At 63.6% G+C, this 56,789-nt stretch carries 53 protein-coding genes and 3 pseudogenes (2 of these 56 running past the window's edge); 29 read left to right on the top strand and 27 right to left on the bottom strand.

Annotated features, from left to right (window positions below):
- Window positions 1–112 carry the start of a winged helix-turn-helix transcriptional regulator gene (locus RP6297_RS19065; protein WP_024974505.1) on the bottom strand. Its footprint begins 374 nt before the window's first position, so 112 of the gene's 486 nt are visible here — the first part of the coding sequence; it begins with the start codon at window positions 110–112; the stop codon falls past the left edge of the window.
- A gap of 115 nt (window positions 113–227) precedes the next feature.
- On the opposite strand from RP6297_RS19065, the gene RP6297_RS19060 reads away from it, so the two are divergent.
- Window positions 228–1,142: an alpha/beta fold hydrolase gene (locus tag RP6297_RS19060; RefSeq protein ID WP_009240310.1), complete on the top strand. Its 915-nt coding sequence runs from the start codon at window positions 228–230 to the stop codon at window positions 1,140–1,142.
- 109 nt (window positions 1,143–1,251) lie between these two features.
- Here RP6297_RS19060 and RP6297_RS19055 read toward each other — a convergent pair whose 3' ends face one another.
- On the bottom strand, window positions 1,252–2,070 hold the full coding sequence (locus RP6297_RS19055; RefSeq protein WP_009240309.1) for an enoyl-CoA hydratase: 819 nt from the start codon (window positions 2,068–2,070) through the stop codon (window positions 1,252–1,254).
- A 384-nt stretch (window positions 2,071–2,454) separates the two neighbouring features.
- Between RP6297_RS19055 and RP6297_RS19050 the strand changes: the two genes are divergently transcribed.
- Window positions 2,455–3,264 carry an MASE4 domain-containing protein gene (locus tag RP6297_RS19050; RefSeq protein WP_009240308.1) on the top strand — a complete coding sequence of 270 codons (810 nt, stop codon included), beginning with the start codon at window positions 2,455–2,457 and terminating at the stop codon, window positions 3,262–3,264.
- A gap of 31 nt (window positions 3,265–3,295) precedes the next feature.
- Here the strand turns inward: RP6297_RS19050 and RP6297_RS19045 are convergent, their stop codons facing one another.
- Window positions 3,296–4,213: a DMT family transporter gene (locus RP6297_RS19045; protein WP_009240307.1), complete on the bottom strand. Its 918-nt coding sequence runs from the start codon at window positions 4,211–4,213 to the stop codon at window positions 3,296–3,298.
- A 141-nt stretch (window positions 4,214–4,354) separates the two neighbouring features.
- Window positions 4,355–4,852 (bottom strand): addiction module antidote protein, encoded by a 498-nt coding sequence (locus RP6297_RS22785; RefSeq protein WP_306303470.1) that lies wholly within the window; start codon window positions 4,850–4,852, stop codon window positions 4,355–4,357.
- Window positions 4,853–4,906: 54 nt separating this feature from the next.
- Between RP6297_RS22785 and RP6297_RS19035 the strand changes: the two genes are divergently transcribed.
- Together RP6297_RS19035 and RP6297_RS19030 are read left to right on the top strand one after the other, a co-directional pair.
- Window positions 4,907–5,143, top strand: coding sequence for an alpha/beta hydrolase family protein (locus RP6297_RS19035; RefSeq protein ID WP_050775631.1), 237 nt, complete (start codon window positions 4,907–4,909; stop codon window positions 5,141–5,143).
- 305 nt (window positions 5,144–5,448) lie between these two features.
- The gene (locus RP6297_RS19030; protein WP_009240305.1) at window positions 5,449–6,048 is read left to right on the top strand and encodes a hypothetical protein; all 600 of its coding nucleotides are present in this window, start codon (window positions 5,449–5,451) and stop codon (window positions 6,046–6,048) included.
- A 15-nt stretch (window positions 6,049–6,063) separates the two neighbouring features.
- Here the strand turns inward: RP6297_RS19030 and RP6297_RS19025 are convergent, their stop codons facing one another.
- Window positions 6,064–8,235: a PTS sugar transporter subunit IIC/EAL domain-containing protein gene (locus RP6297_RS19025; RefSeq protein ID WP_009240304.1), complete on the bottom strand. Its 2,172-nt coding sequence runs from the start codon at window positions 8,233–8,235 to the stop codon at window positions 6,064–6,066.
- A 285-nt stretch (window positions 8,236–8,520) separates the two neighbouring features.
- Between RP6297_RS19025 and RP6297_RS19020 the strand changes: the two genes are divergently transcribed.
- Both RP6297_RS19020 and RP6297_RS22780 read left to right on the top strand, forming a co-directional pair.
- Complete coding sequence (locus RP6297_RS19020; RefSeq protein ID WP_009240303.1) at window positions 8,521–9,591, top strand: FUSC family protein; 1,071 nt, start codon at window positions 8,521–8,523, stop codon at window positions 9,589–9,591.
- Between the two features lie 162 nt (window positions 9,592–9,753).
- Window positions 9,754–9,975: a response regulator transcription factor gene (locus tag RP6297_RS22780; RefSeq protein ID WP_080725239.1), complete on the top strand. Its 222-nt coding sequence runs from the start codon at window positions 9,754–9,756 to the stop codon at window positions 9,973–9,975.
- 338 nt (window positions 9,976–10,313) lie between these two features.
- On the opposite strand, the gene RP6297_RS19010 is transcribed toward RP6297_RS22780, so the two are convergent.
- From RP6297_RS19010 to RP6297_RS19000, 3 genes are all read right to left on the bottom strand, one after another.
- Window positions 10,314–10,592: a hypothetical protein gene (locus RP6297_RS19010; protein ID WP_009240302.1), complete on the bottom strand. Its 279-nt coding sequence runs from the start codon at window positions 10,590–10,592 to the stop codon at window positions 10,314–10,316.
- A gap of 425 nt (window positions 10,593–11,017) precedes the next feature.
- Window positions 11,018–12,664 (bottom strand): P-loop ATPase, Sll1717 family, encoded by a 1,647-nt coding sequence (locus RP6297_RS19005; protein WP_223293322.1) that lies wholly within the window; start codon window positions 12,662–12,664, stop codon window positions 11,018–11,020.
- Window positions 12,665–12,750: 86 nt separating this feature from the next.
- Window positions 12,751–13,728, bottom strand: a complete 978-nt coding sequence (locus tag RP6297_RS19000) for a restriction endonuclease (protein WP_009240300.1) — start codon at window positions 13,726–13,728, stop codon at window positions 12,751–12,753.
- Window positions 13,729–14,028: 300 nt separating this feature from the next.
- On the opposite strand from RP6297_RS19000, the gene RP6297_RS18995 reads away from it, so the two are divergent.
- The 8 genes and pseudogenes from RP6297_RS18995 to RP6297_RS18960 all read left to right on the top strand — a co-directional run.
- A complete protein-coding gene (locus RP6297_RS18995; RefSeq protein WP_009240299.1) occupies window positions 14,029–14,439 on the top strand; it encodes an Imm63 family immunity protein in 411 nt (136 codons plus the stop codon).
- 25 nt (window positions 14,440–14,464) lie between these two features.
- Window positions 14,465–14,875: a hypothetical protein gene (locus RP6297_RS18990; protein WP_009240298.1), complete on the top strand. Its 411-nt coding sequence runs from the start codon at window positions 14,465–14,467 to the stop codon at window positions 14,873–14,875.
- Between the two features lie 9 nt (window positions 14,876–14,884).
- A complete protein-coding gene (locus RP6297_RS18985) occupies window positions 14,885–15,625 on the top strand; it encodes a metallophosphoesterase family protein (RefSeq protein ID WP_009240297.1) in 741 nt (246 codons plus the stop codon).
- Window positions 15,626–15,635: 10 nt separating this feature from the next.
- A complete protein-coding gene (locus RP6297_RS18980) occupies window positions 15,636–15,872 on the top strand; it encodes a hypothetical protein (protein ID WP_009240296.1) in 237 nt (78 codons plus the stop codon).
- A 156-nt stretch (window positions 15,873–16,028) separates the two neighbouring features.
- Window positions 16,029–16,454, top strand: a complete 426-nt coding sequence (locus RP6297_RS18975) for a hypothetical protein (RefSeq protein WP_009240295.1) — start codon at window positions 16,029–16,031, stop codon at window positions 16,452–16,454.
- Window positions 16,455–16,511: 57 nt separating this feature from the next.
- Complete coding sequence (locus tag RP6297_RS18970) at window positions 16,512–17,090, top strand: hypothetical protein (protein WP_223293321.1); 579 nt, start codon at window positions 16,512–16,514, stop codon at window positions 17,088–17,090.
- 181 nt (window positions 17,091–17,271) lie between these two features.
- Entirely contained in the window at window positions 17,272–18,132 is an 861-nt protein-coding gene (locus tag RP6297_RS18965) for a DUF2242 domain-containing protein (RefSeq protein ID WP_199517410.1), read from the top strand.
- A 108-nt stretch (window positions 18,133–18,240) separates the two neighbouring features.
- A pseudogene (locus RP6297_RS18960) lies at window positions 18,241–19,457 on the top strand (IS3 family transposase); the annotation flags it as partial.
- Between the two features lie 52 nt (window positions 19,458–19,509).
- Here RP6297_RS18960 and RP6297_RS18955 read toward each other — a convergent pair.
- The gene (locus tag RP6297_RS18955) at window positions 19,510–19,668 is read right to left on the bottom strand and encodes a hypothetical protein (RefSeq protein WP_009240290.1); all 159 of its coding nucleotides are present in this window, start codon (window positions 19,666–19,668) and stop codon (window positions 19,510–19,512) included.
- Window positions 19,669–19,907: 239 nt separating this feature from the next.
- On the opposite strand from RP6297_RS18955, the gene RP6297_RS18950 reads away from it, so the two are divergent.
- Window positions 19,908–20,387 (top strand): VOC family protein, encoded by a 480-nt coding sequence (locus RP6297_RS18950; protein ID WP_009240289.1) that lies wholly within the window; start codon window positions 19,908–19,910, stop codon window positions 20,385–20,387.
- A gap of 63 nt (window positions 20,388–20,450) precedes the next feature.
- Here RP6297_RS18950 and RP6297_RS18945 read toward each other — a convergent pair whose 3' ends face one another.
- The gene (locus RP6297_RS18945; protein WP_009240288.1) at window positions 20,451–21,758 is read right to left on the bottom strand and encodes a chloride channel protein; all 1,308 of its coding nucleotides are present in this window, start codon (window positions 21,756–21,758) and stop codon (window positions 20,451–20,453) included.
- A 210-nt stretch (window positions 21,759–21,968) separates the two neighbouring features.
- Between RP6297_RS18945 and RP6297_RS18940 the strand changes: the two genes are divergently transcribed.
- Entirely contained in the window at window positions 21,969–22,538 is a 570-nt protein-coding gene (locus RP6297_RS18940; protein ID WP_009240287.1) for an isochorismatase family cysteine hydrolase, read from the top strand.
- A 23-nt stretch (window positions 22,539–22,561) separates the two neighbouring features.
- On the opposite strand, the gene RP6297_RS18935 is transcribed toward RP6297_RS18940, so the two are convergent.
- From RP6297_RS18935 to RP6297_RS22835, 3 genes and pseudogenes are all read right to left on the bottom strand, one after another.
- Window positions 22,562–23,908 carry a GGDEF domain-containing protein gene (locus RP6297_RS18935; protein WP_009240286.1) on the bottom strand — a complete coding sequence of 449 codons (1,347 nt, stop codon included), beginning with the start codon at window positions 23,906–23,908 and terminating at the stop codon, window positions 22,562–22,564.
- A 240-nt stretch (window positions 23,909–24,148) separates the two neighbouring features.
- A pseudogene (locus RP6297_RS22840) lies at window positions 24,149–24,844 on the bottom strand (HD-GYP domain-containing protein).
- Between the two features lie 113 nt (window positions 24,845–24,957).
- Window positions 24,958–25,044 (bottom strand): annotated as a pseudogene (locus tag RP6297_RS22835) (helix-turn-helix domain-containing protein); the annotation flags it as partial.
- A gap of 267 nt (window positions 25,045–25,311) precedes the next feature.
- Between RP6297_RS22835 and RP6297_RS18915 the strand changes: the two are divergent.
- From RP6297_RS18915 to RP6297_RS18900, 4 genes are all read left to right on the top strand, one after another.
- Window positions 25,312–26,481, top strand: coding sequence for a fatty acid desaturase (locus RP6297_RS18915; protein WP_223293318.1), 1,170 nt, complete (start codon window positions 25,312–25,314; stop codon window positions 26,479–26,481).
- A gap of 1 nt (window position 26,482) precedes the next feature.
- Window positions 26,483–26,941, top strand: coding sequence for a DUF2000 family protein (locus RP6297_RS18910; protein ID WP_009240282.1), 459 nt, complete (start codon window positions 26,483–26,485; stop codon window positions 26,939–26,941).
- A 64-nt stretch (window positions 26,942–27,005) separates the two neighbouring features.
- Window positions 27,006–27,638: an AzlC family ABC transporter permease gene (locus RP6297_RS18905; RefSeq protein ID WP_223293317.1), complete on the top strand. Its 633-nt coding sequence runs from the start codon at window positions 27,006–27,008 to the stop codon at window positions 27,636–27,638.
- A gap of 14 nt (window positions 27,639–27,652) precedes the next feature.
- Complete coding sequence (locus RP6297_RS18900) at window positions 27,653–27,967, top strand: AzlD domain-containing protein (protein WP_009240280.1); 315 nt, start codon at window positions 27,653–27,655, stop codon at window positions 27,965–27,967.
- A 69-nt stretch (window positions 27,968–28,036) separates the two neighbouring features.
- On the opposite strand, the gene prpR is transcribed toward RP6297_RS18900, so the two are convergent.
- Window positions 28,037–29,995, bottom strand: coding sequence for a propionate catabolism operon regulatory protein PrpR (prpR, locus tag RP6297_RS18895; protein ID WP_009240279.1), 1,959 nt, complete (start codon window positions 29,993–29,995; stop codon window positions 28,037–28,039).
- A gap of 193 nt (window positions 29,996–30,188) precedes the next feature.
- Here prpR and prpB point away from each other — a divergent pair, with 193 nt between their 5' ends.
- The 4 genes from prpB to prpF all read left to right on the top strand — a co-directional run bounded on the left by prpB (window position 30,189) and on the right by prpF (window position 36,356).
- A complete protein-coding gene (gene prpB / locus RP6297_RS18890; RefSeq protein WP_009240278.1) occupies window positions 30,189–31,085 on the top strand; it encodes a methylisocitrate lyase in 897 nt (298 codons plus the stop codon).
- Between the two features lie 46 nt (window positions 31,086–31,131).
- Window positions 31,132–32,301 (top strand): bifunctional 2-methylcitrate synthase/citrate synthase, encoded by a 1,170-nt coding sequence (gene prpC / locus RP6297_RS18885; protein ID WP_004632271.1) that lies wholly within the window; start codon window positions 31,132–31,134, stop codon window positions 32,299–32,301.
- Between the two features lie 276 nt (window positions 32,302–32,577).
- Window positions 32,578–35,175, top strand: coding sequence for a Fe/S-dependent 2-methylisocitrate dehydratase AcnD (gene acnD, locus RP6297_RS18880; RefSeq protein WP_009240277.1), 2,598 nt, complete (start codon window positions 32,578–32,580; stop codon window positions 35,173–35,175).
- Window positions 35,172–36,356 (top strand): 2-methylaconitate cis-trans isomerase PrpF, encoded by a 1,185-nt coding sequence (prpF, locus tag RP6297_RS18875; protein WP_009240276.1) that lies wholly within the window; start codon window positions 35,172–35,174, stop codon window positions 36,354–36,356. Before acnD ends, prpF begins: the two co-directional genes overlap by 4 nt.
- A gap of 79 nt (window positions 36,357–36,435) precedes the next feature.
- Here the strand turns inward: prpF and RP6297_RS18870 are convergent, their stop codons facing one another.
- From RP6297_RS18870 to RP6297_RS18840, 7 genes are all read right to left on the bottom strand, one after another.
- The gene (locus RP6297_RS18870) at window positions 36,436–36,744 is read right to left on the bottom strand and encodes a putative quinol monooxygenase (protein WP_004632276.1); all 309 of its coding nucleotides are present in this window, start codon (window positions 36,742–36,744) and stop codon (window positions 36,436–36,438) included.
- A 162-nt stretch (window positions 36,745–36,906) separates the two neighbouring features.
- Complete coding sequence (locus tag RP6297_RS18865; protein WP_009240275.1) at window positions 36,907–37,992, bottom strand: collagen-like triple helix repeat-containing protein; 1,086 nt, start codon at window positions 37,990–37,992, stop codon at window positions 36,907–36,909.
- Window positions 37,993–38,279: 287 nt separating this feature from the next.
- Complete coding sequence (locus RP6297_RS18860) at window positions 38,280–38,507, bottom strand: hypothetical protein (RefSeq protein WP_009277030.1); 228 nt, start codon at window positions 38,505–38,507, stop codon at window positions 38,280–38,282.
- Window positions 38,508–38,603: 96 nt separating this feature from the next.
- Window positions 38,604–40,637: a transglutaminase TgpA family protein gene (locus RP6297_RS18855; RefSeq protein ID WP_009240274.1), complete on the bottom strand. Its 2,034-nt coding sequence runs from the start codon at window positions 40,635–40,637 to the stop codon at window positions 38,604–38,606.
- Window positions 40,634–41,716, bottom strand: a complete 1,083-nt coding sequence (locus RP6297_RS18850) for a DUF58 domain-containing protein (protein ID WP_009240273.1) — start codon at window positions 41,714–41,716, stop codon at window positions 40,634–40,636. The genes RP6297_RS18855 and RP6297_RS18850 overlap by 4 nt, the downstream gene beginning before the upstream one ends.
- A 12-nt stretch (window positions 41,717–41,728) precedes the next feature.
- Entirely contained in the window at window positions 41,729–42,691 is a 963-nt protein-coding gene (locus RP6297_RS18845; RefSeq protein WP_009240272.1) for an AAA family ATPase, read from the bottom strand.
- Window positions 42,692–42,784: 93 nt separating this feature from the next.
- Window positions 42,785–43,462 carry a TetR/AcrR family transcriptional regulator gene (locus RP6297_RS18840; protein WP_009240271.1) on the bottom strand — a complete coding sequence of 226 codons (678 nt, stop codon included), beginning with the start codon at window positions 43,460–43,462 and terminating at the stop codon, window positions 42,785–42,787.
- Between the two features lie 168 nt (window positions 43,463–43,630).
- Here RP6297_RS18840 and RP6297_RS18835 point away from each other — a divergent pair, with 168 nt between their 5' ends.
- Window positions 43,631–44,929 (top strand): MFS transporter, encoded by a 1,299-nt coding sequence (locus RP6297_RS18835; RefSeq protein WP_009240270.1) that lies wholly within the window; start codon window positions 43,631–43,633, stop codon window positions 44,927–44,929.
- Here the strand turns inward: RP6297_RS18835 and modA are convergent, their stop codons facing one another.
- From modA to RP6297_RS18815, 4 genes are all read right to left on the bottom strand, one after another.
- Window positions 44,930–45,703, bottom strand: coding sequence for a molybdate ABC transporter substrate-binding protein (modA, locus tag RP6297_RS18830; RefSeq protein ID WP_009240269.1), 774 nt, complete (start codon window positions 45,701–45,703; stop codon window positions 44,930–44,932). It lies immediately after the preceding gene.
- 107 nt (window positions 45,704–45,810) lie between these two features.
- The gene (locus RP6297_RS18825; RefSeq protein ID WP_009240268.1) at window positions 45,811–46,689 is read right to left on the bottom strand and encodes a LysR family transcriptional regulator; all 879 of its coding nucleotides are present in this window, start codon (window positions 46,687–46,689) and stop codon (window positions 45,811–45,813) included.
- Window positions 46,690–46,739: 50 nt separating this feature from the next.
- Entirely contained in the window at window positions 46,740–47,174 is a 435-nt protein-coding gene (locus tag RP6297_RS18820; protein WP_009240267.1) for a VOC family protein, read from the bottom strand.
- 241 nt (window positions 47,175–47,415) lie between these two features.
- The gene (locus tag RP6297_RS18815) at window positions 47,416–47,994 is read right to left on the bottom strand and encodes a GNAT family N-acetyltransferase (protein WP_009240266.1); all 579 of its coding nucleotides are present in this window, start codon (window positions 47,992–47,994) and stop codon (window positions 47,416–47,418) included.
- A 134-nt stretch (window positions 47,995–48,128) separates the two neighbouring features.
- On the opposite strand from RP6297_RS18815, the gene RP6297_RS18810 reads away from it, so the two are divergent.
- The 4 genes from RP6297_RS18810 (at window position 48,129) to RP6297_RS18795 (ending at window position 52,507) form a co-directional block, all read left to right on the top strand.
- On the top strand, window positions 48,129–48,671 hold the full coding sequence (locus RP6297_RS18810; protein WP_004632298.1) for a winged helix-turn-helix transcriptional regulator: 543 nt from the start codon (window positions 48,129–48,131) through the stop codon (window positions 48,669–48,671).
- Window positions 48,672–48,842: 171 nt separating this feature from the next.
- The gene (locus RP6297_RS18805; RefSeq protein WP_009240265.1) at window positions 48,843–49,679 is read left to right on the top strand and encodes a GntR family transcriptional regulator; all 837 of its coding nucleotides are present in this window, start codon (window positions 48,843–48,845) and stop codon (window positions 49,677–49,679) included.
- Between the two features lie 99 nt (window positions 49,680–49,778).
- Window positions 49,779–51,002 (top strand): MFS transporter, encoded by a 1,224-nt coding sequence (locus RP6297_RS18800; protein WP_009240264.1) that lies wholly within the window; start codon window positions 49,779–49,781, stop codon window positions 51,000–51,002.
- 200 nt (window positions 51,003–51,202) lie between these two features.
- Window positions 51,203–52,507 (top strand): MFS family transporter, encoded by a 1,305-nt coding sequence (locus RP6297_RS18795; protein ID WP_009240263.1) that lies wholly within the window; start codon window positions 51,203–51,205, stop codon window positions 52,505–52,507.
- A gap of 94 nt (window positions 52,508–52,601) precedes the next feature.
- Here the strand turns inward: RP6297_RS18795 and RP6297_RS18790 are convergent, their stop codons facing one another.
- Both RP6297_RS18790 and RP6297_RS18785 read right to left on the bottom strand, forming a co-directional pair.
- A complete protein-coding gene (locus tag RP6297_RS18790; RefSeq protein WP_009240262.1) occupies window positions 52,602–55,175 on the bottom strand; it encodes a 2-oxoglutarate dehydrogenase E1 component in 2,574 nt (857 codons plus the stop codon).
- A 271-nt stretch (window positions 55,176–55,446) separates the two neighbouring features.
- On the bottom strand, window positions 55,447–56,789 hold the 3' portion of the coding sequence (locus tag RP6297_RS18785) for a methyl-accepting chemotaxis protein (protein ID WP_009240261.1). The gene runs 289 nt beyond the window's last position; the window shows 1,343 of its 1,632 coding nt (coding positions 290–1,632); its start codon lies beyond the right edge, outside the window; its stop codon occupies window positions 55,447–55,449.

The following is a 56,789-nucleotide window of genomic DNA, read 5'->3' as shown; positions in this document are numbered from 1 at the left end:
GCAGGCCGTCAAACGCATCGCGAACGATAAGCAGCGACCACCCGTCGCCAATGGCGTCCAGCGGCCTGGCAACGCCGCAAAGAGAATCTGCGTGGCTCGTACGTTTGACCATCTGCATCGCGCATACCGTGCGCGCCCTCACATTGAATGTGGTTGCAATATAAAACCTCGACTGCTATAACGCAACGGTTTTATTTTGCAACCACATGAATGAAGAGAGGCACGGTATGCGTACTGATACGTTCGATGGGATGTACCCCTATGCACCTCGCTTTACCGATGCACCGGGCTTTCCGATGCATTACGTGGACGAGGGCCCCGCCAATGGCGAAGTCGTCCTGTGCCTGCATGGCGAGCCCACGTGGGGTTTCCTCTTCCGACACCTGATCGCGGTGCTGCGCCGCACCCACCGCATGGTGGTGCCCGACCACATGGGCTTCGGCAAGAGCGGAACGCCGCCATCACGCAGCTACTGGCTGCAAGACCACATCGACAACCTCGAGCGCTTCGTGCTTGCGCTGGACCTGCGCGATCTCACGCTCGTCATGCACGACTTTGGCGGACCAGTCGGGATGGGGTTGGCCTCACGGCATCCGGACCGCATGCGGCGCATTGTCAGCGTCAATGGGCCGACGCCGTTCGGGCAGGCGACGCTGGGTGAACGTCTGGCCGCCAATGCGGCGGTATCGCCGTGGTTTCAGTGGATCGTGCGGGCCGAATCCGAGGGGCGTCTTGAAGCCGTACTGGGTGAACTCGGCTTCAATATCCTCAGCACCTTGAAGCTCAATGGCTTTAAAGACCACGGGCTCATCAACGATGCGTGGTTGCAGGCGTACGGCGCGCGCTTTGCGACGCCGGCGGACTGCGCGGGCGCCATTGGCTGGGCCAAAGGCTTTGCTACCGGCGCGCATCGTTTTGAACTGCCGGACGCTGCAGCGCGCCGTGCCATTGTCACCAAACCCGCCATGGCGATCTGGGGCATGGCCGATCGCACGTTGCATGCGGAACATTTCCTGCCGCTGTTCAGCGAGCTGTTTCCGGATGCACCGGTGCATCGGTTGCCTGGCGTTGGACATTACAGCCTGGAAGATGCACCCGATGCGATTGCCGATCGCATCGCTACGTTTCTCGCGCAAACGTGATGGCGTCGCATTCGCTGGCTGCCACCCAACCGCGTATCCGGCGCCCGAGCGCAGGCGGCGCTCAGTCGCGATGTCCGGGCACGGCCGCCTGACCCCGCCCCAACAGCGCCTACGCGCGCCAGCGGGCGGGGCGTTTTTCCAGGAAGGCATCGATGCCCTCGCCGGCATCTTCATCCATCATGTTGCGGGCCATGACATCGCCTGCGTAAGCATAGGCATCGGCAAGCGGCATCTGCTGTTGCCGGTAGAACATCGCCTTGCCATAGCGGATGGCGGTGGGGCTCTTCGACACGATGTCCGCCACCTTGCGGGCAACCGCGTCATCCAGGTCCGCCGCCGGCACAGCCTCGTTGATCAGGCCCCAGTCGACCGCCGTGGCCGCATCGATAAAGCGCCCAGTCACCAACATGTCGAACGCGCGCTTGGCGAGCACGTTGCGCGACAACGCCACCGCTGGCGTCGAGCAGAACAGCCCGACGTTGATGCCCGACACCGCAAACCGCGCCGCATCCGAGGCAATGGCCAGATCGCAACTGCCGACCAACTGGCAACCCGCCGCCGTTGCCACGCCATGCACGCGCGCGATGACCGGCACCGGCAGCGCCTGAATGGCCTGCATTACCACGCTGCAGCGCGCAAACAGCGCCCGGTAATACGCAAGCTCCGGCGTGCCGCGCATTTCACGCAGGTCGTGCCCGGCGCAGAACGCCTTGCCCTCGGCGCCAAGCACCACGCAGCGCACCGTCGCATCTTGTGCAATGTCGTCCAATACGCGCTGCAGCGCATCGAGCATGGCTTCAGACAACGCGTTGAACTGCAGGGGCCGATTCAGCCGCAGGGTGACGACGCCGTCGTGGTCGTCGCGCAGAACCAGTGCGTCGTTCGTGGCGGGGGTTGCCGTGGCGGCAGTGGTGGAATGAGGTTGCATGCGCACTCCTTTGCAGGGCGGTGCCGTGGGGTGGCCACCAGTCTATTCCCGCACAACGCAAGCCGCACTCGGGCGTTCCCCGTAACACCCTGCTGGCCGCCAGCGGCACCAGGCCTGAAAGTTCTACCCCTTCGCCGCGTTGACATCGGGCAGGCCGCTGACTATCACGCGTCTATAGCAGGGGTTGCACCCGGGCTGCGCAGTCGCACAGCAAGTCACACCACAAGCGAACGAGTGACACAGTCACCGCAAGGGGGCCAACGGGATGACGGAAACGCTGGACATGCAGCGAGGCTTGTTGCTGAACCTCTCGCCAGGACGCCGGACATACTGGATGGCGCAGGCAGTGGCCATACTGTCGCTGGTGGTGCTGGTGTCGGCCGTGTGCCGTTCGCCAAGGTGCAGTTGGCGCAACTTCCATCGTTCGTGCCGATCTACGAATCGGCCCTCATCCTCAATGACCTGATTACCGCCGCGCTGCTCTTCGGGCAGTTCGCCATCACGCGGTCGCGCGCAATGCTGGCGCTCGCCAGCGGCTACCTGTTCACGGCCGCCACGGCGGTGGGGCACCTGCTGTCATTTCCGGGGCTGTTCGCATCCGGTGGCCTGCTGGGCGCCGGGCCACAGAGCACCGCCTGGATCTACATGTTCTGGCACACGGGCTTTCCGCTGTTTGTCATCGCTTACGCCGTGCTCAAAAGCCGCGAAGAGCGCGAGCCCGGCCGCTTCCCAGTCCACACGCTGACGCGACAAACGGCGCTGGCCACCGTGGGGGCCGTGCTGGGCGCGTCCATCGCCTGCGTGTTACTTGCCACCGTGGGCGATCACCTGCTGCCCACCATCATGGCCGCCAACCGCTACACGCGCACCATGGGCATCGTGGCGGGCGGCACGTGGTGCTTTTGCGTGGCTGCGCTGGTCGCGCTCTGGCGCAGCCGCCCGCACCTGACGCTCGATGTCTGGCTGATGGTGGTGCTGTGCGTGTGGATCTGCGATGTCGCGCTCAGCGCCGTATTCAACGGCGGGCGGTATGACCTGGGGTTCTATGCCGGCCGCATGTTCGGGCTGTTGGGTGCGAGCTTTGTGCTGCTGCTGTTGCTGATCGAGAACACGGTGCTGCACTCCCGGTTGGCCGCGGCGCGCGCGGAACTCAAGCGGCTGGCGGCGGGTCATGTGGGGGATGGGGAGCGGTGACGCATCGACGCGGTGATGCGGTTGTGCCGCGCTACGCCCGCAGCACTTGCGTGTCCCGTGCCGGCATCGACATTGCCGCCACCCCCACCACCACACACGCCAGCCCGATCCACGCTGAAGGCGGCAACGATTCCCCCAGAAACACCACGCCGATCGCTACCCCGATCGGCACGCGCAGATAGGCCTGCGCAGTCGTGCCGATCGCGCCGAGCGTTTGAATGAGCCGGAAGTAAATGGCAAACGCGAGGGCCGTAGAGAACACCGCCAGCGCCACCAACGCCATCAGCGAACGCGCAGAAGGCTGAAGTGCCCAAGGATGATCCACAAGCAGACTGGTGGGCGTCAGCACCAACGCGCCCATCAGCAACGAACCGGTAGCAGGCGCCGCAGGGTGCAGCCCCTTGAACGACCGGCCGTAGATGGCCGCGCCTGCATAGCACGCCGTGGCCGCCAGGATGGCCAGTTGCGCAACGAGCTGGCCTCCCAGCCCATCGAACGCGCTCGGCCCAATCACAAAACACGTGCCGACAAACCCGGCAATCACGCCGACCAGCTTGCGCAACGACACCGATTCGTGCCGCGTAACGAACGCCGTGGCCAGAAACACCATGACCGGCGATGTGGAATTCAGGATGGTCGCCAGACTCGCCCCCACCGAGCGTTCGGCCCAGGCGATGAGCGTGAACGGCACGACGCTGTTGAGCAGCGCCTGCACGCCGAAGCGCATCCAGACCTGCCTGTCTCGGGGCATGCGGATATTGCGGCTGCGCATCCACGCCAACAGCAGCGTTGCCGCGATCACCGTTCTGGCGGCGATGAAGGTGAGCGGCGGAATGGTCTCCACGCCCGCCCGAATGAACGTGTACGACGCGCCCCACAAGGTCGACAGCGTGAGGAGCAGGGCCAGGTCAGTGACGTGGCTGGATGCGGGTGTGGTGGTATGCGGCACGGAGTGCCCTCCTGTTTGGCGGTCAGACTGCCGCCACTCGATACAGGAGGATCGTAGCGAGGCTGGGCGCTGAGTGTGCGGGAAACGGTTTGGTGTGGGACGAAGTGTGGGCGTGGGGCAGCAGACGCGCACAGACCGTTGTTAAGTTGGGATGACCTTTCCGTGTCCCGTTGCAGAGCCCCGCTTGGTACGAGTCGCGGGCTTCTTGCTTGTAGGCTTGTTTGCACCGCCATTTCGGGACGCGCTCACCTTTGCACCTTTCGCTTTGGCGTTGGCCCCACGCTTGCCGGACTCCACATTCTCTTTGGATACGGCGGGTTTGGCCTGCAAGCGCAATCCAAGTGCCTTCATGACCTGCAGTACCGTCGAGAACGCCGGGTTCCCCTCTGCGCGCAGTGCCTTGTATAGGCTTGTACGTCCAAGGCCCGTTTCTTCTGCAATTTGAGCGATACCCTTCGCTCGAGCAATCACGCCGATCGACTCCGCAATAAAAGCGGCATCCCCCGTTTCGAGCGCCGCTGACAGAAATTCGGCCATGGTCTCTTCACTGTCCAGGTATTCGGCAGCGTCAAACTCTCCGTGATATGCGGCGCGTTCGACGCCCGCGAGTGGAGAGACCCCGGCGACCCGGGCTGGCAGGCGTGGGACCCTGCGCGGCGAGCATGGACTTGGGAAGGCAGTTCAGAAGCACTCATGCCGTCCCAGCCCATTGCAATCGATGATTATCCCGGTCCGCTCCTGATCAGCGCTGGCGAGAAAGACACAACATGGTCATCGAAGATGAGCAAGCGGCTGTCCGAACGATATGCAGCCAGAGGAAAAACGGCAGAGCAGCTCCTCTTTCCGGAAGCAGGGCAAATGCTGTCGGCCAAAGCCACAATGCTTCGGGATGAGAAAATCTCGGTCTTCTTTATGCAACACTTGGCATAGCGATGCGGGTGACATTGGATGCGTGGCTCGAAAGCATAAGAACCGCAGGCACCGTGTGCGATCCGTCAATGGCATGCCTGCACTGCAGTCCACGACATCATTCACGCAGCGGTTGCCCAGCACCGCTTGTGCCGTCACAGGCAAGCCAAGCTGTTCCGTCATCTCTTCGGCTTAACATCCAGAACGCAATGCAACGCAACACAACAACGCACGTTTCAAAGGGGTAGGAGTTGTCGAAAAAGATCATCTCTGTGGTCTTGGCCTGTGCTTGCAGCATGAGCCAAGTGGCCTTCGGACAAATCTCAATGGAAGCGCCCCTGACAGACGCGCCCCAAACCGAAGCGCTCCAGGCGGAAGTCCTTCAAGCGGGCACACTGCAAGCGGAAGCACCCATGCCGGAAGCACCGCAAGCGCAAGCGTCCAGCTCCGAGCCCGCCCCAAGGGCGGAGCCCGTCGTCAAGGTCGAACAAAGCTATTGGACGGCCGAAGGGCTGAGCGCGCGGATGCGCAAGGCGCGCACGATCACGTTGTATCTGATGGACCCCGCCATGGCGTCGCTCAAGGCCGTGGACGAAGCGCAACTGAAAGACGCCGGATGCGAATACAGCACCGAAGACGCCGCGCTCATCGCCAACTTTGCCGAGTCCGTGGAAAGCGCCAGCGTGCGCAGCAACTCGTTCGCACTGCAGTTCGAGCCGCGCGAAGCCGTCTACCTGGCGCTGGGCGGCGGCAGCGAGATGAAGCTGCTGTTCGAGAAGCCCTACCAGAATCAATCGGAAGTGCTCGGGCAGATCAACGGTCAACCCGTCACGGTCAACAAGAGCCTGGTGGAAGGCCTCTATCGATGGGCTGCGAAGGTTGGCCGCGTCCGTCGTTGCGAGAGCTTTGTGGGCAAATACCGTTAAGCCACGCACGCGCTCTCAAAGCGCGTGCACCAACGGCCGCAGGTTGGCATCCAGCACAAACTGCTGACAAACGCTCGGCGCCAGCGGGCGGCTGAAGAAATACCCCTGAAACCGGTCACAGCCCAGGGCCGACAGGCGCTGGAGCTGCTGCGCCGTCTCCACCCCTTCCACCACCGTCGACAGGTTCAGCGTGCGGCTCAGGCTGGCAATGCTGCGCACAATGTGTTCGTTGACGCTGCCCGCGCTCACGTCGGCCAGCGAGCGGTCGATCTTTACGGTGTCCAGCGGCAGCTCGCGCAGGTAGTGCAGCGACGTATGGCCCATCCCGAAATCGTCGAGCGCGACTTTCACGCCGGCCTCGCGCAGCTGCTTCAGGTTGCCGATGGCGGTGATATCCGGCAGCAGCATCGTCGATTCAGTGATCTCCAGTTCAAGCTGGGTGGGCGACAGCCCTTCGCGACGCAGGATGTCGAGCACGTTCCGGTACAGCCTGCAGTCCAGCAACTGCCGAGGTGACAGGTTCACGGCGACCACGAAATCGTCCGGCAAGACACCGCGCCAGGCCGCGCGCTGCTGACACGCAAGCGACAGAATCCGCAGGCCCAACTGATCGATCTGGCCAATGTCATCAGCCAGCGCCACAACGATCGGCGGGGCCACGCGCCCCAGCACCGGATGCTGCCAGCGCAGCAGCGCCTCGGCGCCGAACACGCGCCCGGTGGAGCAATCCACCTGCGGCTGAAACTCCAGGAAGATCTGCCCGTCTTTCTTGATGGCGCTTTCGAGATCGCTGGCCAGCGCCACCGCCATGCGGCCTTCGTCGCCGGGCAGGTCCAGACAGCGCCGGCCCTTCAGGCTCACCTCGGTCGACTCGGCAATCTGCAGCAAAGACGCAAGCACATCCTGACTGCGCCGTGCGGACAGAACATCTGCCATGCGGACAAACGGCAGGTAGATCGCCGCCCCCACCACCAGGCCGATGAGCTGGACCACCGCGCCCCACACCGAGCCCGTAGTCGCATAGCCGCTGAACAGCGCCGGCGTGGTCCACGCCACGGGGTAGCTGGTCTTGGGCATCAGGTCGGCAACGGTGGCCGCATAGGCGATCAGGATCTGCACCACCGGCGTGAGCAGGAACGGAATCGCATAGACCGGGTTGAGCACCAGCGGCAGCCCGAAGAGCAGCGGCTCGTTCACGTTGAACAATGCCGGCAGCATGACGACCAGCGCCATCTTGCGGCCGCGTTGCATGCGCCTGGAGATGAGCAGCGCCAGGATCAGGCTGAGTGTGCCGCCTGAGCCGCCCATGCGCGCGAACACCGCGAAGAAGTGATAGGTAAAGATGAACGGCGGCTGGCCACCACTGGCAACCGCCGCCGCATTGGCCTGCGCGGCGGGCTCCAGGATGTGCTGGTGCACCGTGTACAGCGCGTTCGGCCCGTGGATGCCGAACAGCCAGAGCACCTGCGCCGCCGTCTCATAGCCCAAGCCAAACAGCAGGCTATTGGAGACTGCCGAATACGGCCACGCCAGCAGCGGGTCGACTATCGCCATGAAGTGCAGCCAGCCCGCCCACGCCATGCCGGCTTTGAGCAGGGCAAACGTCAGGATCGTCAGCATGCCGGCCGGCACAACCGACAGCACATCGCCCACCAGCAGATCGTTGCTCAAATGGTGAGACGGAATGCGCAAACGCCGGATGCTGCACAGCTTGAGAAACAGCGTGCCGCCCAGTGACGCCACCACCAACGCGCCAAACAGCCCCTGCCCCAGCGAGAGCCACGCCATCAACGATGCGTTCGCAGCCGGCGCGATGAGCGTAAAGAAGCACGACACCACCACCACGGCCGCCACGGTGGGGTTGACCACGCGGTGCCCGGCGCGCTGGTTGTGCAACTGCGCCAACACATCGGCAAACCCGAACAGCGCGACCAGCGAGCCGATGCCGATCGTGCCGGCCAGCACGCTGTCGCAAAAGGCATCCAGCCGCGTGCCAAAGGCCTCCAGCAGCAGGTAGCGCATGCCGGCGGTGGGCGGGTTGCGCAACAGCAGCGCAACCGCGCCCACCATGATGAGCGGCAACGAGAGCGCCAGCCCGCGCCGAATGGCAATGAAATACGGCCCGCGGTCGAAGCGCTCAGCGGCGCTCAACAACCTCAGCCAGGGCGATAGCGCCTGCGTCGTCATAGGACTCGATCTTGTTCGAGGTGGATCGGCAAATCCCGGGGCAGCCCGAAGTGTTGCCTTTGGAGCTACGAATCCTAATCGACATGACTCGGCACGCACTTAAGCGCCATTTTGCGCAATACGCAAAATGGTCACCGGCCCATGGCAAGCTTTGTGCAATACCTAGGGGAAACCCGAGGTCTTGCCGTGCCGGTTGCCTCCAAAACGCACCGCGGCAAGGCATCGGCCCCAACTTGGCGCCCATCCTGTGTACGGCACGCCCCAGAATCTGCAACGATCTTGCTTATGTCGATTTCCATTCGTGCGCCCCGCACCGTGAAACTGCCTGCACCCTTTCTTTCGCTGCTCCGCCTCGTGCGCGATCCGCACCGGCGCTATCGGCATGCGCGGTACATCCATGGCACGCGCGTCGGCCTGGGCGTGCTGCTCTCCATTGCCGTCACGTCGGGCTTGGGCTGGCCGCATGGGGAGTGGGCCACCATCTCGCTGCTGATCGTCATTGCCGGCCTGCAGCACCACGGCAACATCCGCAAGCGCGCGGCAGAGCGCGCGTGGGGCACCCTCATCGGCGCCGTCGCGGGTCTGCTGCTCATCGTCCAGCAGACGTGGCTTGGGCATCTGCCGCTCACATACGCACTCACGGCCATCGCGTGCGGCGTCTGCGCGTATCACGCAATCGGCAAGGGCGGCTATATCGCGCTGCTGGCCGCCATCACGCTCGTCATCGTGGTCGGCCATGGTGACAACAACCTGCTCGACGGCGCCTGGCGCACGCTCAACGTGCTGGTAGGGATTGCGATTGCGCTGCTGTTCTCGTTTGCGCTGCCGCTGTATGCCACCTACTCGTGGCGCTACCGGCTGGCCGAAGCGTTGCGCGAATGCGCCCGGGCGGTTGCCGGCCTCGGCCAGCCCGGTGAAGCCTCGAGCGAGCGCAGCAAGCACCTCGCTAAGCTCAATACGCTGCTGGTGCAATTGCGCTCGCTCATGCCATCGGTGTCCAAAGAGATTGACGTGCCCCTGGAGCGGCTGGAAGACATCCAGCGCAGCCTGCGCATCTGCATCAGCACGCTGGAACTGCTCAATGCAACGCGCGGGACGTTGGGTGCGCCGCCTGCAGGTGCCCTGCCCGGCGAAGGCGCCCGGCGCACTCGCGACACGTTGATCGGCATGTCGCGCGCGTTGCGGTTTGGCACGTTGGCGCGTCTGGCACGACCCCGCGCAGCCGACTCCGCCGAGGTACGCCACGCCTACGGCACGCCCACGGTGGAAAGCGCGCTGGCCGAAGGTTTTGCCAACGAGATCGAAAACCTCCGTCAGCAACTGCTGGCGATTGCGCCGCAGTGGAATATCGGGTGAAGCAGGGGCGCCCGGCTAGGCGCGCCCCTTGCGAGTTGCCCCAGCTGTGGTCGCGACCAGTGCCGAGCAATGCCGCATCACCTCACCGGGCCAGCGCCGCAAACTCCACAGCACTCAATGCGCCAGCTTGAACGCGGAAGCCCTGGATGCGGCCGTTGAACGATGGATGGCCCCCATCGCTGCCCAGGAAGGCGATCTGGTCGCCAACCTGGCGCGGCGACAGCTGGATGTCGTCAGAAGATGGGGTGCGGCCGGTCGAACTCCCAGATTGCGGAACGGCACATCAGCGTCGAAACCGTCAAAAGCCACATGCGCCAACTGCTCGTGCGCATGGGGGCACGAAACCGCACGGAACTGGCAACGATTTATCAACGCAGCCGGTAGGCGGGCCACGACTGGGTGCAGGGGTGGTGACGAAAGGCGCCGAATGCACGCCTGCGCGCGAACACGGAAATACTGATACGCCCCTCTGCCCCCGGCGCTCGACTGTTTCAGGTAGGCACGCGTCTCCCCGCACTCGCGCGCGAGTGTTTGAACTCGAAAATTTGAATGTCTGCGAGCGGCGCTCCGGTGTTGGCGCTCGGCGTATGGGCCTCGGACCGTGGCGGTCGGGCCTTTGAGTGTCGTGCGTAGCCCGTTGGGCTGGGTACATAGGGGGCTGGGCATTGTGCCCTGGCCTGGCGCCCCCGCCGTCCCGGGGTCGCTTTGCTGCTGTTTTTCTTTTATTTCTGCTTATTCGCACGCGCCAGCACGTGCAGAACATCCCACCGGAACAGATCCACCGTCACGCCATCCAGCGAGCTAAGAATGAACGCCCCGATCGCGTCCATAAACCCGGCCTGGAATTCAAGTGCCTTGTCCTTGACGTAGACCTGCTTATGACAGCGCAACGTCTGTGGCTCGAACTTGCGGTGCATCTTCATATCCATCCGCGCCTTGTGCAGGTACTCCTTGGCGGCCAAGGCGCCCTGTGCGTACAGGAGATTGTCATCGACGTTCATCGGGCACCTCCGGGCGGAGGCCGCCGCGTAATGCTGGTGAACTGACAGTTTGCGGGGCGATGCCCGCGTGGGATGGGGATGGGTACAGCTTGGGTCGGTTGATCCATTGTCTTGCCCTCTGGTTAAGTGAGGAGCCACCCACCTGGGAGGGTGGGCGGGCACACGACAAGGTCTGCAATACCGACGTTACTACCAAGACGGCAGGGCCAAGGCCCTCCCTGCCGAGGCCCGCCCGTATAGGCGAACGACGACAGCGGTAGAAACTTGAGTTTCTTCCGGGTAGTGACGTGCGAGATTGCAGTCTCGGCTGCGGTTGTTGCCGCAGCGGGTGGGAGTTTAGCGGGTTGAATATGCACCCGGCAAGCTGGTGCATCACACGCGCATCGGTTGATCGAGTAACTTGTCAAGCAAGCGCCGACTTCATTTTAAAATTTCGACGGTTCTCGAATACCCAGTCTAGCCCATAGCATTTGATGCACGTATGCCGTTGAAGATGGCTTTATTTGACCATCGGTAGGAATCTGCATATCAGCATATGCCCACGAAGGTGAGTTGAAGCTGTCTGCCTTTATTCCCAAGACACCAGTCATGTAAAGTGCCTTCGCCCAAACAACGACCATTTGATGCGGAGACCCCCCATTAAGCATTGCACATGCTGCCTTCGCTACAGGATCCCGTTCACTATCGCCATTACCAGCCATCTTCAAGGCAAACTCTTCCAACTTATCTTTCGAGATGGAGGAGAATTTAAATGAGCCAGGCATTCTCTCCAAGAGTTCAAAATATTCAGACAATCTAGGATAGTGATTTATCCACTCATGTATAAGAGAAGCAAGACGTTGCCTCGAATACTCTTGCTCTGCCTCCCGAACGGTTTGAACCGTAACTTCTCCTCGCCCTTCCGACCTACGAAGGCATTCATTTACGAAAGCAATAGCATCTCTCGGACGGTAAAGAGTTCTGTTAAACAAATAGTCTACAAAACGAGCCTTCCCTATCGAGTCCGGAAACAACTCTCTAAGCTTTACTGGGCGTGTGGTGTATTGCTCACTTACCAGCTTAGATATTCTCTTATCCAGCATTTGCTCAAGATTTGCAGGTGTCCACCGCAGATGCAAAAACAACGCCTGATATTTTTCCTCCTGGAATCCACCGTCCCTAGTTTTATCGAAAACACTCTGGATTAAATCATATCTCAAAGCTATAACGATCTTCACTGACGGAACGCTTCTGAATGTTTTTATCGCCTCGATTAGTGCTCTTATTAACTTATATCGAAGTGAGTCCTCTACCCACCCTTCATCCAATCGATCTATGACGACATAATACGCTTGCTGTTCGTCGTTAAAGACCTCATCAGCCAGCAAATGAAGTACATCAGACAAAGCTTTGACTTGAATACTGTTCACAACACGCTGCGCATGATTCACCGCCTCTATCTTCTGCTCTGCGTTGATTTTCGCGCCCGCGCTGGCCTTAGTGTCGAAAACACCAAACTTGGCGCCCAGTTCGGCTTTAATGTCAGACTCAAGCTTTTCCGTAACCTCTTTTATTCTATATTCCGTTTCCTGCCAAAATTTATCGCCCCAATCCTTTAAATACCTAAACGCGCGCTCCTTGCTTTGATCGCGCCCTCTTAGTCTCTCAAGAAAATTGCTCAACCAGCTTGATGTTCGTTCCTCAGTGTTTAGTTGATATTTTCTTCGCAGCAGCTCTACTGCTAGCACGTGCTTCCATAGCAACCCGTAAAAGATATCTAGCCGAACTCCAGCAGCTTCCAGTTTCGGTATCACGTCAGAATTACATAGATAGTTCAAAGACAAGTCCTCGGGAGAAATTTCTATAACGTGATCCTTGTCTGTTCTTAGATATGAGATCAGCGCACTTTTCCCCGCCCCTGTTCTACCCACTATTATTCTCTGAGGTTGCTCTACATCCGCAAGCGCATCATAGTCGCCTGTATCAACAAAGCATGCCGCAAGGTATTTCCCATCGCTCTCTGCATCCGGCTCACCTATCGCAGCGTTTTTTTTAAAACGAAAAGAGACCCCATGGCCTACCTGATTACTCACCGTCACCCCCGCTTCGATACGTTTTATCTCGATCTCGTTTTTAGTCGCAAAATATTCCGATTAGCGCAACTGAAGATCGATTGAAATCACGCGGACCTTAAGTGCCCCATCTGCAACGTATACCGACACCCCGTCCGGTAATTGCTACACCCCCAAAACGCCCCACCCTTCCCATTCCGCGCCACCAGCTTCACCCCACAAGCTGGGCACGAAGGCGTCCGGTAATCCCCCTCAAACACCTTCGCCAGCAGCCTGGCTTGCTTGTCTTCAGCCAGCGCGCGGATGCGCTCAAGCACCGCCCGCCCGTCCAATAGCTGGATGCCGGCAAGCTCTGAAAACTCCTGCACCGGGTTGCCGACATAACCGGACAAAGACCAGAACACGCCCCGCTTGACCTTGTGCGCCAGCATGGAGCCGCCCAGCGCCCGCACCTGCTCCACCTTCACGGGCTTGGACCACGCCTTGCACTGGACCACCGCCACGGGCGCGCTCTGGCCAGCCATGTACAGCGTGGCGTCAATGCCGCCGTCTGCGCCGTGCGGCACCGTCTTCACCGTAAAGCCCATCTGCTCGTAATACTGCACGCACAGCAGCTCGAACCGCTTCCACTCAAGCGACTGGATGGCCTCCAGCGTCCAGCTTTGAGGCGTGGCGGGTTCTGCCGGCGTGGCGGCTTGTGCGGACGTGGGGGTATTGCGAGTCGGAAGAGGCGGGTTGGGCGTGTTGCTGCCCGCTGCATTGCGGGCGGGCTGGGGCGGCGCCTTCGGCGGGCGGGATCGCCCAGTCGGTTCGGTGCGCGGGGGGCCGAGCCGGGCATCGGCCTGCCGGCTGCGCTCCCGTAGGTACGACAGCACGGCAAAGAAGCCGAGCAGCAGCGCAGGCATCCAGGCCAGCCCGCGCGCCAGCATGCCGACGCCGCTCAATATCGGGTTGGCCGCAAACGCGCCCGGAAGGATGTTGTGAAAAATCAGGTAACTGGCGCCCGCGCCAATCGCCAGCATCCACCATGGCAGCGACAGGAGTACGTCGCTGGTGGATGGTTGTTTCTTTCTCCTGCGCCCCATTGCCTGACCCTTGAAGGTTTTCTTTCTTGGCGCCGCCTTTTTTAGTCATTTAGGACTAGGCGGTTTTTAATAATCCGAATGAGGTAAATGGTTTCGGATTTTGTTGGGGAATAGCATAGCCGACGTTTTGGGGTTGGGAAGCCCTCGGCGGTGGGGTTTTTTGATTTTGGCGGGTTAATACCCCACTTTTCTCGCGCTGACAGCCGCCGCTTTGCTGCGTTAGCATCTGAGCCCGGCGCCTTGCTGGGAGTACAAGACGCCACAGCATATTTGGGCAGGGCGACTACGCAGACCACCGTTATGAAAACGCTTGCAGAAATTGAGGCCGAGGTCGCGCGCCTGTCTGAACGCATCGCCGCACCCGGTAACGCCTATCCGACGTTCGGATACAGCGCTGATTTCGCCCGCCCGCACATCGAGATCGGGGGCGGCCAATATCATTACGTTGCCGTTGAGCGGGGCACGGAGGTATTCCGCAAATCGACATCCGATCTGGATGAACTGCTGTACTGGATATTCGATGGCGTGACTTTTTCCATGGCCTGCGCCTATGAATTGGAGCATCGCATTCCCGGGCAGGACTTCCGGCGGTTGATGTTCAGCAAGCGAGTAGAACTGCTGACGAGCATCGATCCGGACATGGGGCGGCGGGGGAAGGAACAGATTGCCGAGACATTGCGCAACGCGCCGTTTAATGACGACCGGGCATAGGCTCGGCCAAGCAAGGAGAGATCGGGTGGAAGTGCTTCAGCTTCCGGCAGACGGTTCTTCCGTCTGGGCGGGGATGTCCGATTTGGAATTGATCACGCCAGACGGCCGCCATCGCGTGCGCCTTCCCTACGACGGTGAACCGCCCCACGGCGACTCGTGTCATCGCATCGAAATCGACGGAGTACCCGCCCCCGGCTATGCCTGGGGATGCCACTTTGCCTGCACGCCAGACTCCCGCTTGCTCGCCATGAGTTGGATGGAAAAGCGCATCGAGCGGAAGACAGCGGTGTTCGATCTGGGGGGAAGGCGGTATTTCGTGCTGCCTTTTTATATGGGCGACTTTTGTTTCCGCTGGCCGCACTTAGACGGGGCGGGGCCGGCATCTGAACAACGCTCTTACACGTTCAACGGCGCTGAAAACTGGCTCGCTTACTAACTTTTGCACATGAGAATCGCCGCCCTCTCCGATATTCACGGCAACCTCGCTGCGCTGGACGCTGTGCTGGAAGACATTCAAACCCAAGGCGTCGATCTGATCGTCAATCTGGGCGATATTGCATCCGGCCCGCTCCAACCGCGCGAAACGGTGGATCAGTTGATGGCGCTGAACCTGCCGACCATTCGCGGCAATCACGAAAGGCAGGTTCTGGCGGGCGACCCGTCACGCATGGGTGCGTCGGATCAGTATGCGTTTGAGCAGTTGCGGCCGGATCAGCTCGCGTGGTTTGCCAGCCTGCCCGTGCTCCGGTACATCGACGACGATGTTCTGCTCGTTCATGGGTCGGCCCAGGACGACCAGACCTATTTTTTGGAATCCCTTTCTGAGAATGGATGCCGCGCGGCAACGCACGATGAAGTGCTCTATCGCGCAGAAGATGCCGACGCAAAGCTCGTGCTGTGTGGGCACACGCATATGCCACGCGCGATGAAGCTGGCCGACGGCCGCTTTATCGTCAACCCGGGCAGCGTCGGCCTGCAGGCCTACAGCGATGCCTATCCGTTTGCCCACACGATTGAAACCGGCAGCCCGCATGCGCGCTATGCCGTCGTGACCGAACACGCAGGTGAATGGACGGCCGAGTTCCGTGCTGTTGAATACGCGTGGAACGATGCGGCGGCGATTGCGGAGCAACGAGGCCGGCAGGATTGGGCGGTTGCTTTGCGCACTGGCAGGGTGCAAGTCTAGGGAAACCAATATGCGCTTCTATCAAAAACTCGTTCTCGTATTCGCAGTTCTTGCACTACTTGCGGGGTGCAGCCAGCAAGCGGTGCTCGAGGCGTTTGCCCCGAAACAGGAATCCGCCGTCGCTCAACGCATGCTTTCTGAGCTGATCGCAAAGAACTTCGGCGCGCTCGATAGTCAGCTCGATCCCAGCCTGAAAACGCCGGAAACGCGAGACACACTAGCGAAGATGGCCGATGCGTTTCCATAGGCGCAGCCCAAGAGCATCCGTCTTGTAGGCACACAGACCAACACGCACAACGGCGTTACGACCTACAACCTGACTTACGAATACGAGTACCCCAACGCGTGGCTGCTCACAAACGTCATGCTTCAAAGAAAGGATGCGCAACTTCGAATTATCGGCATGCACGCCTATCCCGAGAAGGAATCACTGCGTGAGACCAATGCCTTCAAGTTTGCGGGCAAGGGATTGCTGCACTATTTCGTGCTCGGGCTGGTGATTGGCGTCGCATTGTTCGAGCTGTACGTGCTGGTGCTTTGCTTCCGCACGCCGATCTCCAAGCGCAAATGGCTTTGGCTCCTGTTCGTTGCACTCGGCGTGACACGGTTCTTCTTCAACTGGACGACCGGCGACCTCAGCTTCCAACTGTTTAGCTTCGCCATACCGGGCGCCGGTGCATATACCGCGGGTCCGTACGCGCCACTCATCTTGAGCTTCGGTATTCCGGTCGGAGCCATTGTGTTCTTGCTGCGGCGGCGGGCGTTGGTTGCGGCTCGGCCTGCAAGTCCGACAGTGGGAGACCAAACACCGGTCGCTCCCCCTGCGTAATAGCCGCAAATATCCTCCACCCCGCCCCGCCCAATCTCCCACGCCATGCCCGAGCACATGAATGTCGCCATCGTGCTGGAGCGCGCGACATCGCCCGCAGATCGGCTGACAACCATCTCCGCATTGGCGGCGGCCTTTGCCCGGTTCTTTGGCGAACCGCAGGAGGTCTTCCGCATCAACTACGTGACCGGGGCGTCGGAATGCGAAGCGTGGTCCACAGCCCCGCGCCTGCTTGAAGAGCAGCCCGGCGAGCATGAACTGCTCTTCGTGTATGGCAACCGGGTGGCACCGCTCGATGGCGCGCGCAGCAGCATCCATACGGAAAGTAACGGCATGCGGGCGAGCTTTGTGGTGTCTCTGCCTGTGCCGCTGAACTTGCCGCTCGCGCAACTGGAGCCGCACCTGCTGCATGCGGCAGAAGCCATCAGCCGTGCGGCCGACACGTTTGCTATTGCCGCAGGCTGGGAGCTTGAGCTGGACGTCGACTTGCAGCCGCAAGATATAGTGCGAGGCAGCTTCACAGACTTTCCGCTGTGCCGCTGGCTGGCTGGGCCAACGCCGTTGTTCTCTGGAGCACCAATAGGTTTTGCAGGCGTGGGCAGATCGGACGGCATTACGCTGCTTCGGCGCATTTGAGAAACGTCATATGCCCCGGCCATCGTTTGTAAATGCGGCGAGGGGTCACCCGACAAACTTATAATGACGCCCGGCCACCCGCCCACGCCGCCACCGCCTGCCGCGCACAAAACTTGCGCCGCACCTGAAGTGGCGCCACCGGCCCGCTCCACCATCCGGCCGAGCCCTTTTGCCCAACGCCATGCCCTACCGCTTCCGTCCGTTGTCCGTTTTGTGTGCCGCTGCCAGCATCGCTGCCGCTTTGGCTGCGTGCAGCTCTGCGCCCACGCCGCTCTATCAGCAGGAGCAGTTCGATGCGACGGCAAGCCCCTACGCGCGCACCTTCCACGCCAAGTCTGACGCCACGTGCGAGGCGGCGCGCCGGGCGCTGCTGAGTCAGGGCTATGTGTCGAGTTCGCCGCGCGCAGACACGATCGACGGCAGCAAGAACTTCCAGCCGAGCAACGATTCGCACGTGGTGATCTCGTTCCACGTGGTGTGCGCAGAGGCCAATGTAGACGGCACCTCCAGCACGGCCTATGTGAACGCGGTGCAAGACCGCTACACGCTCAAGAAGACGAGCACGTCGGCAAGCGTGGGGTTGAGCATCCTGGGCTCGGTGTCGCTGCCCATCGGCTCGGGTGACGATTCGATGGTGAAGGTGGCCAGCGAGACGATTCCCGCTGGGGTGTTTTACGAGCGCTACTTCAACCTGGTCGACCACTTCCTGAAGATCGACCCCGCCCGCAAAGACCACAAGGTGGCCAAGGCGGCGGAGAAGGAACACGTGGCCCCGCTGCCCGAACCCGCGCCTACGCCGCAAGGCGAGCCCATGAAGATGACGACGCCCGTGGTGCCTACGCCGGCCGCGCCGCCTGTGCCGGTGGCGGCTCCGGCTTCGGCTCCGGCTTCGGCTCCGGCTGCTGCACCGGCACCGAAGGCGCCTGCTGAGGCTGCGCCGGCATCGGCGCCTGCGGTGACTACGCCAACGGCACCCGCAGCGGCGCCTAGCCCGGCACCTGCGTCTGAACCCGCCAGTTCGACGACGGGTGGGGCGAGCTGAGAGGCTCTACCAAAAGAACAAAGCCGCCTTTGGGGCGGCTTTTTTGTTGGGGCTGACCCGTCCTGAATAAGGTTGACACTTTTTCCCCGACAGGGAGTGAGCGTCAAGATGGAAGGGCAGAAGAAGCGAACGCAGAGGGACTACACGCTGGCTTTTAAGTTGGCAGTGGTTGAGCAGGTGGAAAAAGGCGAGCTGACCTACAAAGAGGCACAGCGACGCTATGGCATTCAGGGTCGCTCGACGGTGCTGGTATGGTTGCGCAAGCACGGACGACAGGACTGGAGCGCCTCAGCGGAGGCCAAAACCACGATGGAAAATCAAAGCAGCCAGCGCAAGTCGCTCACGCCAGAGCAGCGCATCAAGGAATTGGAAGTGCAGTTGCGGGAGGCCCAAGAGAAGGCACGCCTGTTCGAGGCGGTGATCGACGTGATCCAGAAAGAGCATGGGGCGCGCGTCGTAAAAAAGCCTTCGGGCAGGTCCTCACGCAAAAGCTCGTCCAAGGGCTGAGTGTGGGCAGGGCCTGCCGCTACATTGGCATCAGCCGCCAGGCGTACTACAAACGCCAGCAAAGCGAGACACGGCAAAGCGCGCGTGAGGCCAAGGTCTGTGCGTTGGTCAACCACTTACGGCTGCGCCAGCCGCGCTTGGGTACGCGCAAGCTCCAGCACGTGCTGCGCACGCCCCTGGCCGAGGCAGGCATCCAGGTTGGCCGGGATCGCCTGTTCGATATCCTGCGTGCAGCCCGGCTGCTGGTCGTGCCGCAGCGGGCGTATCACAAGACCACACACAGTCATCATCGCTTCCGGCGCCATCCCAATCTGCTCAAGGACGGCCCGAACCAGGTCATCCCCACCGGGCCGGAGCAGGTCTGGGTGGCCGACATTACCTATCTGCCGACCGCCCAGCGCTGTGCGTACCTGAGTCTGGTGACTGACGCCTACTCGCGCAAGATCGTGGGCTACCGCGTGCATGACAGCCTGCATGCCGAGTCGGTCGCCCAGGCGTTGAAGATGGCGCTGAAGACGCGCCATACGCGACAGCCTCTGGTTCATCACTCGGATCGGGGCATCCAATACTGTTCAGCCGAGTACCAGCGCATCCATCAGCGGCACGGCATCACGTGCTCCATGACCGACGGCTACGACTGCTACCAGAATGCCCTGGCCGAACGGGTCAACGGCATCCTCAAAGGGGAGTTGCTGCTCAAGCGCCCCGCCGACCTAGAGCAGGCCGCACGCATGGTGGCGCAGGCCGTGCATATCTACAACCACGAACGGCCTCATCTGGCCTTGAAATACAAAACGCCCGATGCGGTGCATCGGGCGCTCGCTGACTGAGCACTGTGTCAACCTATGGCAGGACTTGACAGGCGTCGCATTAGACGTCGTCTGGCATCTGCAGGGTTTCGGGGCTCGAATTTACCTCCACCGGCTCAGGCTTACCCGCCTTGAGTTTTGGGAGAGTCGCCTTGCCTTCGCGTTCTGCGGCAAGCGCATCCATTCCTTCTTTCAGTTCAGCAAACAGGTCTCGTTTCATGGGCACGCACTATACGTTCATTGCCTAGAGTTCCAAATGCGTAAATTCTGTTTTGGCGGCATCCATTGAACACTCAACGCGGGCGTCAAACCTACGAGAATCAGTACCGTCGCAAGCGTAGGAATGTGAGAGAGTGCAAGCCACGGCAGTGGCAAAGGCATCCACGTCACATCACGGGCGCGCAAGCTGTGGACCGCCTCCACCTCACATGCCGGCGCCCGCCCGGTGAGGAGACACGCATGGTCAGCAAAAACACAATCTGTCTGTGGTACGACCGCGATGCGCTGGACGCGGCCAACTTCTACGCCCAGACTTTCCCAGACAGCAAAGTCACCGCCGTCCACCGCGCGCCGGGCAACTACCCCGCCGGCAAGGAGGGCGACGTGCTGACAGTGGAGTTCACCGTGGCGGGCATTCCGTGCCTGGGGCTGAACGGCGGCCCGCAGTTCAAGCACAGCGAGGCGTTCTCGTTCCAGATTGCCACCGACGACCAGGCCGAGACCGATCGGCTGTGGAACGCCATCGTCAGCAACGGCGGGCAGGAAAGCGCCTGCGGCTGGTGCAAGGACAAGTGGGGCCTGTCGTGGCAGATCACGCCGCGCGCGCTCACTGCGGCCTATACCGATCCGGACCACGCAGCGGCCAAGCGCGCCTTCGACGCGATGATGACGATGCGCAAGATCGACATCGCGGCGATTGAGGCGGCGCGGCGGGGGTGACGTTGCCGGGGGTTGAAACCGGAGCAGCGACGCTGCACGCGGCGCTGTTCCGGCCTGGGTTTTCTACGCCGCCGGGCGCGACACCAACCCACGAAACCGATGCGCAAGCGTGTGATAGAACGACGGCGTCAGCGCCTTCGATACCTGGCTCGACAGCAACGCCACAGCCATGAGCGGCAAGACCATCTCGTGGCCGTCGATCATCTCCATCACGATCACAAACGACGTGATGGGCGACTGCGTGACCGCCGCCAGGTAGCCGACCATGCAAAGCGCGGCAAGACTGGGCAGCGGTATGGAGGATGTTACGAGCGACATGACGTTGCCCAGCCCCGCCCCGATCGCCAGCGAAGGCGCGAAAATGCCGCCCGGTATGCCGGAGAGGTACGACGCAATGAGCGCGCCGAACTTGAGCACCGCATAGAACGGTGAAAGGGCTTGATGGGTTTCGAGCAGGCCCCGTGCTTCTGCATAACCGCTGCCGAACGTGGTGCCGCCCGAAACCAGCCCAATCAATGCGATGGCGATACCGCACAGGAAGGCAAACCACACCGGTTGCGCTTGCCGGAGGTCAACCAGCCGCGCAGGCATCCAGCGGGGTATGTTGAGCAGCAGCCAGCAGAACACGCCGCCCGCCACGCCGCAGATGGCGCTGGCGGCAATCACCACAGGCACCAGCGCCAGATGAAATTGCCCAATGGCCTGGATGCGCCCGAAGTACAGATAGTTGCCCTGCAAGCCCAAAGCGACTACGCCGGAAAAAATGATGGCCGTGATGAGCGTGCCGCTGTTGCGCGCAACGAAGCTGCGCGTCAGTTCTTCAATGGCAAACACGACGCCCGCCAGTGGCGTGTTGAACGCGGCGGCAAGCCCGGCCGCTGCCCCTGCAAGCGTGAGTTGCCGTTCGATGTGCTTGCTGCTTCGACGATAGCCCCGGCGCATGGCGTACATGAGCGATGCGCCGATCTGCACCGTGGGCCCCTCACGGCCAATCGTAAAGCCGCAGAAGATGCCCAGGAACGAGACGACGATCTTGCCGAACATGATGCGCAGGGAGAGCAGCGAACTGGAGAGCCGCCCATCCTCCAGCGTCGCGATCACCTGCGGAATGCCACTGCCCTCGGCACCGCGAAAGAACTGGCGCGTCAGCCAGATGGCCAGTGCCGCCCCCACCGGCGTGATGACGATCGGCAGCCAGAGCGCGTGCGACACCATGTTCCGGAAAAGCTCGAAGCCAACATCGATCAGCTTGGCGTAGGCGACGGACACGAGACCCACAAGAACGGCACCGAGCCAGAAGATGCCGTAGTTCGCCCAGAGTCTCCTGGCCCGACGCGCTGATCGATCTGCGATGTGGCGAGGAGAAAACATGGTGCTGGGGATTTGGGGGTCGGGGAAGCGGAGATTATAGGACCGGGCGCAAGGTGGCTTCGTGGTGCGCCTTGATGGCGCGCAGCGTGATCCGGCGTGGCTAACCTTGCGCTGCCGGCCCGCAACGGAAGGCGTGGTCGACTGTGGCCAATCCATACAGAGGTGCCCGTGATAGAGTCGACCGCCGTCCTTCCCTCATCGCGTAGCCCTATGTCGACATTCGCGCTTGTCCCCAAGCAAACGGCGTTGTTGGTCATGCACTACCAGACCGACATCATGGCGTTGTTCCCGTCGGTCGCGCCTGCGCTGCTCTCCAACACCCGCGCGCTGTGCGATGCCGCGCGAGCCAAGGGCGTCAGCGTCTACTTTGCGAAGTTCCACTTCAGCCCCGGCTATCCGGAAGTCAGCCCGTTGAACAAGAACGGGCAAGGCGTGAAGCAACTGGGCCTGTTCGTTGAAGACCGCATCTCGCCGGAACTCGGCCGGCAACCCGATGAGTCGATCATCATCGCCCACCGCGCCAGCGTGTTCTACGGCACGGATCTGCAGGTGCGGTTATCCGCCAAGGGCATCGATACCTTGATCATGGTGGGCGTTGCATCAACGGGCGTGATGCTGTCTTCCATTGCGCATGCAAGCGATGCGGACTACCGCCTGTTCACCGTGAAGGACTGCTGCTACGACCCGGACCCGATCGTGCACGAGCATCTTTTTGCGACGGCATTTGAATCGCGCACGACGGTGCTGTCGCTGGCAGATGCGTTGTCGCTGCTGGAGTAAACACAGCAGGCCTTCGGCGAGCCTCAGGCGCTGACCACCTTGTTCTTGCCCGCGCGCTTGGCCTGATACATGGCGCGGTCGGCGCGCTGGATGGCCGCCATGGGCGGTTCGTCCTTACCGACTTCCGCCACGCCGGCAGAGAAGGTGATAAACAGCCGCGTATCACCCGCCACAAAGAAGCGCTGCGTGAGCGCCCGCTGCAGGCGGACGATGGTCTGCACGCCCTCTTCCAGCGACGTGTCCGGCATCAGGATCACGAATTCTTCGCCGCCAAAGCGGGCGAGCGTGTCTTGCGGGCGCATCGATTCGCGGGCCACCTGGGCCAGGTGCGACAGCGCATCGTCACCAAAGCTGTGGCCGTGCGTATCGTTGATCGACTTGAAGTCGTCGATGTCCAGGAACGCGATGCAGAGTGCCGTGTTCTGGCGGGCCGCGCGGGCAACTTCGCGCTCCAGCGCCTCTTCCAGACCCTTGCGGTTGAGCGCGCCCGTCAGCAGATCGTGACGCGCCGACGCCGATGCCATGTCGAGCGCCTTGCGCAGTTGCGCCACCTCGGCGGCGGCCTCTTCGGCCTTGACCTTCATCGCCGACAGCACGTCGCGGTTGCGGGCCGACTCCAGCGACATCCAGCGGGTGGCCGACAGCGCATCCTGAATGGCCGGTGCAATCTCGGCGATGCTGTTGGCCGATTCAATCTTTTTGGCGCAGGCTTCCATCTGGCGGTGATGCTCGCCCGAGGTTTCTGCGGCAACGGACAGGCGCTCCATGAAGGCGGCCAGCAGCCGCTTCATTTCTTCCTGGGCTTCGATCGACTTCGACTTCAGCGAGCTTTGCTTCTGGATCACCTCCATGAGGCGGCGCCGCAGATCGTCCAGCCGGCGCAGGCTGACGGGGGCCTCGCTGGCCTTCATCAGGGCTTCGATCTGGCCGCGCAGCCAACGGTCGTCCAACGACAGCTCGGCGATGTTCTCGAACACCAGTTGCAGCAGGCTCAGCAATGCCCTGCGGATCTCGCCCTGATCTTCCGCCGCCAGCGACAACCGGTGGTTGAACGTGGAGAGCTTGCTGTTCAAGCTGCCAAGGCCTTCGAATTCGGACCGGCAGGCCCGGATCAGCGCCCAGGCCGCGGGGCCGATGCTGGCATCGTCTTCACCGAGCACTGGCAGACAGCATTCGACCGTGCGCGCAAGCTGCTCGCGCAACTCACGCACGAGCGCCATCCGCTCGGCATCCTGGGGGTCTGCGTCGGGCTTGTTGCCGGCGATTTCGTAAAAGATCGAGGCGAAGTTGTCTGGCGTGGGCGCCAACCTGCGTGAGGCCAGCAGCTTGAGGGCGTGCCGGGCGGTCTCCGAGGGATTGTTTTCTATCATTCCGAACTACAGGGTGGCGAGCAGGGTTGGAACGCGATTTTCCACGGTTCCGGCCCAAGCGAAAAGCCGTCCAAAGGGTTATGTCGCCTTGCGCTGCACGAGTGGATTCCGCCAAATTCGGTGTCGCGGCAAGCATCCGCGCGAAGAGTGCGGCCCCGTCTGGAATGATTGCCACGGACGGCGTTTCGTCGCCCCGAGCATGCGCTGTCAGCAACTATGCGCTGCGCCGCGCGCTGCTTGTCAAAGCGTTTGGATATACCTCAGGAATGCCGGCGATTGGTCTCGAGTTCCATACAACCGGATGACGCCCGACACGTCGCCGTACTGCTGCACCAGGCTTTCTGCAGCAGCACGAGCGCGCCGAACCCCCAGCACGTTCTTCAGGAAGCATTCCACCAGCGTGGGGTCAAAGTACCGGCCACTCTGGTCTGCCACCGCACCGACCGCGTCATCCTCCGACATCCCTTCGCGGTAAACGCGCGGCTCCAGCATGGCGTCAAACGCATCGGCAACGGCCACGATGCGCGCGGCAAGCGGGACGTCTTACCCCGCGAGGCCGGCCGGATAGCCGCTGCCGTCGAAATGCTCGTGATGATGGCGCGCGACGCTGGCTGCCAACTGCAGGATCGGGTCGGCCGTCCCAGCAAGCAGATCGGCACCGATGTTGGAGTGCCGTTGCATGATCTCGTGCTCTGCGTCGGTCAGGGAGGCGGGCTTGAGCAGGACGTCATCCGGAATGCCCAGCTTGCCGATGTCGTGCACGGGCGCCACAAGATAGATGTGCCGCTGTTCCGCGTCGTCCAGCTCCAAAACGTTTGCCAGATACGCCGCAACAGCGGCCGTCCGGACGAGATGGCCCAGGGCAGACGGATAGCGCGACCCGCCGGCAAGCGTGAGGCTGGCGAGAATGATGTGGGGGCGGCTTTGTTGTGCCATGGTGTTGACCTTCTTGGTCGCGCGCCTGTCGGCACGCAATGAGGCTCGATGGAGGATTGCACGATAGTCATCGCGCCGGTCGACCGCAACCACCTACGCTGGTCAATTTTGATCTAGCCCATCTGCAACCGCCGCCACAACGTCGTCTTGCTGATCCCCAACGCGGCACATACGGCATCCCGATCGCCGCCGTGGGCGGCGTGGCTTACGTCACTGTGTCGAGCTTATCGACGGCGTCCGCATCGATCCACTTGCTCGCTTATTGACACTTAGCAGGCTAGCCCTTGCAACGCAATAATCAAAACATGAAGAACCAATAACGCCTCAAATGAGCAACAGAATAATTGAATTTTGCAAACAAAAATCCGCTTTTTCGACAGTGCACTATTATCGCCCCCACGCATTTCCGCATCAAACCAAACGATTAATAGGGGGACAAAATGTTCCAAAAGGGTGTTCGCGAATCAATGAACAGGGTTCCAGATTTATGGCAACCAATTCTCACGTGGCTCACTGGGAAACCACTCAAGGAATCAGAAAAATCATATTTCTTTCCAAAGACAGCGGATATTGCAATCACGCCGTTGATTGGCATTCTTGCCATTCAAATTCTCGCTTCACTTGCAGAATGGGATACCCCGGCCGCATGGCCTATTATCTTTGCGCTTTGGATCGTTCTAGTTGGAATTCTGCGCAAATTGCAGGTCACTCACTTGCACCACGCCATTCACAATCGTCTTTTTTACAGCACAGCACTAAATAATGTCTATGCCAAGCTGATTCCTTCGATCATTTTTGTACAAAATGGCCGAGAGTATAAGAAAGAACATCTTGCGCATCATAACGCAGATATTTTCACCACAAAGCAAGACGCGGATGCCGCATTCCTGGCGCAGCTTGGATTTATACCTGGCCGAACGAGGAAAGAGTTATGGCAAACGCTTTGGATCACCGTCCTTAGCCCCGCTTTCCACGCACTCTTCCTTCAAGCACGCCTGAAATCGATTCTGATCCAGAAGAAGAGTTACGAGCTCGCGCTGGCATGGACTATGGTTGCCGTGCATCTTGTGCTCGCCTTTCTGCTAGGTCTAAAGGCGTATCTGATTGCGGTGTTCATTCCCATGACGATTCTGTACCACATCAGCGCCCTGCTCCAGTTCCTAACCGAACACGCGTGGGATGTCGCAGGATCAGCCCCGACCGATTGGGACGCTTATGCAGCCCGTTGTTGGGGACGATTTTGCGGGGAGCTCTACCCCAAGCGGTCCGGCAACGGCCTGATTGGAACGCTGCGCCACACAGCACAAATTGCGATGTGGAGCGTGCGAATGTTAATTATCCACGCACCTGTCCGGCTTGGGTGCCTTGTCTCGGACTTGCCCGCCCACGATTGGCATCACCTCGCACATCTTGCGGGTCAGAATTCCCGACATTGGCCGCGGAGCCTATACCTGCGTCAAGCCGCAATTGCCTGTGGCGACCGGCCCGGCTTTGCCAAACGGGAATTGTGGGGCATCTCGAACATGATCGAACATCAATTCCGCTGGCTTGAATCCGCACAGCCTGCCCCTTCAAGGTCGGCAGGCAAAACGCCGGCTACACACGCTGATCAACAACTTCTCGTCGCAGCTGAATAAGATGGCATACGCAGATAACACAAGTAAGACCGTGATCGTCGTGAACTTGGAGTTTCCTGGCCCTACGATCATCAATGCCGTCGCGCACGCCGTGCTGGGGCTCATAGGATCGAACAATCGGGACGCATGGAAGCTGTTGGCATATCCGAGCCCGGCCTTTTCGTCGGAAAGCCACATCAGCGAGTTTCCTGCCATCGTACTGCGAGCGAAACGCTCATCGGCCCTGGAGAAGTTGATTTGCGCCCTGCGCGACACAGGCATCCCGCACAACATCTTCATTGACTCCATGATCGGCGCCAGCGCTGAGAGTCAGCAGGCAGCAACGCTGGCTGCGACTCCTGAGCATAACAAGGTGATCTGCATTGCGCTGTTTGGCCGTGAAGAAGCGATTCGCCCGCTTATCAAGTCGTTCTCCCTGTACAAGGAATCGGAGACCTCCCGTGTCGCACCGGCGAAATGAGGGGCGCTCGGCCACGCAGGCATCTGACTGGGGCGTTCTTCTCCGACTGACCACAACAGTGGGGATGGCCTATTTGCCCACAGGATTTGCTTTTGGCGTCCTGGCCACGCAAGCGGGATTGTCACTCGCTGTTGTGATTGCAATGAGCATCTTTATCTTTGCCGGCGCACTTCAATTTGCGGCGGTGCCGTTATTGAGTGTCGCCACGGGGCTCGGCGCATTTGCCATGACCACGCTGCTGATCAACCTGCGCCATGTTCTCTACGCCATCCCGCTGATTGAGCACCTGCCTGCGCGGCGCTGGCAACGGGCCTATATCGTTGCAGCGCTAACCGACGAGAACTATTCCGTTCTCACTACCCTTCCCACAGACAAACGGCAGCAGTTCGCGATGGCAGTGACGTTGATCCATCACGTCTATTGGATCGCGGGAACCGTCCTTGGTGTGCTGCTCGGACAAAAGGTTGCGGATTGGATTCCCAACCTGGACTTCGCGCTGCCGTCACTGTTCACCATCCTCGCCATCGAACAGTACCTATCGCAGAGAAGATTGGCTCCGGCGCTGATAGGCGTACTGGCTTACTTTGCAGCGACGCGACTGGCGACGAACTATCTATTGATCACGGCCCTCGGATTCGGACTGGCGACGCTGTTGGCGCGCGCACTTGTCCGCGGTAACGCAGTGGAAGCATCCTGAAGGAGCGTCACGTAATGAGCAGTATTGAACAATGGATCGCAGTCGGCATCATGAGCGCACTGACGATCCTTCTCAGGGCATCGCCGTTGATGATCAACCGCGATGTGCTACGCAGCCGAGCGGTTACGCAACTCAATCGCGAATTACCGCTCTGCGTGATGGTCATCCTTGTTGCGAACGCGCTTGCAGGTAGCATGATGCCCAGCCAGCTTGGCGTGGAATTGATCGCGCTCTGTGGTGTTGCCTTGACCTTTCTGATGTGGCGAAACTCGTTGCTCAGCGTTGTAGCTGGCATCGGCGGGCTGACGTTGCTTCGCTCCCTGCTTTGACACTCTGCATAGCGTCACGTTGACCGACGTGTCGCGGCGGTGCCGGTGGGCAGCGCTGGAGCGAGCGAATTACCGTATCGAAGCCACCTCTTGCAACCGCCGCCACAACGTCGTCTTGCTGATCCCCAACGCGGCACATACGGCATCCCGATCGCCGCCGTGGGCGGCCAGCGCTGCGCGTATCTCTTCTGCTTCAACGCCCCTGCTGCGCTCGCGCAGCGTCAATGCGGCCGGTTTGCCCGGTGTGGCGTGGGCAAACACTTCGGGTGCAATCAGCCGCAGCACGTCTTGCGTGACGGCGCTGGCGTCTTCGGTGTAAGCCAGTTCAACGGCAATCCGCTCGACCACGCTCTGCAGTTCGCGCACATTGCCGGCCCAGGCGTAGCGCCTCAGCGGCTCGGCAATGCCGGCCAGCACGCGGGCTGCGTCTTCGGTGTCGGCAATGCGCAGCAGCAGACGCGGCTCGCGGCGCGCCGCCTGCACGAGCAGTTCGGCGGCCAGGGGCATCACGTCGTCGGGCCGTTCGCGCAACGGGGGCAGCCCAATGCTGAGGATATTGAGGCGGTAGTACAGATCCGCGCGGAAGGTGCCGGCCTCCACCGCATCCGTCAGCGCGCGGTGCGTGGCGGCCACCACGCGGATATCGACGCGGGTGGGCTCGGTGGAGCCCAGCCGCACCACCTCGCGCTCCTGCAATACGCGCAGAAGGCGGCTTTGCAGCGGCAGCGGCATCTCGCCGATTTCATCGAGAAACAGTGTGCCGCGGTGCGCGGCTTCAATCAGCCCCGTCTTGCCGCCCTTGCGCGCGCCGGTGAAGGCGCCCTCTTCGTAGCCGAACAGTTCGCTTTCCAGCAGCGCTTCGGGAAACGCGCCGCAGTTGATGGCGACGAATGGAAAATCGCGCCGCGCGCTGAGCTGATGCATGCCCTGCGCGACCATCTCCTTGCCCGTGCCGGATTCGCCCAGCACGAGCACGGTGGCGTCGGATTTGGCGTAGCGGCGTATCAGCGTACGCACGCGTTCCATCGCCAGCGATTCGCCCACCAGGTCTTCGAGCCGATAGCGCGCGCTGAACTGCTGCGGGCGCTGGCGTGAGCGCAGCGTGCGGTCCAGCCGCTCCACCGCGCGGGATTCCTGGAAGGTGAACACCGTGCCTTCTGCGGCGCCGGTGCCGGTGCTCGTGAGCGGGCCACGGTGGATGACGTAGTTCACGCCCTGCACGGTGCCCAGCGTGTCGCCGTCGGTATCGGGCAGCAAGCCGAGCAGGTTGGGCGCAATGCTGAGCAGCGGTTGCCCGATGGCCTGCTTGGCCTCGATGCCCAACGCGGTGGCCAGCCGCTGGTTGATGGCCTCCACGCGACCCTGCGCATCCAGCGCGACCACACCGTCACGCAGATGCTGCAGCAGGTTGTCCAACCGCTGGCGGCGCAGGGTTTCGCGGCGCGTGGCCTGTACGACTTCCAGCGCGGTATCGAATGCCGCACGCACAGAGTCCCGCGAATACAGGAACACGGCGTTCATGCCCGCCTGCGTTGCCAGGTCCGTCACCAGACCGGGGCCAACCACCACACCCACGCCGCGGTCGCGCAGGTCCAGCACGCAACTCTCCGCGCCCTGGCGCGAGGTGTACGAGGCAAACACCACGTCCATGCCATAGGCGGCGACAAAGCGGCGCACCTCCTCGGGCGTGTCGCCGTGGGTGACGAGCGCCACCGATTCCGCGTCGCGCCGGGCGCGGGCCAGCGCATGCATCACGTCAAAGCCCGTGGGGTTGATGACGACCACCGGCAGCGACAGGCGCGGCTTCAGATAGGCGCCGTTGGAGCCGCCCGCCACCACCACGTCGGGCCGCTCGGCGCCAGCGGCGTCGATCTCGCGCACGATGTCTTCAAAGCCCCGTGTGATGACGCGCAGCTCGGCGCGGTCGTTGTACTCGGCGGCAATATCGAGGAAGAGATCGCTCAGGCGGCTGATGCCGCAAGCCCAGATGCGGGGGCGGTCGGTCAGGGCGGTTGCAGTGGGGCTCATGGTGCGGCGCGGCAAAAGAACGGCAGTCCGAGCATTATGCGCCGTGCATTTCCATATTGAAATCACATATTTCATCTTTGAAATGGTGTGCGCCCGGGCGGTAACGTCACATCCATACAAATCAAGGGGTTACGTCCACTCGACTGGGTGGCCCGCTTCCTGCTCTCTTAGCCCGATCTTTTTGGAGCCACACATGAGCACAACCCATCGACACCCCACCAGCGCCGGCGCCAAGTTCCGTGCTGCCGTGGCTGAATCCCAACCGCTGCAAGTGGTGGGCGCCATCACCGCCTACGCTGCCAAGATGGCCGAGCAGACCGGCTTCAAGGCCGTGTACCTGTCGGGCGGCGGTGTGGCGGCCAACTCGCTGGGCATTCCGGACCTGGGCATCAGCACGATGGAAGACGTGCTGATCGACGCCCGCCGCATCACCGATGCGGTGCAGATCCCGCTGATGGTCGACATCGACACCGGCTGGGGCGGCGCCTTCAACATTGCGCGCACCATTCGCTCGTTCATCAAGGCGGGTGTGGCCGCCGTGCACCTGGAAGACCAGGTTGGCCAGAAACGCTGCGGTCATCGCCCCGGCAAGGAAGTCGTTTCCACCGACGAAATGGTCGACCGCGTGAAGGCCGCCGTGGATGCCCGCACCGATGACGATTTCGTCATCATGGCCCGCACCGATGCCGCCGCCTCCGAAGGCATCGACGCCGCCATCGAGCGCGCCGTCGCCTACGTGGAAGCGGGCGCCGACATGATCTTCCCGGAAGCCACGAAGACGCTGGACGACTACCGCCGCTTCAAGGCCGCTGTAAAAGTGCCCATCCTGGCCAACCTGACCGAGTTCGGCAGCACGCCGCTCTTTACCACCGACGAACTGCGCAGCGCCAACGTGGACATTGCGCTGTACTGCTGCGGCGCCTACCGCGCAATGAACGCTGCGGCGCTCAACTTCTATCAGACCGTGATGCGTGACGGCACCCAGAAGGCGGCCGTGGAAACCATGCAGTCGCGCGCCGATCTATACCAATATCTCGGCTACCACGCGTACGAAGACAAGCTCGACGCGCTGTTTGCCGCACAGAAATAACGCCTCCGCATCCAAACCAATTCAACGCATCCAAGGAGACCACACCATGAGCGAAGCCGATAACAGCACGCCGAACGCCGGCGCCTTCAAGCCGAAGAAGTCCGTGGCCCTGTCGGGCGTGACGGCCGGCAACACCGCCCTGTGTACCGTTGGCCGCACCGGCAATGACCTGCACTATCGCGGCTACGACATCCTCGACCTGGCCGGGGCGTGCGAGTTTGAAGAAGTCGCCCACCTGCTAGTGCACGGCAAGCTGCCCAACAAGGCGGAACTGGCTGCCTACAAGGCCAAGCTGAAGGCATTGCGCGGCCTGCCCGCCAACGTGAAGGCCGCCCTGGAATGGGTGCCGGCCTCCGCCCACCCGATGGACGTGATGCGCACCGGTGTGTCGGTGCTGGGCACCGTGCTGCCCGAAAAGGACGACCACGCCACCCCCGGCGCGCGCGATATCGCCGACCGCTTGATGGCATCGCTCGGCTCGATGCTGCTGTACTGGTACCACTACAGCCACAACGGCAAGCGCATCGAAGTCGAAACCGACGACGATTCCATCGGCGGCCACTTCCTGCACCTGCTGCACGGCGTTGAACCGTCGCAGTCGTGGGTCGATGCCATGCACGTCTCGCTCAACCTGTACGCCGAGCACGAGTTCAACGCATCGACGTTTACCGGCCGCGTGATTGCCGGCACGGGCTCGGACATCTACTCGGCCATCACCGGCGCGATCGGCGCGCTGCGCGGCCCGAAGCACGGCGGCGCCAATGAAGTCGCCTTCGAAATCCAGAAGCGCTACGACACCCCGGACGAGGCCGAAGCCGACATCCGCCGCCGCGTGGAAGCCAAGGAAGTCGTGATCGGCTTCGGCCACCCGGTGTACACCGTGTCCGACCCGCGCAACAAGGTCATCAAGGAAGTGGCGCGCAAGCTGTCGAAGGAAGCCAGCAACACCAAGATGTTCGACATTGCCGAGCGCCTGGAAACCGTGATGTGGGACATCAAGAAGATGTTCCCCAACCTGGACTGGTTCAGCGCCGTGTCGTACCACATGATGGGCGTGCCGACCGCGATGTTCACCCCGCTGTTCGTGATCGCGCGGACGTCCGGCTGGGCAGCGCACATCATCGAGCAACGCATCGACAACAAGATCATCCGCCCGAGCGCCAACTACACCGGCCCCGACGACCTGAAGTTCGTACCGATCGGCAAGCGCCCGTAAGAAATAGGAAAGAAGAAAGGAGCGTCAAAACAAACCCACCGACGGTGTGGCCGTTGACGTTCCTGCCCTAGATGGCGCCTTGAATTTCTGTAAGCGGGCGGAAAAAAGAAGGAGGCTTGTTTGAGCGCAGCGAGTTTGCCTCCTTCTCCGCACGGTTACAGAAATTCAAGGGGAAGTCGCCATCTCGGGCGCGCCTTTCTTTGCTTACTTTCTTTGGCAAGACAAAGAAAGTGAGTCGCCCCCGGCAGGGGGAGAAACAAGGGATGGACCCACACCATGAACACAGCACACCGCAAACCCCTCCCCGGCACGTCACTCGACTACTTTGACGCCAGAGAAGCCGTCGAAGCCATCCAACCGGGCGCCTACGACAAGCTCCCCTACACCTCCCGCGTCCTCGCCGAGAATCTGGTCCGCCGCTGCGACCCAGCCACCCTCACCGACTCGCTCAAGCAACTCATCGAACGCAAGCGCGATCTGGATTTCCCCTGGTTCCCGGCACGCGTGGTCTGCCACGACATCCTGGGCCAGACCGCGCTGGTCGACCTCGCCGGCCTGCGCGACGCCATTGCAGACCAGGGCGGCGACCCCGCCAAGGTCAACCCGGTGGTGCCGGTGCAGTTGATCGTCGACCACTCGCTGGCCGTGGAATGCGGTGGCTTCGACCCCGACGCCTTCGCCAAGAACCGCGCCATTGAAGACCGCCGCAACGAAGACCGCTTCCACTTCATCGACTGGACCAAGCTCGCGTTCAAGAACGTCGACGTGATCCCGGCGGGCAACGGCATCATGCACCAGATCAACCTGGAGAAGATGTCGCCCGTCATCCAGGCACACGACGGCGTGGCTTACCCCGACACCTGCGTCGGCACCGACAGCCACACGCCCCACGTCGACGCACTCGGTGTGATCGCCATCGGCGTGGGTGGCCTGGAAGCCGAAAACGTGATGCTCGGCCGCGCCTCGTGGATGCGCCTGCCGGACATCGTGGGCGTGGAGCTGACCGGCCAGCGCCAACCCGGCATCACCGCCACCGACATCGTGCTGGCGCTGACCGAATTCCTGCGCAAGCAGAAGGTGGTGGGCGCCTACCTCGAGTTTTACGGCGAAGGCGCTTCCAAGCTGACGCTGGGCGACCGCGCCACCATTTCCAACATGGCCCCCGAGTACGGCGCCACCGCGGCAATGTTCTCGATTGACGACAACACGCTCGACTACCTGCGCCTCACGGGCCGCACCGACGAACAGGTCAAGCTGGTGGAGACGTATGCCAAGACCGCGGGCCTGTGGTCCGACACGCTCAAGAACGCCGAATACGAACGCGTGCTGCGCTTCGATCTGTCGAGCGTAGTGCGCAACATGGCCGGCCCGTCCAACCCGCACGCGCGTGTGGCAACGACCGACCTGGCCGCCAAGGGCATCGCCGGCAAGTGGGAAGAGACACCGGGCCTGATGCCCGATGGCGCGGTCATCATCGCCGCCATCACGAGCTGCACCAACACCAGCAACCCGCGCAACGTGATTGCCGCGGCGCTGCTGGCGCGCAATGCCAATCGCCTGGGCCTGACCCGCAAGCCGTGGGTGAAGAGTTCGCTAGCGCCGGGCTCCAAGGCCGTTGAGCTGTATCTGGAAGAGGCCGGCCTGAAGCACGAACTGGAAAAGCTGGGCTTTGGCATCGTCGCGTTTGCCTGCACCACCTGCAACGGCATGAGCGGCGCGCTGGACCCGAAGATCCAGCAAGAGATCATCGACCGCGACCTGTACGCTACGGCCGTGCTATCGGGCAACCGCAACTTCGACGGCCGCATCCACCCGTATGCCAAGCAGGCGTTCCTCGCCTCGCCGCCGCTGGTGGTGGCCTACGCGATTGCCGGCACCGTGCGTTTTGACATCGAGCGCGACAGCTTCGGCACCGATGCCAACGGCAAGCCGATCCTGCTGAAGGACCTGTGGCCGACCGACGAAGAGATCGACGCCATCGTGCGCGCCTCGGTCAAGCCGGAGCAGTTCCGCAAGGTGTACATCCCGATGTTCGAGCAGCGCAGCGCATCCGTTGCCAACGTGAGCCCGCTGTACGACTGGCGCCCGCAGAGCACCTACATCCGCCGCCCGCCATACTGGGAGGGCGCGCTGGCCGGTGAGCGCACGCTCAAGGGCTTGCGCCCGCTGGCGGTGCTTGGCGACAACATCACGACCGATCACCTCTCGCCGTCCAACGCCATTCTGGCCAGCAGCGCCGCCGGTGAATACCTCGCCAAGATGGGCCTGCCGGAAGAAGACTTCAACTCGTACGCTACGCACCGCGGCGATCACCTGACCGCGCAGCGTGCGACGTTTGCCAACCCGACGCTCATCAACGAGATGGCCGTGGTCGATGGCGCGGTGAAGAAGGGGTCGCTCACGCGCATCGAGCCCGAAGGCAAGGTCACGCGCATGTGGGAAGCCATCGAGACCTACATGGACCGCAAGCAGCCGCTGATCGTGATTGCGGGCGCCGACTACGGCCAGGGCAGCTCGCGCGACTGGGCCGCCAAGGGCGTGCGACTGGCCGGCGTGGAGGCCATCGTGGCCGAAGGCTTCGAGCGCATCCACCGCACGAACCTGATCGGCATGGGCGTGTTGCCGCTGGAGTTCAAGCCCGGCACCACGCGCCTGACGCTCGGCATTGACGGCACCGAAACCTTTGACGTGATCGGCGAGCGCAAACCGCGCACCGACCTCACGCTCGTCATCCACCGCAAGAACGGCGAACGCGTGGAAGTGCCCGTCACGTGCCGCCTGGACAGCGATGAGGAAGTCTCGATCTACGAAGCCGGCGGTGTGCTGCAGCGATTTGCGCAGGACTTCCTGGAATCGAACAAGGAGGCCGCATGAGCCACCCCGCACAGGTGAAGATTCCCGCGACCTACATGCGTGGCGGCACCAGCAAGGGCGTCTTCTTCCGTCTGCAGGACCTGCCGCCGGCAGCGCAGCAGCCCGGCGCTGCTCGTGACGCCTTGCTCATGCGCGTGATTGGCAGCCCCGACCCGTACGGCAAGCAGATCGACGGCATGGGCGGCGCCACGTCGAGCACCAGCAAGACGGTCATCCTCAGCAAGAGCACGCGCCCCGACCATGACGTGGACTACCTGTTCGGTCAGGTCTCCATCGACAAGCCGTTTGTCGACTGGTCGGGCAACTGCGGCAACCTCTCCGCAGCGGTCGGGCCGTTCGCCATCAGCAATGGGCTAATCGATGCCAGCCGGATACCGCAAAACGGTGTCGCCATCATCCGCATCTGGCAGGCCAACATCGGCAAGACCATCATTGCGCACGTGCCCATCACCAACGGCGCGGTGCAGGAGACGGGCGACTTTGAACTGGATGGCGTGACCTTCCCAGCGGCGGAAGTGCAGCTCGAATTCCTCGACCCGGCTGCCGAGGAGGACGGTGACGGGGGCGGCGCGATGTTCCCCACCGGCAACCTCGTCGACGACCTGGAGGTGCCCGGCGTGGGCACGCTCAAGGCGACGATGATCAACGCGGGCATCCCGACGATCTTCATCAACGCAGAGGCCATCGGCTACACCGGCACCGAGCTGCAGGACGCCATCAACGGCGATGCGAAGGCGCTGGCGATGTTCGAGACCATTCGCGCGCACGGCGCCGTGCGCATGGGGCTGATCAAGAGCATTGAAGAAGCCGCCACGCGCCAGCACACGCCCAAGGTGGCGTTCGTCGCGCCGCCGAAGGACTACGTGGCATCGAGCGGCAAGAAAGTCGGCGCAAGCGATGTGGACTTGCTGGTGCGTGCGTTGTCGATGGGCAAGCTGCACCACGCAATGATGGGCACGGCAGCGGTCGCCATCGGCACGGCGGCGGCCATTCCTGGCACGCTCGTCAACCTGGCGGCAGGCGGCGGAGAACGTGGCGCGGTGCGCTTCGGGCATCCGTCGGGCACGCTGCGTGTGGGCGCGGAGGCCAAGCTCGTTGACGGCGAATGGACCGTCACCAAGGCCATCATGAGCCGCAGCGCGCGCGTGTTGATGGAAGGCTGGGTGCGCGTGCCGGGCTGAAGGCTGACCACGCATGCAAAGCAAAACCGCCGCATCCGGCTGACGGCTGGATGCGGCGGTTTCTTTTTTCTCTCGGAACTCAGGTTGCGCCGGTGTTCTTCAGGCCGAGCACCTCGATCGACGCAATCTCGGGCGGTGAGGCCAGCAGCTCGGCCGCGTTGGCCATGAGCGCCTTGGCGATCGGGCCGTCCAGATGCGCTTGGCGGTCTTCCTCACTGGCGAAGGCATCGAAGATGCCGAATACGTTGGGCGCAAGGCGCAGCGCAAACCAGATCGGGGTGGTGGTTTCCTGGTTGGCCATTTGCAGGCCGGCCGAAAGAAAATCGGCCACTGCCTGTTCCTTGCCCGGTTTGGCAATGAGTCGGGCGAACAATGCGTACTGGATCATTGAAAGTCTCCTGATACGCGCGGAGAGCGCGCGGTCAGACGTACTGTATGCCGAAAGCAGCGGGCCGCGTCATACGAACATGCGTACGAGCCGTTCCGCACGCGGCGGAAACGGCTCGATGACGGGCCAAGCGCACAGGCCGGCCCGCCATGTTGCATCCGCTCAGTGGTGCAACGCGCCGCCTACTGTGGTCAGTGCGCCACCCACAGCGCCCGTGACGGGCGCAAGCGGCGTTGCCGCCCCGGTGGACGTCAGCGACGTGCCGACGGTGGTGACAAGCGAGCCGACAGGCGCAGTCGCACCCCCAGCCGTCGTGCCGCCCCCGGCGGCGCCGCCCAGTGCGCCGGTAATCGGTGCCAGCGGGTTGGCCGACGTTGCGCCGCCCGGCGTGGAGGTCACCCCGCCCAAAGCGGCCACCGTGTTGCCCGTGGCGGTCACCACACCGCCCAAACCGGAGACGACCGGGGCGTTGGTCGCCGTCAGCGACGTGCCGACATTCGCTACGCCGCCGCCCACCGTCTGCAGCAGGTTGGTTGCCGGAGCGCCCAGGCCCGTTGCGTTACCCAGTGTCTGCGTAGCCGTGGTCACCTGCGAGGTGAGCGGCACCACGGTCGAGCTGAGCTGCTGCGTGACTTGCTCCACCGGCCCGGTCGACAAGCCCGTGCCGAGCGTGCCGCCCGCACCGGCCACCGCCTGCCCAACCTGCGAGACTGCCCCGCCCACCGGTGATGTCACCGGCGAAAGCGGCTGCAGCGGCCCTGAACCGAGACTGCTGACAAGGGCACCCGTGGCGTCAACGGTGTTACCCGCTTGCGTCACCACGTTGCCGGTGCTCGATGCCGTGGTGCCGATCGGGTTCGGGTTGGTACCGATGCTGCCCAGGCCCGACTGCACGCCGGTGCCCAGCGCCGACACCGTTTTGCCTACGTTGTCGACCACGTTGCCCAACCCCGACGCCCCGGGCAGATTGCTGCCGCCGATGGTCGAACCGAGCCCGCTGACGGCACCGCCCGTCGCCGTCAGCACGCCGCCGCCCTTGTTCGCCACGTCCCCGGTGGGCGTGGTGGACGCGGTAGTCGTCGTGCCACCCGAACCGTTGGAACCGGAGCCACCGCCATTGTTGGCCGAACTTCCGCCGCTCCCAGTAGTGCCGCTCATATCGCCCGAGCCCGAACTGGCGCAACCGCCCAGTACAAGCAGGCCGGCCAAGGCCGCCGAAACCAGGGTCCCTCGTTGCAATGTCTTCATGTCTGCCTCCCGTTTCAAATATGCGCTTGATAATGCGCGCAGCCCCGCCCTACTCGGTGTTTTATCGGTGCACCTCCAGATTAACTGGATGGCACGATCAAATTAAGTCTATTAACCAATGCGGCGTCAATTGCAAACATTGTCAAACGCCTAAAACCCTCGTCATGACGACACTCTGCGTGAGAAGATCCCCGCCCGACGCGGTGCCAGCATGGCGCAAAGCTTCGCGCGCTGACGCACTCGGACGATTATGTTTGAAGGCGTTGCTCTAAATTACCCAAAATGAGTTAAATCCACGGTCCGGTGTTATCTCGAAGCCATTCGTAAAAACGGGGGCACGGCATTGAAAGCCCTGGGGCGCGTTGCGGCACGCTCGCATCAAGGTGATGGCGTTCGATAACGATGCCGCGCACCGGTGCTGCGTCGATGAAGTGATCGTGATGACGCGCCATCACGCTCGCGCGGCGCAGGCTGGCGCGAATCGCCAGCGCGATGCTCTGCGCAATGCCGATCACGCAGCATCACAAGTGAATGACCGGAGCGCTCGATCAACCGCGTGGGCGCCCGCTTTTTGGGGCGCGATGTTTAAGCCGATCAACCGCTGCGCCGCGTCAGCCGAGCCGGACTTGCGCCACGGCTTCGCGCCATTGCGTGAACCGCTGGGCACGCACCTGCGCATCGCCGTCGTCGCGCCCGTAACGCAAGGCGACGTAGCCGGCGGCGGCATTGCGCAAGGCCTGCGCCGCTTGCGGAAACTGAGCGGCAGCGCGCTCGGCGTAGGCTATCGGGCCTTCGGCAGCGCCGCGCGCGCAACCATGTCGCGCCAGCCGCTCACACAACCGCTGCCACTGGGCCTGCACGGGATCAGGCTTGGGCTTGCGCTGCTGCCAGAGGAGCGGCAGCGCAGCGAGCAGGAACAAACCCGACACGCCCCATAGCACCGCGCGCGGGTCCGCCGCATCGAGCCCCAACCACGCGAACAGGCGCGCCTGGCGGTTGCGGTCGTAGCCGAGCACCCAGCTGTTCCAGCCGCTGATCAGGCCATCCAGCCCCCAGCGCACGCTGCGCAGCCAACCAGGCTCTTCTGCGCGGCGCGAGCGGAATTCGCTCGCGGGCACGGCGGCGGCCAGGCCACGTTCGACGCGTTGCGGCGCGACGGCGGCGGTGGGGTCCACGCGCACCCAGCCGCCCCCGTCGAGCCACACCTCAGCCCAGGCATGTGCATCGGACTGGCGCACGATGATGTCGCCGCTGACGGCGTTCACCTCGCCGCCGAGGTAGCCCACCACCACACGCGCGGGCACGCCCGCGGCACGCATCAGGAACACGAAGCTGCCCGCGTAGTGCTCGCAGAAACCGCGGTGCGTGCGGAAGAGGAAATCGTCGATCTGCTGATCCTGCAGCGGTTCGGGCTCAAGCGTGTAGGCAAACGGTGCGCTGCCAAACAGCTTGAGTGCGGCCGATACGCGATCGGCAGGTGGCAGCTCAGCCCATTGCGCTGCCAGCGCGCGCGCTTGGCCGTTACCCGGCGGCAACGCCAGCGCCATCTGCTGCGTGAGGGGGTCGAGCGGGCGGGCGTCGTCGGCGCGATTGCGCTCCGGCAGCCGCGAGCGCGCGTGATACCGCACACGCTGGTCGACCGGTTGCGTGCTGATGAACTCCCCGTCGATGCTGCGCCCGGTGCCGTCGCGCGCCTCGATCGACTGGCCGCGATCGAGCGCAAACAGCCAGCGCTGGCGCGTCGGTTCCAGCGTGATCTTGTAGTCGAACACGCCGGGCGCGCCGCCAGTTGCGTCCGCAGAATTGGGTACGCTTTCAGCTGCGGGACGTTGCCGCATCGACGCGGCCGTCCACGTCTGGCCATCGAAACGCCACAGCACCATGCCGCGCCAGTAGAGCGTATCGAGCGGTGGCGGCACGCCGGCAAAATCGACGCGGAAGGCAAGCTCATCTGAGAGGATCAACTGGCCCACGGAGCCGGGCGCCATGCGGTCCGACAGTCCGCTGACGGCGGTGTCGGCAGTTTGCGGCAGGCGCCACAGCGGATGATCCAGCCGGGGAAACAGCAGGAACAGCAAGGCCGCGCACGGCAGACCCATGAGTACCAAACGCGCCAGCACGCGGGCCGGCGACACGCGCGCACGCGCCTGCGGATGCAGCAGCAACAGCCAGTTGCGCAACAGCAGCGCCACGGTTGCCAGCATGGTGGCGGCCAGCCACGGCGGCTGGTCGAACAGCACCTGCGAGAGCAGCATGAAACAGCACAACTGCGTAACCAGCACGCCGTTGCGCACCGTGTGCGATTCCATCAGCTTGAGCACGAGAAACGCGCCCAGCAGCGCCACCGACAAGTCCCGCCCGATGTTTCCGCCGGTGCGCATGGCGAGTGCCAGCGTCACGACAAGCGTGGCGACGCCCGTCAGCCCCAACACCCATTTGCCAGGCAACGGCGCGCGCCGTACCCACAACAGCGCGCGCCAGAGCAGCAGAACACCGAACACGGCGCACGTCAGCAGCGGCAGGGCACGCAGCAGCGGCGCGAGCACGACGGCAAGCTGGGCGATCAGCCAGCCGTGCTCGCGGTGGGTCAGCGCACGGGCCGAGCCAAAGGCGGCCGCTTCGGTGCCGATGGTGGCAGTGGTCATGTGACTTCGCCTTCGGCTTCCGGCATCGCAGGCTTACCCCACAACGCCAAGGCACGCAAACACGCATCCCGATGCGCGACACCACGTGCCGGTCCGATGACAACGCCAGGCAGGCTCAGCGTGTATTCGGGCTCATCGCCGGCGGGCGCGTGCTCGGCCGCCAGTACCCAGGCGCACAGGCGCGACAGGCGTTGTTCAACGTTCATCGACGGTGGCAGCGCTTCCCACGCGAGCACGCATTGCGCGTGGCGGACTTGCTGGCCGGTGCGGCTCATCCAGGTGTCGAGCCGCGCGCTGTGCTTCCACGCAATGCTGCGCAGCGCGTCACCGGGGCGGTAAGTGCGCAACTGGTCTGCGGCTTCTTCGACGTGGGTGCGGGCGGCGCGCGTGTCGTCTTCGTCGCCAGGGTCCGGCGCAAAGCTCGCGGGCAGCGGCGGCGCGGAAGGTTCCGGGGCCGGATAGACGAGCAAGGTCAGCGGTGCATCGGCATAGCTCCACGCGCGAAACAGGCCGAGCGGAAAACGCGTCGATACCGTCAGGCGCGGCAACTTGAACCAACCGCGCGGCTGATCGGCGAAAGACAACGCGGCCACGATGGCGTCCTGCGCATCGAGCGATGTTTCCACCGCGGCGGCTTGCGCGGCGCTCACATCCACACCCACGCGCGCCCACGGGGTGACGTTGGCCAACGCCACGCCCACGTTCAACGCATGGCCAGCAAACACCGCTTCGCCCGCCGCGCCGCGCACTTCCAGATCAACAAGGTTGCGATGCGTCTGCCACATGGCGGACGCCGCCACACCGGCCAGCACGAACGTCAGCAGAAAACCCAGGCTCACGTTGTAGTTGAGCGAGGTGAGCAGCATCACCACCAGCAGCAGCGCAAAGCCGCCGCCAGCCGCAGTGGGCAGGATGTAGACGTGATTGCGGTCCAGGCGGATGCGGCCTTCGCGTGGCGTGCGCGGCCGCTGCAGAAAGCGCTGCACGCGTGCCCGTGCAAAGCGCACGCCCGGCAGCAGCGCCAGGCCAGCACCGAGCAGACGCAGCGGTGCCAGCAGCAGAGACGTGAACCGCGCCATGGCGCTATGCGCTCAGGGAATGGCGACCGTGTCGAGCAGTCGCTGCGCCAGCGCGGTCGCCGACAGCGTGCCGCCCGTGGGCAGCAACCGATGCGCCGCCACGGCCTTGAATACGGCTTGGACGTCTTCGGGCAGCACTGCATCGCGGCCATCGATAAGCGCCCAGGCGCGCGCCGCTGCCAGCAACGCCAGACCAGCGCGCGGCGACAGGCCCATCTGCACCTGCGCATCGGTGCGCGTGGCATTCACGAGCGCGAGCACGTAATCGACGAGCGCCGGCGCCACGTGCACGGCATCGGCGGCGGCCTGCAACGCAACGACTTGCACGGCCGTCAACACGGGTTCGATGTCTTGCGGCGCCCCGCCCCCAAGGTATAGCGCGCGCTCCGAGCTTTGATCGGGATAACCGAGCGAGAGCCGCATCGTGAAGCGGTCCAGCTGCGACTCCGGAAGCGGATGCGTGCCGATCTGGTTCAACGGGTTCTGCGTTGCAATCACGAAGAACGGCTCGGGCAGCGGATACGTCGCCCCATCATGCGTGACCTGGCCTTCGGCCATGGCTTCGAGCAGCGCGCTTTGCGCCTTGGGCGTGGCCCGGTTGATCTCATCGGCCAGCACCACCTGCGCAAACAGCGGCCCAGGGTGGAATTCGAATGCGCCTTTCTCTTTCACGTAGATCGACACGCCGATCAGGTCGGTGGGCAGCAGATCGCTGGTGAACTGCACCCGCTGGTACTGCAACCCGAGCGTGCGGGCCAGCGCATGCGCCAGCGTGGTCTTGCCCACGCCGGGCAGATCTTCCAGCAGCAGATGCCCGCGTGCGAGCAGACACGCCAGCGCCAGGCGGATCTGCAGCGGCTTGCCGAGCACGATGCGATCGAGCGCGCGTTGCGCCTGCGACAGCGCGGCCGGCAAGGTGAGCGGCGTGGCGGGTGCCGTGCGAACGGGAGACAGCGGGGCTTGGTTGGGCGTCATCGAGGTGCAGCCGAGGCAACAATGCCACCGAGTGTAGCGGCATCGCACGACACCCGCGCGTCCATGTCTCGCCTGCGTGAGCGCGCTACAACATCAGTCTGGTTTGCGCGCGGGAATAGCCGCATCGAGCAACACGCGTGCCGTGCGCGGCAGGCTCCTGATGAGGCGCGGCGCATCGGTGCCAAAGGTCTGGCTCGCGGTGTAGGCACCTTCGATCAGAAAGGCCAGGTCGTCGGCCAGCGCATCGGGGTCGGTCGCGCCGGCGGCTTGGGCACGGTCACGCAGGCGGGCGAGCAGCAGCGCCTTGTTGCGCTGAACAAACTGCCGCGCCGGATGCGTCATGTCCGGAAACTCCGCCGCCACATTCACAAACGGGCAGCCCCGGTAGCCGGGGCGCGAAGCGCGTTCGGAGACATCGATGAAGAACTGCAGCAGTTGCGCGCGCGCATCGTCGGGGTGCTTGGCCACGCTGGCGTTGAAGTAACCCCAGAAGCTCTCGTCGCTGCGCTCCAGGTACGCGATGACGAGATCGTCCTTCGACTTGAACTGCCGGTACAGGCTCATCTTGTTGACGCCGGCCTTCTCCACCACCGCTTCGACGCCGACGGCCCGCACGCCTTCGTAGTAAAACAGTTGACGAGCCGCCTCGAGCAGGCTGGCGTGCGCGTCCTCACCGCTGATGCGGCGCGGCGTCGGTTTGGGCTGATCACCGGCGTTAACGGTGGAAACGGTGGAAAGTGCGCGAGGTCCGCGACGGGCGGCGGTGGCCATGATGGTGCTCCTGCGGGCGCGACGGGCAACAAACCCCCAGGCGCGCCGGTGTCATTCGAATGTTGCTTGACATGTTACCGAGCGGTACCTACTATCGCAACCACGTTGTTACCGACCGGTAACGAATGCCACATTGTCGCCCCAGCAAGAATCGAAATCGGACACCCCATGCAGCGACTTGCCCGCCTCATCGCCCCACGTTTCCACTACAGCTGGCTCGCGCTCGCAGTGGTGTTCCTGATCCTGCTGTGCGCGGCCGGCACGCGCGCCACGCCCAGCGTGATGATGCTGCCGCTCGAGCACGAATTCGGCTGGAGCCGCAGCACGATCTCGCTGGCCATCTCGATCGGGATTGCGCTGTACGGGTTGACGGGGCCGTTTGCTGCGGCATCGATGCAGTATTTCGGCATCCGCCCGACGGTGCTCGGTGCGCTGGCGGTGCTGGTGGCGGGCACGGCACTCTCGGCGATGATGCATGCGCCGTGGCAGATGGTGCTGCTGTGGGGCGTGATGGTGGGCGGCGGCACGGGCGTGGCGGCCATCACGCTGGGCGCGACGGTGGTCAACCGCTGGTTCACTTCGCATCGCGGCCTGGCCATGGGCATCCTGACGGCCAGCTCCGCCACGGGGCAGCTCGTGTTCCTGCCGATGATGGCGGCGGTGGTGGAGCATTACGGCTGGCGCCCGGTGGTGCTGATCGTGGCCAGCGTGCTTGCGGTGCTGCTGCCGGTCGTGTGGCTGCTCCTGCCGGAATCGCCCAAGAGCGTCGGTCTGCGCACCTATGGTGAACCCGCCGATGCGCCGGAAGCCGCCCAAGGCCCGCGCGCCAACCCGATCACCCTGGCCATGCAGACGCTGGTGCAAGCGGCCCGCAAGCGCGATTTCTGGCTGCTGTTCGCGAGCTTCTTCATCTGCGGCGCAAGCACCAACGGCTACATCGGCACGCACTTCATCGCCATGTGCGCAGACCACGGGTTCTCTGAAGTGAAGGGCGCGAGCCTGCTCGCTGCGATGGGGATCTTCGATCTGGTCGGCACCACGCTGTCGGGCTGGCTGTCCGACCGCTACAACAGCCGCGTGCTGCTGTTCTGGTACTACGGGCTGCGCGGGCTGTCGCTGATCTACCTGCCGTATGCGTTCGGCTTCGAGTTCTTCGGCCTGCCGGTGTTCGCCGTCTTCTACGGCCTGGACTGGATTGCCACCGTACCGCCCACCGTGCGCCTGACCAACGACGTGTTCGGCAAGGCCGCCGCGCCCATCGTGTTCGGATGGATCGTCGCGGGCCACCAATTGGGCGCGGCATTCGCCACGCTGGGTGCAGGCATGATGCGGGCCTCGCTGGGCAACTACACGCTCGCTTCCATGATTTCGGGCGGGCTCTGCGTGGCGGGCGCCTTCCTGGTGCTGCGCATTCACCGCACGCCCAAGAAGGACGCCGAGCGTGCGGGTCAGCCGGCTACCGCGTAATCAAGGTTTCAGGAAACCGTACCTGGCCAGCACCGCCTGGCCCGCGGGCGACAGCACGTAAGCCACAAAGTCGGCCGCCTGCTGCGGCTGCTTCGTGCCCGACGTCACGGCGATCGGGTAGGTGAGCGGCACATTCAGCGGCACGGGGCTCGCCACCTTCACCTTGTCGGCGGCGATGGCGGCATCGGTCGAGAACACCAGGCCGGCCTCGACCTCGCCGCGCGACACATAGTCCAGCGCCTGGCGCACGTTCTGCGCCAGCACCGCCTTGGCCTCCACCGGCTCCCACAGCTTGGCCGCTTCCAGCGCACGCTTGGCATAACGGCCCGCCGGCACCGACGCCGGATTGCCGATCGCCACGCGCTTCACGTCGGGCCTCGCCATATCGGCCAGCGCATGCACGGGTACCGTGGCCGTTGCGGGCACGATCAGCACCAGCTGGTTGGCGACAAAGTCGCGGCGCGTCTCCGTCTTGATGACCTTTTCCGCGGCGGCCTTGTTCATCGCATCCTGATCGGCGGAGGCAAATACGTCGGCCGGGGCGCCCTTCACGATCTGCTGCATCAGCACGTCGGACGCGCCGAAGTTGAGCACGACCTTGGTGTCCGGATGCAGGGCTTCGTACTGGTGCGCGATCGTCTTGAAGGCATTGGTCAGGCTGGCTGCGGCCGAGACAACGAGGTCCGCCGCCCATGCCGGCGCTGCAAAACCCAGCGACAGCGCGGCGACCAGGCCAATGGCGCGCACATGCGCGCGAACCGACAAACGTTGCATGAAAGACCCAGAGTTGGATGAATGACCGGTCGTAATATACGAGTCGATATAACGCCTGGTCAACGCGCGACCTGAATGCCGGATATCACGCGCTCACCATGGGGCCGTCAGGTGCGTTCGGCGCGTGCGGCTTCGTCAACGCAATCGGCAAGCCGCCCCGCAATGGGCTGGCGGCTATGGCGCGGGCGCTCGATCAGACCGATCTCGCGGTAGAACGTGTCGTCGCCCAGGCTGATGGCACGCGTGCCGGGCGGCCAGGTGCCTTGTGCGGCGGTCTGCGGGGCCAGCGCTACGCCCTGCCCGCGTGCCACGAGTTGCGTCATGCCTTGCAGCTCGTCGAGTTCGATCACGTCGTGCGGGGTGATGCGCTGGTCGCGCAGGAACTGGTCAACGCGGCGGCCGCCGAACGAGCGGCGGTCATAGCGGATGAACGGTTGATGCGCGAGCAGCGCGCGCCAGTCGTCGCCGGGCACACTGGCCGGCACCAGGAGCACGAAAGGCTCGGCCACCAGCGTGCGCCATTCCAGGTCGGCCGGTACGGCAAAGGGCGGGCGAATCAACACGGCAAGGTCGATCTCGCCGGCATCCACCAGGCCGAGCAGATCCAGCGAGACACCCGGCACGATGCGCGCACGGCAATGCGGGAATTCGCGGCGAAACTGCACCAGCGCATCCACCAGAAACGAGGTTTGCACCGAAGCAATGGCGCCGATGCGCACCAGGCCGCGCTGCTCGTTGCCGCCGGCCTGGTCGCCCAGACGGGCATACAGCGTGACGATGTGTTCGGCCAAGGCCAACGTATCGCGCCCGGCGGCATTGAGCGTGGCCGAGCGGCCCGTGCGATCGAAGAGTTGAAAGCCGAGCGATTCTTCCAGCCGCTGGATCTGCGCGCTCACCGCCGACTGCGTGAGGCCGATGCGCTCGCCAGCACCCGCAAACGTGCCGTGCCGGGCGACGGCAATGAAAGTCTTGAGTTCTCGAAGCATGGGGCACGCGGATCAGTGAAGAAGCGCAAGGATACGCGCGCCGCGCCGCCTCACTTGGCAAACAGCGATGCCATGTTGGCAAACGCCTTGATCTCCATCGCATTGCCCGACGGATCGAGGAAGAACATCGTGGCCTGCTCGCCCACTTCGCCCTTGAAGCGGATATGCGGCTCGATGATGAACTCGATGCCGGCGGCACGCAGCTTGTCGGCGGCGGCTTCCCACTCGGGCATGGAAAGTACCACGCCGAAGTGGCGCACGGGCACGTTGTCGCCGTCGACGGCGCTGGTCTTGCGGTGGCCGATTTCGTCCGGCGCGAGATGGGCGACGATCTGATGGCCGTAAAAGTTGAAATCCACCCAGTCCGGCGAGCTGCGGCCTTCCGGGCAGCCGAGGATGCCGCCGTAGAACGCGCGCGCCGCCGCAATGTCGTGCACGGGGAAAGCAAGGTGGAACGGGGCAAGCACAGGCGTGACGTTGCTCATGTGTGGGCGCAGGCAGGGAAGAGTTGGAATCAGGCAGCTCCGGCACGCAGCGGGGGGGCCGCTGACGCACCGGGCCACGCGAACGAGTCTATGCCCATCCACTCATGCACAAAAGCGATGTTTTTTTGCGCTGAGCAACATTGAATTTGATGAATCACGCAAAAAAGAAGCCGCCCAACGGCGGCGAAAGAGACACACGGTAAGCGCACCTGCATCGCGTGCAGGCGCGCGAAGACGAATATCAGGCGAAGGCGAACGGCGTCACGGCCATTTCGGCCTGCGCCAGCGGCAAGCGCACGGTGCAGACCGTGGCGTCGCCCGGCACGTTGGCCACGCGGAAACCCGCATCGCGCGCGAGGCTGATCATGCGGCGGTTGATGGACAACACCTCGCCGAAAACTTCCCGCGCGCCGGACACCCGTGCCGCACGCACCAGCGTGGCAAACAGGCGTCGCCCCACGCCCTTGCCCTGCCACGCGTCGGCCACCAGCATGGCGAACTCGGCCACGCCGTCTTCCACGACGAAGCGGCCATCGGCGATCAGGTCTTCGCCGGTGCCGTCGGGGCGCGCCACGCTCACGACCAGCGCCATGTGGTTCACATAGTCGATCTGCGTGTAGGCGGCGAGCATCTCGTCGGTCAGCCGGCCGCCACCCACGAGGAAGCGCGCATAGCGCGACTCGGACGACAGCCCCTCGACCAGGGCAGCCTCAAGCGGGGCGTCTTGCGGCAGAATCGGGCGCACGGTGGCGATGGAGCCGTCGTGCATGGTCCAGCGGTCGATCCATTCGGCGGGGTAACGGTGGATGGTGTAAAGCATGGGGATCTCCTCACGCGACGGATCGTTGTTATTGCATGCCAGCACGGGATCACCGCCTGACTTTCTAATTTGAAGCTAGATTAGCAGAAACCCTGACTTTTGCAAGTAAAGTCAGAATTGACTATGCTTTTGCCATGAGAATTCCGGAACCTTTCCCCGTCCCAGCGGCATCCGAGCTTGTAACGTCGATGGAAGAGCCGTGCTCGATCGCGGCCGCCGTGTCGATCGTCGGTGAGAAATGGACGCTGCTCGTGCTGCGCGAGGCGTTTTCCGGCGTGACGCGGTTTGATGAGTTTTTGCGCCGCACGGGGTGCTCGTCGGCGATCCTGTCGTCGCGGCTCAAGGCGCTGGTGACGTACGGCATCCTGCGCCGTGTGCCGTACCAGGAGCCGGGCGACCGCGTGCGCGATGCCTACCGGCTGACACGGGCGGGCGTGGACCTGCTGCCTGCCATCGTCGCGCTCATGCAATGGGGCGACCGTTACCTCACGCCGGACGGCGAAGGTCCCATGTTGTTGCGCGACCGCGAAAGCGGCACCCCGATCCACGTCGCGCTGGTCAATGCGCTGGGCGAGCCCGTTGCGCCCAAGAACTCGATGCGCGAGCGCAATCCGCGTTATGGACGGGGGGAAAATCGTGCCGCCACGGCCGCTGATACGCCGCCGGCCAACGGGTAACACACAACTTTACAGGCCCGGCATAACCCCCTATCGTCGGGGATGAATGGGCAAACGGCCGCGTTCGACCCGGCTTTCCAACTCATCCCGCGCCTTGCCGCCATCGGCTGATGGTTGCCCCTCCTGATTTCGCCCTGTACCTCTCTGCTCACGCCCGGAACCCCGACTGCCATGCCCGATGCCGTGGTACCGCTCTACCACCAGATCTACGTCGTCCTGCGCCAACAGATTCTTGAGGGCCGGTTCAGTGACGGCCCGATGCCGGGCGAGATCGAGCTGGCCCGACAGTTCGGGGCCTCGCGCGTCACGATGCGGCGCGTGTTCGACTACCTCGTCAAGGAAGGTCTGGTGCGCCGCCATCGCGGCATGGGCACGTTTGTCGTCAAGCCCGATGATCCGGTGACGATGGGCGGCGGCGCCCAGACGCTGCTGCAGAACATCATCGACGTGGGCGAGCGCACCTCCGCCGTCGTCGTCGAATTTGAAGACGTGCTGGCCCCGCCCGACGAGGCCAAATGCCTGGAAATTGCGCCCGGCACGCCGATCAAGAAACTCGTGCGCGTGCGCCACCTGGAAGACACGCCCATGGCGCTCATCACGACGTGGCTGCCGCTGGACGTGACGAGCAAGCTCACGCTCGAACGCCTGGCCGGCCAGTCGCTGCTGCGGCTGATCGAGGGATCGGGTGTGCGGATTGATCGTGCGTCGCAGGTGGTGTCGGCACGTTTGGCCGATGTGGCGACGGCGCAGTATCTGGATGTGTCGGTGGGCGCGCCGCTGCTCTCCGTCCAGCGCATCGTGCGCGAGATGAGCGGGCGCCCCGTGCAATTGCTGCAAGGCCTCTACCGGCCCGACCGCTACGAATACCGCATGGAGCTGTCGCGCGTGGGCGAAGACCGCGCCCGCCTGTGGATCGACAACGCCGGTCATGACGTACAAGGCGGTCACAGCGAAGACGTGGAAGAGGCGCCCACCTCGGCCGCATCCCCGGCCAGCCAGCGCGCCTGACACCACCCCGAGCAAGGTTATTGGCCGTCAGCAGGCCCCCAGGAAAGTTGTTAGCATCGCCGCTTCGCTGCGATGCAGCAATCTCCTCATGAGGTTCCCATGTCGACCTCGCCAGCGTCCCCAACGCCTGCCAATACCACCATGGCACCTGCCGCACCTGACACCCGAGGGCTGATCCGCCTGCTCACGGCCGGCGCGGGCATCAGCGTGGCGTGCATTTACCTGAACCACCCGCTACTGGGCCTCATCGGCCGCGACCTCGCCATCGCGCCGCACGCGTTGGGCGTGTTGCCGACGCTCACGGCGGCGGGATACGCCAGCGGCATCTTTTTCTTCGGCCCGCTGGGCGACCGCTACGATCGTCGCATCGTCATCCTCTGGAAGGCGGTGCTGCTCAAATTGGCGCTCATCGCCAGCTGCCTCGCGCCCAACCTCCCACTGCTTGCGGCAGCGGGCTTTGCGGTGGGGCTCTCGGCCACCATCGCGCAGGACTTCGTGCCCAGCGCCGCGGCCATCAGCACCGACCACAACCGCAATCGCAACATCGGCACGGTGATGACGGGGCTGTTGATCGGCATCGTCAGCTCGCGCGTGTTCAGCGGCATCGTGGCGGACCATTTCGGCTGGCGCGCGGCATTTGGCGTATCGGCGGTAGCGATTGTCGGGCTGGCGATTGCCGTGCGCGCCGCCCACTTTGGTGTGGCACCGCCCGCAACCATGAGGCAGCCGTACCTCACGCTGCTGCGTTCGTTGGGCACGCTGTTCGCACAGCACCCGCGGCTGCGCGCGGCGGCCATCACGCAGGCGTTCATCGGCATTGCGTTCTCGGGCTTCTGGTCGACCGTGGCATTGCACCTGACGAGTTCGCTCGGCCTGTCGACGGGTCAAGCGGGCCTGCTTGGCCTGGCCGGTGCAGCGGGCGCACTGGGCGCGAGCATTGCCGGGCGATTGTCGGGCCGCGTTGCGCCCGGCCACATCGCTGCGGGTGGTGCGTTGCTCATGGCGGTGACGTTTGCCGCGATGGCACTGTTCCCGCAATCGCTCATCGCCATCGTGATCGGCACGCTCGTCTTTGACGTGGGCGTGCAGGCTGCGCTGGTATCGCACCAGACCATCATTTATGCATTGGCACCCGAAGCGCGCAGCCGTATCAACGCGGTGTTCATGACGGCGCTGTTCATCGGCATGTCGGTGGGCGCGTATGGCGCGAGCCTGGCGTGGACGAGCGCGCGCTGGACTGGATTGATGGCGTTCTGCGCGGCGGCGGCGCTGGTGGCGCTCGGGTTGCGCGTGGTGTTCAACGCGCGGCAGGGCGCACGATGAGCGAAATCGACCGGGTACGCGTGTTGGGCGTACCCGTTTCTGCGTGACCTAAGCACGCCTGCTGCACACCTGCCGCAACACGCCATCTCACCCATCGGGGCAAGTCCGGGGCGCGACAACCTGCGACATGTCGCTACAATTCTGAGGGTCAGCTTAGACTGCCCACAGAACAACCACACCGACCACACCGAGACGCCCTCATGGATAGCACTGCCACCCCGCACGCGGTTGACCCGCACGACACACGTCGCCGCATCTTTGCCATCGTCGGCGCGTCGTCGGGCAACCTCGTCGAATGGTTCGACTTTTACGTCTACGCGTTCAGCGCGCTGTACTTTGCGCCGGCGTTCTTCCCCAGCGGCGACCGCACGACGCAACTGCTGAACACGGCGGGCGTGTTTGCGGCGGGCTTCCTGATGCGGCCGATCGGCGGCTGGCTGTTCGGCCGCATTGCCGACAAGCACGGCCGGCGCAGGGCGATGATGATCTCGGTGCTGATGATGTGCGGCGGCTCGCTGCTGATCGCGGTGCTGCCAACCTACGCGCAGATCGGTGCGCTGGCGCCGTTCCTGCTGCTGGTGGCGCGGCTGTTCCAGGGGCTGTCGGTTGGCGGCGAATACGGCACCAGCGCGACCTACATGAGCGAAGTGGCGCTGCAGGGCCGACGCGGCTTCTTTGCCTCGTTCCAGTATGTGACGCTGATTGGCGGCCAGCTGTGCGCGGTGCTCGTGCTGGTGATCCTGCAGCAACTGCTGACGACCGCGGAGCTGAAAGCCTGGGGCTGGCGCATTCCATTTGTGGTGGGCGCACTCACCGCGCTGATCGCCCTGTACCTGCGTAAGTCACTGCACGAAACGCAGACCGCCTCGGCGCGCAAGGCGGAGCACGCTGGCACGATCCGCGGCGCGTGGCAGCACAAGGGTGCGTTCCTGCGCGTGATCGGCTTTACCGCCGGCGGCTCGCTGATCTTCTACACGTTCACGACGTACATGCAGAAGTACCTCGTCAACACGGCCCACATGGAGACCAAGACCGCCTCCAACGTGATGACGGGCGCACTGTTCGTCTACATGGTGCTGCAGCCCGTGTTTGGCGCGCTGTCCGACCGCATCGGCCGCCGCAATTCGATGCTGCTGTTCGGGGCACTCTCGGTGCTGGGCACAGTGCCGCTCATGAAGGCGCTGGCCACGGTGACGACCCCGCTCGCAGCCTTTGGCCTCATCACGGTGGCGCTGGCCATCGTCAGCTTCTATACGTCGATCAGCGGGCTGATCAAGGCCGAGATGTTCCCGCCAGAGGTGCGCGCCATGGGCGTGGGCCTCTCGTATGCGATTGCCAACGCGGTGTTCGGCGGCTCGGCGGAATACGTGGCGCTGTGGTTCAAGCAGGCCGGTACCGAATCGACGTTCTACTGGTACGTGACGGCGCTGTGCGCGGTGTCTTTCGTCGTGACGTACTTCATGCCCGATCCGAGCAAGGAGGGGTATCTGCGCCACACGCCGTAATCGCGGCCCGGCGTTTCAACAACAAGGCCATACCGCGACCACCGATGTCTCAAACGGCGGTCGCGGTCGAGCTTCCTGCATCAGCTTCCGGCTATCACAACGCGCCCAACGCAGCAGCCACCAGGCGACGCTGCTCCGCCTGATGCGCGCGCACCGACGCATGCGCGCCCGACGGCGTCGCGCTGCGGCATACACTGGCCAGTCGGCTCCCCTCCGGCAGACACGTCCGCAGCGCGTCGCGCACGAAGCGCCATGCGCCTTGGTTGGCGTCCTCCTCCTGCGCCCAGACGATCTCCTTCAGGTTAGGGAATGCCGCCAGCGCGGCCACAAGTGCCTCCTGCGGAAACGGATAGAGCTGCTCCACACGGACGAGCGCCACATCCGCGCGGGCCTCGCGCTCGCGCTGCGCGTGCAGTTCGTAGAAGAACTTACCGCTGCACAAGACCACACGCGTGACGGTTTGCGGATCGACCGCCGAGGCGTCGGCCAGCACCGGCATGAAACGCCCGTCGATCAGGTCCTGCAGGGGCGAATGCGAACGCGGGTTGCCATGAAGCTGCGTCTTCGGGGACATGACGATCAGCGGCTTGGGCGTTGCCAGCGCGGCTTGCTCGCGCAACAGGTGGAACCATTGGCCCGACGTCGACGGCATGACCACGCGCATGTTGTCATCCGCGCAAAGCTGCAGAAAACGCCCCAGGAATCCGTTGGAATGCTCTGGCCCGACACCTTCGTGGCCGTGCGGCAGCAGCATCGCCAGTGCAGACTGGCAACCCCACTTGTATTCCCCCGAAGCGATGTACTGGTCAATGAAGACCTGCGCGCCGTTGACGAAGTCGCCGAACTGCGCCTCCCACAAGGTCAGCCGCGTTCGGGTCTGCACGCTATAGCCGTATTCGAAGCCCAGCGCCGCCTCTTCCGATAACGGCGAGTTGACGATATCGAACGAGCCCTGGCACGGCGCAACGTGCTGCAGCGGAACGTACCGGTCGCCGTCGTCGGACAGTGACGCCTGCGACTGCCACACCGCGTGTCGATGCATGAACGTGCCGCGCCCCACATCCATGCCGGACAGCCGGATGCTGTGCCCGTCTTCCAGCAGCGTGGCATGGGCAAGGTTTTCAGCCAGGCACCAGTCGACCGTATGCGCGTCGCTCGAGACCGTAGCGTGCCAACGCTCGCACAGTCCGCGCACAACGTCGTGCAGGAGCACGTCGTCGGGCGGTGTGGTCAGCGTCTGCGTCAATGCCTGCACGCGCTGCGATGACAACGGCTGAAGCTGGCGGCGCGCGGCGCTGTGCAGCGTCGAAACGTCAGCTGCACGCGGCGCTTTGCCCGGGGCAGCCCGCAAGTCACGCACGGCAGCTTCGCGCAGATCCGCCAAGCGCGTCGATTCCGCACTGGCAACGTGATATTGCTCCGTGACGGTCGGGTGCGCCGCAATGGCGGCGTGCAGCGCGGGCTGCGTCACTGCGGGCGTGTCGTGCTCCGAATGCCCAAGGCGGCGATAACCGATCAGATCGATGACGATATCGGCGCCATGCTCCATCCGGTACGCAATGGCAATCCGTGCGGCACGCACGACGGCTTCGGGGTCGTCGGCGTTGACGTGCAGCACCGGCGCATCAACCATGCGCGTCACGTCGGTGCAGTAGTCGTGTGCACGCACGTCCATCACGTTGGGTGTTGTAAAGCCGATCTGGTTATTGACGATCACGTGCACGACACCGCCTGCCGTGTAGCCGCTGCGGCGGGTCAGGTTCAGGGTCTCCATGACAACGCCTTGCCCCGCGAAAGCAGCATCGCCATGCACCATCACCGGCAGGCACGGTGTGCCGGGGTGCTCATCCACATGCGCGCGCGCCATACCGCAGACGACCGGGTACACGCTCTGCAGATGCGATGGATTGGGCGCCAGCTCCAGCGCCACCTCGTCGTCGCCCACCAACCGATGCGCACGGCCACCGAGGTGATACGGCAGGTCTCGCTGGGTGAACGCAATGTCCGAATCAGGATCGAGCCGATCGAGCATGCCTCGCGCGTCAAACCCCATCACGTTGACGAGCGCGTTCAAGCGCCCGCGATGCGGCATGCCGAGAAACACCTGCCGCACGCCGTGGCCGGCGCCCTCCTCCACCAGCGTATCGAGCAGCGGCACCAGGCTCTCGCAACCCTCCAGAGAGAACCGCTTGGCGTGCGCGAACGTGCCACCGGCAAGACGCTCCCACATCTCCGCCGCCACCAGCCGGCGCAGCAGCCGGCGCTTTTGGTCAGGCGCGAGCGGCGGTGCCAGCAGTTCTGCCTCCATGCGCGCGTAGAGCCATGCGCGGCGTTGCCGCTTGCGCACGCTACTGCAATCGAGACCGGTCGTGCCGCAGTACACCCGCTTGAGCTGCCATTCGAGCGCCTGCATCGTCGTCGCAGTGGGCAGGACGGTGCTTGCCGGCTCGCGCTTTTGCGCAGGGTCCAGGCCATGAAACCGCAGGCGAAGCTCGGGCACGTCGGGCAGGGGCGCGCGTGCGAGCGGGTCCAGGCGCGCGCGCCGATGCCCATGCTCGCGATAGGCATCGATCAACTGCGTGACAGCGGTGGATGGGGGCGCCGCCGCGGCAGTGCCGGCCGGCGCGTTGGACGGGTCAAACGCTGCGGCCGAACCCGGGCCGGCCATTTGAGGAGCGTGCGAAGACATGGTTGTTCAGGAGATAAGAGACACCGTGGGTTGACCCCACCATCGGCACTCCGGCGCACCCGCGCGCGCAATCCTCCAACCAGCACAGCGGTTGCGCAGCAGACACCTGTTCGGCAAATGGCGGGACCGTTCGAAACGCCAAAGCAAAGCGCTACGTCGATTCCTTCTGTGACGAGCCGCCTGGCGATGGCCCGTGCCTCCTCCGTTGGACTGCTGACTGCAACATCACTGCGACAACGACGACTACGAATTACGAAAGTGTTTGTGCTCGCGCCCAGCCAGCCTGCGCCACGGTGGCCGTCTCGCCCTGCACGCCATGCGCATGGCCCGGCATGTCGCCATGCAGCCTGAAGGCGCTGACCATCTCGGCCAGTTGATCGGCCTGGTCCTGCAGGGCCTGCGCCGATGTCGCACTTTCCTCGACCAGCGAGGCGTTTTCCTGCGTGACCTTGTCCATCTGCGTGATGGCCTCGTTGATCTGCTCGATGCCTTCGCTCTGTTCACGGCTCGAAGCGCTGATCTCGGCAACGATGTTCGTCACGTTCTGGATACCGGCCACCACGTCGCGGATGATCTGGCCGGCCTCTTCCACCTTGGCGGTGCCGGTGCCGACGTGGTTGACCGAATCTTCGATCAGCCCCTTGATCTCCTTGGCCGCCGCGGCACTGCGCTGCGCGAGGTTGCGCACCTCGCCCGCCACCACGGCAAAGCCCCGGCCCTGCTCGCCGGCGCGCGCGGCTTCCACTGCGGCGTTCAGCGCCAGGATGTTGGTCTGGAACGCAATGCTGTCGATCACGCCGATGATGTCGACGATCTTGCGTGACGACGCATTGATGGTGCTCATGGTCTCGATCGCCTCGCCAACAGCGTCGCCGCCCTTGGCGGCCACCAGCGATGCGTTGGACGCCAGGCGGCTGGCTTCCTGCGCGTTGTCGGCGTTCTGCTTTACGGTGGAGGTGAGCTGCTCCATGGCCGCCGCCGTTTCTTCCAGCGAGCTGGCCTGCTGTTCGGTCCGGCTGGACAGATCGATGTTGCCGCTGGCCACCTCGCGCGATGCGCGCGTGATGGTGTCCGTTCCGCCGCGCACACGGCCGACGATGCCATGCAGGTTCTCGGTCATGTGCTTGAGCGCGGCCAGCAGGCGGCCGATCTCGTCTTGTGCGCCAACTTCAAGACGATGCGTCAGATCGCCCTGCGCCACGGCTTCGGCCAGATGCACGGCACGGTGGATCGGGCCGGTGATCGTGCGGGTGATGAAGCCACCTGTTGCAATGGCAAGCAGCGTTGCCAGCACGGCCAGTACGATCATCTGGATCTTCGCGTTGGCACCTTGTGCGGCGGCTTCGCCCACGTCGTGCTCCATCTCGCTGGCCTGGTGATCCACCATCTTGTCGACCAGCACGTAGTACTGGTCTTGCAGGCGGCTCATGTCGCCCTGGTACAGAACGCGTGCGTCTTCGGGCTTGTTGGCATCGATCAGCTCAAAGAACTTGCGCACGCTCGCACCGTAAGCGGAGCGCGCCTCGAACTGTTCCTTGAAGAGCGCCTTGCTCGCATCGGTCGTCAGCATCTTCTCCAGCCGGCCATACGCCT

This window comes from Ralstonia pickettii (genome assembly GCF_016466415.2).
In the GTDB taxonomy this organism is placed as follows: Bacteria; Pseudomonadota; Gammaproteobacteria; order Burkholderiales; family Burkholderiaceae; genus Ralstonia; species Ralstonia pickettii.
The sequence above is the reverse complement of the archived record's forward strand: the minus strand, read 5'-3'. Positions and strand labels throughout refer to the sequence as shown.

Coding starts and splice junctions, on each gene's coding strand:
- RP6297_RS19060 (WP_009240310.1), top strand. CDS start 228: ATGCGTACTGATACGTTCGATGGGATGTACCCCTATGCACCTCGCTTT.
- RP6297_RS19055 (WP_009240309.1), bottom strand. CDS start 2,070: ATGCAACCTCATTCCACCACTGCCGCCACGGCAACCCCCGCCACGAAC.
- RP6297_RS19035 (WP_050775631.1), top strand. CDS start 4,907: ATGCCGTCCCAGCCCATTGCAATCGATGATTATCCCGGTCCGCTCCTG.
- RP6297_RS19030 (WP_009240305.1), top strand. CDS start 5,449: ATGGAAGCGCCCCTGACAGACGCGCCCCAAACCGAAGCGCTCCAGGCG.
- RP6297_RS19025 (WP_009240304.1), bottom strand. CDS start 8,235: ATGACGACGCAGGCGCTATCGCCCTGGCTGAGGTTGTTGAGCGCCGCT.
- RP6297_RS19020 (WP_009240303.1), top strand. CDS start 8,521: ATGTCGATTTCCATTCGTGCGCCCCGCACCGTGAAACTGCCTGCACCC.
- RP6297_RS22780 (WP_080725239.1), top strand. CDS start 9,754: ATGGATGGCCCCCATCGCTGCCCAGGAAGGCGATCTGGTCGCCAACCT.
- RP6297_RS19010 (WP_009240302.1), bottom strand. CDS start 10,592: ATGAACGTCGATGACAATCTCCTGTACGCACAGGGCGCCTTGGCCGCC.
- RP6297_RS19000 (WP_009240300.1), bottom strand. CDS start 13,728: ATGGGGCGCAGGAGAAAGAAACAACCATCCACCAGCGACGTACTCCTG.
- RP6297_RS18995 (WP_009240299.1), top strand. CDS start 14,029: ATGAAAACGCTTGCAGAAATTGAGGCCGAGGTCGCGCGCCTGTCTGAA.
- RP6297_RS18985 (WP_009240297.1), top strand. CDS start 14,885: ATGAGAATCGCCGCCCTCTCCGATATTCACGGCAACCTCGCTGCGCTG.
- RP6297_RS18980 (WP_009240296.1), top strand. CDS start 15,636: ATGCGCTTCTATCAAAAACTCGTTCTCGTATTCGCAGTTCTTGCACTA.
- RP6297_RS18975 (WP_009240295.1), top strand. CDS start 16,029: ATGCACGCCTATCCCGAGAAGGAATCACTGCGTGAGACCAATGCCTTC.
- RP6297_RS18970 (WP_223293321.1), top strand. CDS start 16,512: ATGAATGTCGCCATCGTGCTGGAGCGCGCGACATCGCCCGCAGATCGG.
- RP6297_RS18965 (WP_199517410.1), top strand. CDS start 17,272: ATGCCCTACCGCTTCCGTCCGTTGTCCGTTTTGTGTGCCGCTGCCAGC.
- RP6297_RS18955 (WP_009240290.1), bottom strand. CDS start 19,668: ATGAAACGAGACCTGTTTGCTGAACTGAAAGAAGGAATGGATGCGCTT.
- RP6297_RS18950 (WP_009240289.1), top strand. CDS start 19,908: ATGGTCAGCAAAAACACAATCTGTCTGTGGTACGACCGCGATGCGCTG.
- RP6297_RS18945 (WP_009240288.1), bottom strand. CDS start 21,758: ATGTTTTCTCCTCGCCACATCGCAGATCGATCAGCGCGTCGGGCCAGG.
- RP6297_RS18940 (WP_009240287.1), top strand. CDS start 21,969: ATGTCGACATTCGCGCTTGTCCCCAAGCAAACGGCGTTGTTGGTCATG.
- RP6297_RS18935 (WP_009240286.1), bottom strand. CDS start 23,908: ATGATAGAAAACAATCCCTCGGAGACCGCCCGGCACGCCCTCAAGCTG.
- RP6297_RS18915 (WP_223293318.1), top strand. CDS start 25,312: ATGAACAGGGTTCCAGATTTATGGCAACCAATTCTCACGTGGCTCACT.
- RP6297_RS18910 (WP_009240282.1), top strand. CDS start 26,483: ATGGCATACGCAGATAACACAAGTAAGACCGTGATCGTCGTGAACTTG.
- RP6297_RS18905 (WP_223293317.1), top strand. CDS start 27,006: ATGGCCTATTTGCCCACAGGATTTGCTTTTGGCGTCCTGGCCACGCAA.
- RP6297_RS18900 (WP_009240280.1), top strand. CDS start 27,653: ATGAGCAGTATTGAACAATGGATCGCAGTCGGCATCATGAGCGCACTG.
- prpR (WP_009240279.1), bottom strand. CDS start 29,995: ATGAGCCCCACTGCAACCGCCCTGACCGACCGCCCCCGCATCTGGGCT.
- prpB (WP_009240278.1), top strand. CDS start 30,189: ATGAGCACAACCCATCGACACCCCACCAGCGCCGGCGCCAAGTTCCGT.
- prpC (WP_004632271.1), top strand. CDS start 31,132: ATGAGCGAAGCCGATAACAGCACGCCGAACGCCGGCGCCTTCAAGCCG.
- acnD (WP_009240277.1), top strand. CDS start 32,578: ATGAACACAGCACACCGCAAACCCCTCCCCGGCACGTCACTCGACTAC.
- prpF (WP_009240276.1), top strand. CDS start 35,172: ATGAGCCACCCCGCACAGGTGAAGATTCCCGCGACCTACATGCGTGGC.
- RP6297_RS18870 (WP_004632276.1), bottom strand. CDS start 36,744: ATGATCCAGTACGCATTGTTCGCCCGACTCATTGCCAAACCGGGCAAG.
- RP6297_RS18865 (WP_009240275.1), bottom strand. CDS start 37,992: ATGAAGACATTGCAACGAGGGACCCTGGTTTCGGCGGCCTTGGCCGGC.
- RP6297_RS18855 (WP_009240274.1), bottom strand. CDS start 40,637: ATGACCACTGCCACCATCGGCACCGAAGCGGCCGCCTTTGGCTCGGCC.
- RP6297_RS18850 (WP_009240273.1), bottom strand. CDS start 41,716: ATGGCGCGGTTCACGTCTCTGCTGCTGGCACCGCTGCGTCTGCTCGGT.
- RP6297_RS18845 (WP_009240272.1), bottom strand. CDS start 42,691: ATGACGCCCAACCAAGCCCCGCTGTCTCCCGTTCGCACGGCACCCGCC.
- RP6297_RS18840 (WP_009240271.1), bottom strand. CDS start 43,462: ATGGCCACCGCCGCCCGTCGCGGACCTCGCGCACTTTCCACCGTTTCC.
- RP6297_RS18835 (WP_009240270.1), top strand. CDS start 43,631: ATGCAGCGACTTGCCCGCCTCATCGCCCCACGTTTCCACTACAGCTGG.
- modA (WP_009240269.1), bottom strand. CDS start 45,703: ATGCAACGTTTGTCGGTTCGCGCGCATGTGCGCGCCATTGGCCTGGTC.
- RP6297_RS18825 (WP_009240268.1), bottom strand. CDS start 46,689: ATGCTTCGAGAACTCAAGACTTTCATTGCCGTCGCCCGGCACGGCACG.
- RP6297_RS18820 (WP_009240267.1), bottom strand. CDS start 47,174: ATGAGCAACGTCACGCCTGTGCTTGCCCCGTTCCACCTTGCTTTCCCC.
- RP6297_RS18815 (WP_009240266.1), bottom strand. CDS start 47,994: ATGCTTTACACCATCCACCGTTACCCCGCCGAATGGATCGACCGCTGG.
- RP6297_RS18810 (WP_004632298.1), top strand. CDS start 48,129: ATGAGAATTCCGGAACCTTTCCCCGTCCCAGCGGCATCCGAGCTTGTA.
- RP6297_RS18805 (WP_009240265.1), top strand. CDS start 48,843: ATGCCCGATGCCGTGGTACCGCTCTACCACCAGATCTACGTCGTCCTG.
- RP6297_RS18800 (WP_009240264.1), top strand. CDS start 49,779: ATGTCGACCTCGCCAGCGTCCCCAACGCCTGCCAATACCACCATGGCA.
- RP6297_RS18795 (WP_009240263.1), top strand. CDS start 51,203: ATGGATAGCACTGCCACCCCGCACGCGGTTGACCCGCACGACACACGT.
- RP6297_RS18790 (WP_009240262.1), bottom strand. CDS start 55,175: ATGGCCGGCCCGGGTTCGGCCGCAGCGTTTGACCCGTCCAACGCGCCG.